Genomic DNA, 53,936 nt, shown 5'->3' with positions numbered 1-53,936 from the left:
CGCCGCCGCCAACAGCGAAGGCATCGAACGTGTATGCATGCTGCACCTGCACAAGCCACTCATGCGCGGAAATGGCCGCAGCAACATTGTATGCCCCAAGCAGAGCCAATGCGGCGCCAGCGCCCCCAACAGCTGCTTTGCACACAGCAATGACAACTAGGAATCTATGCCACGTCATGGGAATGTTTTCGTGTGTTTCTTCTATCATTGTAAGCCCCATTGGATTCAGAACCCAGGAGCATCACAAGCGGGAACTTATTCACGAACGGCAAACTAAGCAAGCGCCACAGTGTCTCATGCTGAGACACATTCCTTTTTATCAATGAATCATGAACTTGCTGGTTTTTGATTGATTGCGATCCAAACTCTGATACCTCGCCGTTTCCCGCTGCTTGCGATGCGCCTCCTTTTTTCCTGCATTCTCAGCGCTTGAACTATCCTGTAGCTGATGGCCTTTCTAAGGACTGCGTCGTTTTCGTCGAATGATTTCGCTCTAATCACAAATAGAGCCAACTCCCGCGTGTCCAACCCTTCCGGCGCTGCCGCAAGCGCCTCGTGACACAGCCGCCCGATCTCAAACCGCTTGAAGATGCGGTTTAGGTCCATGTGGACCGGGAAGACCTCTTGCTCGCCGTTTAGCTCGAACATGCGGAGCGTGGCGTTGACTTGGGCGAGGTCGCGGCGAAGCGCCTCGGTCTTCTTCTCATAGGCGCGGATTGCGGCTTCCATCTCATCGCGCTTGCGGCGCAAGGTCGTCAAAATGTGGGGGTCCGCCATCCGGTAATGGGTAGCAAACGCCACAAAAACCAGCTACTTCGATAACTTGCATCAGCTACATAATACCGCGATTCACGGGCGATCCGCAGTAAAATGAAAGAACGGCAAAGGCGGCCGGTCGCCCCGGCCGCCTGCTTGTCGTCAATGCATTGTCTTCAGCCAGTTGTCGATGTTGCGCTTCGCCTCTTCTTTGTCGATCCCGTATTTTTCCTGGATCTTGCCTTCGAACTGTTCGCGATTGCCTTCCATCTGGTTGATGTCGTCGTCCGTAAGCTGGCCCCACTTCTCCCTAATTTTGCCTTTGAACTGCTTCCAGTTTCCCTCGATCTGATTCCAGTCCATGTGGATCTCCTCATCGTATGGCGGGCCCGGGGAAGCCCGCCCGATGCCCCCAAAACGCGGCGCCCAGGGCGCTGTTCCGGCGGCAGCTGAGCTTAAGCGGCGAATAACCGCCACAATTTATAGTTTCGATTCTGATAGCGAATTCGCTGAACCGGGCCCATCGCAGGATTGGCCTTTTGAGGGCGCCGTCATGGGAGCGGCGCTGGATGTCAGCTAAGTGAGTAGCCATGAACCAACAGGCCGACGACAAGGAACTCAAGGCGGCCTTCGCCGAGTTCAAGGAACTCTTGAAGCGCGAGATGGAGCCGGTCGGCGCTTCCGTGGCGCCCGCGGTGCGCCTTGGGCCCGAAGCGGCCGATGCGCCGCATATCGGCGCGGCGTCGCCGGCGCCGCGCCTCCACCAGGTCGGCGCCGAGAGTTTCGAACCGCCGCCGATCGCCCCGGCGTTCCACGCAGTAGATGATTGGTCGGCGGAGCCGTCCGTCGAGGACTTCGCCCCGGAAGGCGAGACGAGCGGCGGGCGCCGCAAGCTCGTTTATCTCTCGGTCGCGATCGTCGTCATCGGCCTCGCGGGCATCGGGTGGACGCTTTCGGATTGGCGCGCCACGGAGGAGCCAGCGGTCGCCGATATGGCCCTGCCGGCCGAATCGGAGCCGGCTGCCGATCAGGCGGCGCTCGAACCGCCAGTCGCCGATTCGGCTCGAGACGCCGCTGCGGCCACGGTGACTCCGACGACCGAGCAGGCGGAAATAGCGCCGCCGGCCGCCGAGACGCCGGCTTCCGGGACGGCTCCAGCCGCCGCTTCGACATCCCAAGCCACGGCCTCGCTTCCGGCGGTCGCAGATCCGTCACCGGCCTCATCCCCCGAGCGCCTCGAGCCGGTCTCCCCGCCGCCGGCCGCGTCCGCCGCCGTCGCGCCGGTGGCCGCCGCTGCGGGAGCCGCGGTTGCGCCAATCGCGTCGACCGGCGCGGGCGCCGTTTCTCGAATGGCGCCGCCGGCAGCGCCTGATCGAAGCGCGGCCCTGCAGCCCTCGAATCGCTTCGAGCCGCAGCAGCCTGCCGCGCCGACGGCCGTCGCCCCGGTCGAACCCAAGCCCGCCGCCCCTGCAAAAGTTGCTAAGCCCAAGCCCAAGCCGCCGCAGGCGACAGCCAAGCGCGCGAAGCCGCGCAATGCTGCGCCGATGGAGAGCGCGCCGGTCGCCTCCGCCGAGCCGCCCGCGGCTCCCGAGCCTGCGCCGCCACCGCCGCCTCCACCGCAAAACGAAGGCGGCGCCTTTGGCTTCATGAAGCGCACGATCAACTCGGTGGGCTCGACCATCGGCGGCCTCGGGCGCAGCGTGATGCCTCACTGAACGGGCCGATTGCCAAATCCGCCGCTCCGACGCAAGCTATTGCGACGGAGCGGTTTTTCTTCTCGCGCTCCGGCAAGCGGTCGGGAGACTGGAAGGAATGGCCAAGCCAACTCAGGGCGACGCAGAAGCGGCCGTGCGCGTTCTCATCGAATGGGCGGGAGACGATCCCAACCGCGAGGGACTCCGCGATACGCCGGCGCGCGTGGCGCGCTCGTATAAGGAGCTCTTCTCCGGCTACGAGATCGACCCACGGGATTACCTGCAGCGCACTTTCGAGGAAGTGGGCGGGTACGACGAGCTTGTCGTGCTGAAAAATATTCGCGTCGTCAGCTTCTGCGAGCATCACATGCTGCCCGTCTTGGGCCGCGCCCATGTCGGCTATCTGCCGACCAACCGCGTCGTCGGCATTTCGAAGCTCGCGCGGGTCGTTCACGGCTTCGCGCGGCGGCTGCAGATTCAGGAGAAGCTCACGGCCGAAATCGCCGAAGCCATCCAGGACATTCTCAAGCCTGCGGGCGTCGGCGTCGTGATCGAAGCCGAGCATAACTGCATGACGCTTCGCGGCGTCAACACGCCTGGTTCACAACTCACCACCAGCAAGCTGCTCGGCGTCATTCGCGACGATCCGCGGACACGCGACGAGTTTCTCGACTTGACGCGGGGGACTTGAAAGCTTCCTCCCCCGCCATAGCCCGTCGAAAGACCGGCGTCTTTTCAGACGCCCTATGGCAAGGGGAGGGGGCCGCAATCGCGCCGCTCCGCCGCCCCCCGGCGTTCGCCTCTGCCCAGGAACAACTCCCCACGCGTCGCGTTGACTCCCCACTTGCTCGAACCGTCGGAGGCGGCAATGGCGGAGGAACGTACTGTGCAGCAGCGGCAACACAATGGGCATGGTGAAATGACCACCGGCGCGCTCGCCGAACAGGCGGCGATTGCCGGCGAGCAGATGGGCCGGAGCGTTCAGCGCAGGGCCAACGAAGCGATCTCGAGGATGACGGAGCGCGGCAATTTGGCGGCGCAGCGCACCGGCGAAGTGCTCGGCAATTTCCAATCGGCGATCGAAACCTCGGCGCGCTCGCAGCCTACGACGACCGTGATGCTTGCCGCTTTCGCCGGCTTTTTCCTCGGCGCACTGTGGAGGATGGGCAGATAATTCTTTCCTCGCGTGGGGTCGTCAATGTTCGAGCCTATATTGAAGAGGGTAGAAAACGCCGTCGGCGCCAGAATGACGCACCTCTCCGGAATTGCGATGGCGGCGGTTCCGCTCCTCGTTGCTGCAGGCTTCGCAATGGCGGCCGGCGTCTATTGGGCAAATGAAGAGCTGGGACCGCTTTTTGGCAATCTCGCCGTCGCGGGCGTCTTTCTCGTCATTTCGGCCCTTGCGTACGCCTACGCGCGAAGGCGCGAGGAGCAGCGGGAGGCGCGCGTGCGGGAGGAGCTAGAGGCGATGGCCCAAGCCTCGCCGATGGCCGCGATCCTGCGCGCCTTGCAATCTCCGAATGTCTCGGGCGCTTTAGTGGATATGGCGAAGACCGCGGCGCCCAAGGCCGCCGCGTCCGTGCTGCGCTCGGCGCCGCGAAACCTGCCGCTGCTCGTCGGCGCAGGCGTCGGACTGATGGTGGCCTCGCGGCTCGTCGAGGCCTGGACAAACGGGCGGCGGCACTGAGCGCTCCGGACCGTGAGCCGTCGGCTAACGGTCTGGGGTCAGCCGAGCAGCCACGCCGCCAGAATGGTCAGCGCCGTAAGCCCGAGCAGAAGCCGGGCGTCGGACGCCCGCCGCCCGTCGGCCATTGAGGCCAACGCCTGCTCTGAAAGGCCGACGCCCTCATCCACCGCCCGCGAGACCCGTTCGATCGCCCTCTCGGCGTCGGCCAGCGTCTTGGGCAAATGCGTCGCGAGACGCGCGAGCTCCGCAATCGTCTTGCCCGCGTCTTCGATCTTCGCTTTTGGCCCGAGGTTTTCCTCGATCCACGAGCGCACGACGGGATCGCAGGTTTTCCAAATATCGAGCTTCGGGTCGAGCGAGCGGGCGACGCCTTCCGCCACGACCATGGTCTTTTGCAAGAGCACGAGCTCGGTGCGCGTGCGCATATCGAAAAGCGCTGTGACCTCGAAGAGCAGCGTCAAAAGCCGCGCCATCGAAATATCAGAGGCGTTGACCGTATGCAGCGGCTCGCCGATGGCGCGCAGGGCCTGGGAAAACTCCTCGATCGAGTGCTTTGCCGGCACATAGCCCGCTTCGAAGTGCACTTCGGCGACGCGTTTGTAGTCGCGAGTGATGAAGCCGTAGAGAATCTCCGCCAAAAAGCGGCGTTCCTTCGTTCCCAGCCGGCCCATGATGCCGAAGTCGATCGTGACGAGGCAGCCATGCTTATCGACGAAGAGATTGCCTTGATGCATGTCGCCGTGGAAGAAGCCGTCGCGCATCGCGTGGCGCAGGAAGGACTGCAGCACATGGGCGGCGAGCGCTTTGAGGTCGTGGCCTTCCGCAGCGACTCGTTCGAGGTCCGAGAGCGGCGCGCCGTCGATCCATTCCAGCGTCAGCACCTCGCGCGCCGTGCGGTCCCAGTCGACGTGCGGCACTTTGATATCGGGGTCTTTTGCGACATTCTCCGCGAATTCGGAAGCGGCGGCGGCCTCCAGCCGAAAATCGGTTTCGAGCTTCACCGTGCGCGCGAGCGTATCGACGACCTCTATCATGCGCAGGCGGCGGCCTTCCGAAGACCAGCGCTCGGCGAGCCGCGCGACCATATACATGTCTCGCAGATCGCGCGCGAACTGACCTTCGACGCCGGGCCGCAGCACCTTCACGGCGAGCTTGCGCTCTTTCCCCTCATAGAGCGCGGTCGCCATATGCACCTGCGCCACGGAAGCGGCGGCGACCGGCTCGCCGAAGGTAATGAAGACGTCGCCGATCTTTTTGCCGAGCGCCTTTTCGACGATCTCGATCGCCTTGTCGCGGCCGAACGGCGCCATGCGGTCCTGCAGCGCCGTCAGCGCATCGGCGATCTCGCCGCCGACGACGTCTGGCCGGGTCGCGAGGAATTGGCCGAGCTTAACATAAGACGGGCCGATTTGAGAAAGCGCGCGGACCAGCGCCTCGCCGGCGTTTTCGCCCTTGCCCTTGGCGAAGAGATTGGCGAGACGCACCAAAGGCGCGGCGGCGGGCGGCAGAAGGTTGGGGTCGACCGACGTGAAGACGCCTTCACGCGCCAGAATATAGCCGGCGCGCGCCAGTCGCAGAAAATTGCCGGTTGGAAGGAGCATCCGCGGCGGCTCTAGTATTTCCAGCCCGAATGGATCGCGACCACGCCGCCCGTCAGGCGCTCGTAGCCCGTGCGCCGGAAGCCCGCCTTGCGGATCATGCGCTCGAATTCGTCGGCGGCAGGGAACTGCCGGATCGACTCGACGAGGTAACGATAGGGCTCGCCGTCGCCGGCGACGAGCTTGCCCACGACCGGTATGACGTTGAAGGAATAGGCCTCGTAGATCTTGTCGAGGCCGGGCACGTTCACCTGCGAGAATTCGAGGCACAGAAAGCGCCCGCCGGGCTTCAGGACGCGGTATGCCTCTTCGAGCGCGACACCTATGCGCGGCACGTTGCGGATGCCGAAGGCGATCGTATAGGCTTCGAAAGAATTGTCCGGGAAGGGCAGGGACTCGGCGTTGGCCTGGACGAATTCGAGCTTGCCGTCGATGCCCTTCTCGCGGGCGCGGTCGCGGCCGACTTCCAACATGTCGCCGTTGATGTCCAGCACGGTGATCTCGGCGTCGGCGCCTGACTGCCGGGCGATGCGGAAGGCGATGTCGCCCGTGCCGCCGGCGACGTCGAGATGCTTGAAGCCCTTGCGGTTTCGGGCGTCGATCTTGCCCGCGAACGTGTCCTTCCAGAGCCGGTGGAGTCCACCCGACATCAAATCGTTCATCACGTCGTAGCGGCGGGCGACCTTATGAAAGACATCGTCCACGAGGCCCTGCTTCTCGGACAGGGGCACCTCGGAATAGCCGAAATGGGTCGAACCCCCTCGGTCGGAATTGGAATCGGTCATTTAACGCTCGCCTGACTTTCGAAGACGCGGTGGGTATAGCCGCTTGTTAGCGGGATGGCTATGGGCGGGGCCGCTCCGGACCGCGCGCCTTCGGGCGCGCATCTTCTCGAAGCGCCCTGAAGGCTCGCGGTTCTCCAACGGCCCCAACCCATTTTATTTACCAGCGTCGCTTATGGTGAATCACGGTCGGGCCCTCGGTAACCAAGGCGCCCGTGTCACGGCTCGGTAATGCGTCCCATGTTCACCCGGCGTATTTTTTCTCTCTCGCTCTTATCCCTCGGCGCCTCCAGTCTTGCGGGCTGCTACGCCCCGAGATCCTTCCCTGAGCCCGGCGGCTTCGGCTCCTCGGGTCGCGGTTTGACCCGCACGCTGGGGCGACCCAATTACGCTGCGACCTACGCGCCTTATCCGGGAGAGCGTTTTGCGGTCCCCGCCGTCGATTACCGGCAGATCGATCCCAGATTTCTGCGCCAGACCGTCGACTACCCATGGGAGGAGCCGGTCGGCTCTGTCGTCGTCGATCCTGCGGCCTACCACCTCTATTTTGTCGAGGCGCCTGGCCGCGCGACCCGCTACGGCGTTGGCGTGGGCCGCGAGGGCTTCGGCTGGTCCGGCCCGGCGCGGATCAATATGAAGAGGGATTGGCCGGACTGGGTGCCGCCGCGGGAAATGATCGCGCGCGATCCTGAAATCCGCGCCCGTCTCGAGCCCACCCCGCGCGGCCTCGGCGTGAAGGGCGGGCCATTGAGCCCCTTGGGCGCGCGCGCCATGTATCTTTTCGGCGAGGGGCGGGATCTCGGCTATCGCATCCACGGCACGCTCGAGCCTTTGACGGTCGGCTCCAATGTCTCGTCGGGCTGCATCCGCATGATCAACCAGGACATCGTGCATCTTTACACGCGCGCGGCTCTGGGAACGCCCGTGACCGTGCTGCCGACGTAGCGGGCCTGGCCGGTAGACCGCGAGCAGGCTTGCATTATTATAGCGAGCCTGGAAGGTTCGTCCGCCAACGACAAAAAACCGAATGCCGGAACTGCCCGAAGTCGAAACGGTGCGGCGCGGTCTTTTGCCCGCCTTCGCCGGCGCGCGAATCGCGCGCGTCGAGCAGCGGCGCAAGGATTTGCGCTTTCCCTTTCCGCCCGATTTCGCCGCGAGGCTGTCGGGGCGGCGCATTCTCCATCTGGAGCGCCGCGCCAAATATCTTCTTGCCGATCTCGTCGGCGCCGAGACGCTGGTCATGCATCTCGGCATGAGCGGCTCCTTCCGCGTCGACGGCGATATTCAGGGCTTTTTCCATCACCCGCGCGACAAGAGCGCGGCGCATGACCATGTCGTCTTCCATATGGAGAATGGCGCGCGCGTGACCTACAACGATCCGCGCCGTTTCGGCTTCATGCTGCTCGTTCCGACGGCGGAGCTCGACGCCCACAAGCTCTTTCGCGGCCTCGGCATAGAGCCGTTGAGCGAGACGCTTGACGCCGCCTTTCTGGCGCGCGCCTTTCGCGACCGAATAGCGCCGGTGAAGGCTTTGCTGCTGGATCAGCGCCTCATCGCGGGGCTCGGCAATATTTATGTCTGCGAGGCGCTGCACCGGGCGGGAATTTCGCCCTTACTAGGGGGCGACAAGCTTGTGACAGCGGCCGGCAAGCCCACCGCAGCGCTCGCGCGCCTGCCGGAAGCCATCAGAAGCGTGCTCGAAGAGGCCCTGGCGGCGGGCGGCTCCTCCTTGCGCGACCACCGTCAGGCGGACGGGTCTTTGGGATATTTCCAGCATTCCTTCCGCGTCTATGACCGCGAAGGGGCCGCCTGCCCGACGCGGGGCTGCAAGGGGACCGTCGCGCGGACCGTGCAGTCGGGCCGCTCGACCTTCTATTGCCCCGCCTGCCAGAAGTGACGGCCAGGGCGGCGCTCTTGGGCGCCGCGACGCCCTTGCCGGGGCCGTCTCGACAAGCCATAACCCCTCCATGTCCCCTTCATCGCTAGAGCCGGCGCTTTCGGTTCAGGGCCTTTGCAAGACCTATGGCAAGCGTAGCGTCGTCGGGCCGCTCGATTTTTCGCTGCCGCCGGGCTCGGTGACGGCGCTCCTTGGCGGCAACGGCGCCGGCAAGACCACGACGATCGGCATGGTCATGGGGCTCATCGAGCCCACGGCCGGCTCGATCCGCGTCTTCGGCCGCGATCTCTTGCGCGAGCGCTACGAAGTGCTCGGCCGCATGAATTTCGAAAGCCCTTACGTCGATCTGCCGCACCGCCTGACCGTGCGGCAGAATTTGCGCGTCTTCGGCCTGCTCTACGACGTGGCGGGTGTGGATTCGAAGGTAGAGGAGCTCGCCGAGGCGCTGGCGCTGCGCGAGCTTCTCGACCGCCAGACCGGCAAGCTCTCCGCCGGCCAGAAAACGCGCGTCGCGATCGCCAAGGCGTTAATCAACGATCCGCGATTGCTGCTGCTCGACGAGCCGACCGCCTCTCTCGATCCCGACACGGCCGATTGGGTGCGCGCGCGGCTCGAGGCGCATCGCGCTGCGCATAATTGTGCGATTCTGCTCGCCTCGCACAATATGGGCGAGGTCGAGCGGCTCTGCGATCGCGTGCTGATGCTGAAGCAAGGCGCCATCGTCGACGACGATTCTCCCGCCAATCTTTTGGCGCGCTACGGGCGCGACAATCTTGAAGAAGTCTTTCTCGATGTCGCGCGTGGGCGCGCGGGGGCGGCGTGATGGGAGGCGCTTTCTCGGCCAAGCGCGTCGGCGCGATGCTCCTGCGCTACAGCTATCTGCTGCGCGCCTCCTATACGCGCCTCCTCGACATCATCTATTGGCCGCTGGTGCAAATGCTCACCTGGGGCTTTTTGCAGACCTATCTCGTGAAGGCGGGCGCGCTTGAAGCGCCGGGGGGCGCGGCGCAGGTGGCGGGCACGCTCATCGGCGCGATCCTGCTGTGGGACACCCTGCTGCGCGGCCAGCAGGGCTTTTCCTTCTCCTTCATCGAGGAGATGTGGTCCCGCAACCTGCCCAATATTCTCATGAGCCCGCTGCGGCCGGCGGAATTCGTCGTCTCGCTCATCGTGATGAGCATCGTGCGCCTTTTTGTCGGCGTCGTGCCGGTGACGCTGATGGCGCTTCTGTTTTTTGGCTTCAACCTTTGGGCGCTCGGCGTCGCCTTCGGCGCCTTTTTCGTGGTGCTGATGTTCTTTGCCTGGAGCATCGGGCTGTTCGTGTCGGGCCTTCTGCTGCGGCTCGGGCTCGGCGCGGAGAATCTCGTCTGGTCGCTGATGTTCTTCGTGCAGCCGCTCGGCGCGGTCTATTATCCGGTCTCGACGCTGCCCGCCTGGGTGCAGCCGATCTCCTGGACGCTGCCGCCGACCTATGTGTTCGAGGGGCTGCGCGCCGTGCTGATCGATCACGTCATCCGCTGGGATCTCCTGGCGCAGGGGCTCGCCATCGACGCCGTTCTCTTCTCGCTCGCCTGCGTCTCCTTTGGTCTTCTTCTGAAAAGCGCGCGCCGCGCCGGCACGCTGCTGCAGACGGGCGAGTGATGACGGCCAAGCGCGCCGATGTGATTTTGTGCGAGCGCGGATTTTTTGAGAGCCGCGCCAAGGCGCGCGAGGCGATCGAGGCCGGGCTCGTCACCGTCGACGGCCGGCGCATCACAAAACCATCCGCGCCGGTCGCCGATCATGCGGAGATCGTCGCATCCGCGCCCTATCCATGGGTGTCGCGCGGCGGCGTGAAACTCGCCCATGCGCTCGACGTCTTCAAGGTCGACCCCTCGGGCGTGTTCTGTCTCGACGTGGGCGCATCCACGGGCGGCTTCACGGATGTGCTGCTGGCGCGCGGCGCGCGCCATGTCGTGGCTGTCGACGTCGGCCACGATCAGTTGCACGAGAGGCTGCGACGCAATCTCCGCGTGACATCGATGGAAGGTCAGGACGCGCGCACATTGACGCGCGCGCAACTTGCGGAAGCGCCCGCGCTGATTGTGATGGACGCGAGCTTCATCTCCCTGGCTGCGCTTTTGCCAAATGTGCTGTCGCTTGCCGCGCCGGGCGCGACGCTCGTCGCGCTCATCAAGCCGCAGTTCGAAGCCGGCCGCGCGTCGAATAAAAAAGGCGTGGTGCGCGATGAAAAGGTGCACGCGCGAGTCTGCGAGACCGCCCGCCGCGATGTCGAGGCCCAGGGTTGGCGCGTCGCTGGCGTCGTTCCTTCGCCAATCGAAGGCGGCGACGGCAATCGCGAATTCCTTCTTTACGCGGACCGCGTCTGACATCACGCAGCGAAGGGGCCGCCGCGCGTCGTGGCGTCTTGTAACTGTTATGGTTAAGTTTTAGCATGCGGACATCAGGACAGTGTTTCGGGAGACGCCGGCGTGGGCAATATCAATTTTTACACGCACGCGCGCGTGCTCAGCAGGGTGTCCGAGGACACGAAAGTCGGCGCCTCCAACACTCTCTCCAACGCTGTTGCGCAGCTTCGGGAGCGTGGCGTCGCGCGCTCGGATAGCGTGATAACGCTTGCGACCCCCAGACTGGGAGTTGCGGCCAATCCATCCGCCGGTCTCGCCAAGACACTGGGCAAAACGAAAGCGAAGGCCAACGCCATCGCCGCCAATTTCTCGAACCCCGCCGTCAAGACAAAATTCGCCAACCGGCTCGCGGACAATCCCGCCGGCGCGAAAGATCTAAAAAAGCTGCTCCATTACAAAGGCAGACAATCAGCAGCGAGCGCCGGCGCCCGCCTGCAAACGCGCGCCGCTCTTTCGCTCGCTTTCGCGCATGGGGCGAGTTCAGCCGAGCTGAGCAATTTGCGGCAGTTCCTGGATGGCTGCGGTGATGACGTTCGAAGCAACGTCCTGACGGAACTCAACAGCACGCACAGAAACGCAGGCGCGTTCATTGAGAGTCTGCTCGATCCCGATGCGTTCAACCCGGCCAAGGATCTCAATTCAAATGCCATCAACGGGATGTATGGAGTCTTCGAACCGGCCGCGCAGCTTTACATCAATGATCTGTTGGTAGGGCAGAACGTAGACTTGGATTCAACCGCCGGGATGCGGAACGCCGCGATTTTGGGGTCCATTTCATGTTACTGCGAAAATGGTTATGGCTGGATGAATGATGCACTACGTTCAGGTAAAGAACTGCCTGATGAAGAAAAGAACATTATCAAGACGGCTGCATTTGTCCTCGGCCAATTGCCGGATTGGCAAGGCCTGACAATGCGAGGCGCGGATCTTCCGCCCGATGTTGTTGACCGGTATCAGCCAGGCGCTACCGTAACGGAGAAAGCGTTCACCAGCGCCAGCGCAGACGCCGGCTACAAGAGAAATGTCCAATTCATCATCGAGAGCAAGCACGGCAAGGACGTGTCTCACCTATCTGGCAAAAAGGGTGACACCGACGGCATAGAAATCATGTATCGGCCAAACACGCAGTTTGACGTTCTCCACAAGGAGAAGATTGGCGAAATCACCTATATCGTCATGCGCGAGGCCGATTGATGAGCGACGAAGCCCCCAACGATCATGATGGCGCCAAGGACGCGCTCGGTCGGTTGAGCAAGGAGCTCGGCCTGGAGCTGGCGGATGGCGCGCTGTTCATTCCCTTCGACGAGTTTTTCGAATGCATTCTGTCGCCCTCGGCCGGCGGCCGCATCTCGATGGAGATTGCCCTGATCATGGTTGAGGGCGACAGGGGAGGGAACATCTCGCGGCAAGCCTTGAAGCTGAACGCAGACCCCTCTGTGACCGCAGACGGATCAATCTCCCTCGATCCCACGGGCTCGGTCCTGACCCTGAAGGCGTTCACCGCCGCAGATCCCAGAAACCCGGACGCCCTCGGAAATGCGGTCGCTCAGTTCATTGAAGCGGCGCGCGGCCTGATCGAGACATTGACGGGGGAGGGCGGGGACGCGCAACCTTCTCCGCCTGAGACGCCCTTCGATCCCCGTTCCTTCGTTATCAGAGGGTAACAGCTTGTGCTTGCCCCCGTGGGGAGAGGAGACCTCCAGATGAGCGGACATTCAACGACCTCCGGCAAACCCTTCGAGCCGACGGCGGAAGATCTCGAACTCATCGAGCGGGCGCGCCGACAGATTGAAAAGATGGCGACGCTCCCACCAGTGAGCGCTGAATTTCAGAAGCGCGTCAATTCGGAGATGGGCGTCGAGGACGACACCGCAGCGCCGGCGCGCGAAAGCGGGGAAAAATGAGCGAAACGATCGAGAGCATCGGCGCGAAGTTAAAAAACGTCGGCCAGCTTATTGGAGCCGATCTTGCCCTGGACAGCCACGGCGTGGCGGCGATGACCTATGACGATGGCAGAAGCTGCGTCTTCGCCGCGGGCGGCTTCCCGCCGCGCATCGGCATGGCGGCGCCGCTCGTTTCCGGCGCGAACAAGGAGCAGATCTCGCACGCGCTTGCTCTCAACGCGACTCTCGAACGAGTGGCGGGTGTTCTTGCCCTCGACGATTTTGGCGCCATCATCCTCACCGCGGCGCGGGATGCGGAGGGCCTGACCGAGGAGGCTCTGGCCAGTTTCATGAGCGACTTCATCAGGCAGGCGGCCGGGTTCGCCGCGCTCTTGCATGGCGTCGGCGCATCGTCCGGCAAGGCAAGCGCCGCGTTTCCAGCGCCCGGCGGCGCCGAGGGTTTGATCAGGGCATAGCAGCGCGGGCAATCGCCCCTCGCAGCGCGCGGGCGCAAGCGACACGGCCCGCTGGACAGAGGTTGAACCAGGGCTGTCATTCGACGCTTCGCTAAACAACTCGGCCGCGAATGGTTGCGTGAGGATCCGCTACGCAACCGGCGCAAATCGAGGCGCGCGCAACTTGCCCAAGCGCGCGCCGCTCCGCGCGCAGGCGAATCTTTTCAAGACCCTGAGGCGTGACGCTCACACGCCTGACTCTCCGCGCGCCGGAAATCAAGAAGCGTGAAAATACAACTCCAATGAATGTTGCGAACCCGGCCTTTAATGGCTTAGCTTAAGATTGCAGGCGCCGCTGCGTTCTTTCCCGCTGGCTGCACGCGCATGCACCGGGCGAACTGGCGAGCAATCCATGAGCAACGTCGATTTCTATACGTCGGAAACCCTGATTTCGAGAATCAGGGAGCAAACCAAACAGGAAGACATTCCCGAGTCCTTGCGATCCTCTGTCGAGACTCTGCGCGCGCATGGCGTCACGACGCAGACTCACGGGCACGGGCATGCCGCGCCGGTCGTCGGGGCGCATGGGCCCGCCGCGCGTATTACGGACATCCTCGGCAAAAAACAGAAGAAGGCAGCGGCCATGGCCGCGAATTTCAGAAACGGCGCCGCGACCGAAAAGTTCTCGAACCGGCTCGACAGTCAGATTGCGGCGAAGGCGCTCAAGGCGCAGTTGCACTATGGCGGCTCCCAATCGGCAAAACGTGCGCCGGATCGCCTGATGACGCGCTCCGCCCTGTGTCTTGCCTTTGCTCATGGCGCCAGCGCCGAGAATCTCCAAAAGCTGCGGGCGTATCTGGACGCCAATCGGGATCCCCTCGCGCGCAATTTTATTCTGGGACAACTGAACCGGACGCAATTTGATTCAAACGCTTTTATCGACGGGCTTCCCAAGCCGGGCGCCCCTCTCCTGAGCAAAGGGGATGTCACAATCAGAAATTCGACGGAAAGTAAAAAAGCCGCCAGATTTGTCGAAAAGTACAAGGACGAGCTTGGAGTCAGTCAGACGAACCGCGCGGTTCAGATATTCGCGACTGTGACGAATTACTGCAATACTGGCTACGATGATGTCAACAAGGACCTCCGATCCGGCGCCATTCCTTCCGACGCTACAAAAAAATATGTGAAAACGATGAATTATGCGCTCTCGCAACTGCCGGACTGGCATGGCTTGGTCATGCGCGGCGTGAATCTGTCGAAGGACATACAGAGCAAATATAAGGTCGGCGAGACAGTTATCGAAAAAGCCTTCACCAGCACCAGCGCCGATCGGGGCTTCCCGGAGATGAACACGCAATTCATCATCGTGAGCAAGCACGGGAAGAACGTGTCGGAACTCTCCGAGCAGGGTGGAACAAAGGCGGACGGCGCCGAGATTGTGTTTTCGACCGACACGCCTTTCAAGGTTCTCGACAAGATGGAGGTCGCAGGCATCACCTACATCGTCATGGAGGAGGTGGGCTAGCGGCTTGGGAAGGATGCAAGGATTCCAGCGGAAGAACCGCGGCCTTTCGAGGTGAAAGAGGCCGACATGAGGGCGCCTTTACGAAAGGCTGGGGAGCAAACGCGATGACGGATGTGAATTTTTACGACAGATCGAGCGTCATCGACGAGATCTACAATAAGACCGGTCAGAATGTTTCGGATGAGACGGATGCGGCGATTGAGAAGCTGGGCGACCTCGGCGTCGAACCTGCTGAACTCGGAGGAGCGGAGCCTCATTTGGAGGGCGCGGCGAGGCCGTCGAATCTGATCGTGTCGGTGTTGAATAAAAAGGCGTCCATCGCGGATAATTTCAGAGCGGGAGGGGCGGTCGCCGAGAATTTCGGCCGGCGCGTTGGCGACGAAGAAGAGGCGGCGAAACTGCGGCCCTTCCTGAGTTATAAAGGACAAACCGAACCGGACGCCGCCCGTCGCCTCGAGACGCGCAGCGCCCTGTGTCTGGCTTTCGGACATGGCGCGACGACGGAGGATCTCGGCAAGCTCAAGGCGAGTCTGGACGCAAACGCGGACCCGATGTTCTCGAGATTCGCACTGGCGCAACTGAACAGCCCAGGGTTGGATTTCTGGGCGTTCATGGAGAGGCTTCCCGCACCTGGCCAGAACTTTGTCGAGGAGGTGGATCTCGCGCATTTCGAGGCAACTCACAAGAATAAGGCCGTCAATTTCGTGGGCGAGCGTGGCAGTGAATACAAATCTGAAGATGAACGGAGTTTTCGGTCTGTCACCGCCTATTGTGGCGATGGATATATGGATATAAGGAGACGAACGCGGCGCTTCGGACCAATGGAGCCATGACGGGCTATTGCGCGAGCATTGTGAAAGTGGGCGTCTTTGCGCTTGCGCAACTCCCGGACTGGCAAGGGCTGACATTGCGTGGCGGCAATCTCGAGCCTCATCAGCTCGAAAAATACCAGCCGGGGCAAATCGTGACGGAAAGCGCCTTCACCAGCACCAGCGCAACCGCGGGCTTCAAAGGCAACACCTTTTTTGTCTGCCGTAGCGAGCATGGGAAGGACGTGTCGGAACTTTCCGAAAATGCCGCCCAGGACGGCGTCGGGATTCTGTTTCCTCCCGGCACACACTTCAAGGTGCTCTCCAGGGAAGAGGCAGGTCCGAATACGATCATCGTCATGACAGAGGTGAGTTGACGGGGAGCAGGCGGTGAAGGATTTTGGGAGAGGCGCGGCGGGGAGCGGCCAGCGGAGGGTGATATGAGTGGTGACGAAAAGAGAGAAACAGGCGCGGCTGGCTTCGAGCTGACGGCGCGGGAGCGTGAAATCGTCGAGCTCGCGCGCCAGCAGATCGAAAAGATGAAAACCCTTCCTCCGGCCGATCCCGCCTTGCAGGCGCGCATCAATTCCGAGCTGGGCGTCGACGATCACGATGGCGCGACAACCAAGCCCGGCGCGTAAAGCCCGCGCGGCGCTCTCAGGGAGTGAGCAATGGATCGTGTATCAACGGCGCTGGACGAGCTTGGGCGCGAGATCGGCGTCGACGTCGTGGACGGCAAGCTGATCATTCCCTTTGATGATTTCTACGAGTGTTTCATCCTTCCTGCTCCCGGCCGCGCCGAGGTCGTGATCGAGACGGCCCTGATGATGGTTGCCGCCGCTGATCAGGGCGCTGTCTTGAGAAAGGCGATGGGCCTCAACGTCGATCCTTCTCTCGTCGCGGATGGCGTCCTGTTCCTGGACCGCGAGACGGAGGTTCTGATGCTTCGCGCCAAACATCGGCCTGGGGCGAATGGCGGCAAGGGTCTTGGCGAAGCGGTGGCGGTCTTTGTCGAGGCGGCGAGGACTATCCTTGCTCGAATTGTGGAGACCGGCGGCCGTCAGGCGGAGGCTTCAGGGACGCAGGAGCCGCACCTCACCAGGATCAGAGCCTGATGGGCTGGCTTTCGGTTTGAACGGCGGCGCGGAAGAAAATGATCACCAATCGAGAAACCATCGGCGCGATGCTCACCCGGATCGGCGGCTGTCTGGGCAAGAAATTCACCTTGGACAGCCAGGGCGCGCTCACGCTCTCCTATGCGGGAAACCGGAGCTGCGTGTTCGCCGCGCAAGATGGCTTTCGCCCGCGCATTGGCATGACGACGTCGCTCATATCAGGCGCCACGGATGATCAGATCCTGCGCGCCAGCCTGATGAACGCAAATCTGGAGCGGGCGTCGGGCGTCCTGGCGCTCGACAGCGCGGGGGCGCTCGTCTTCACCGCCGCCCGTGACGCGGAGGATCTTTCGCAGGAGGAACTCGCGCATTTCCTCAGCGACTTCATGAGAGTCTCGATCGAACTCTCGGACGCGCTCACTGCGCCAAAAGAACGGCGCGGGCGTCCGCCCGAAGCTGTCCCGGATGGCGGCATCCGATGCTGATCCGTTCGCTTATCCCCGATTCCCGCGAAGCCATAAGGTCACGTTCGCGCTGGCTTGAAATTTGCACCAGGGTGAGAGGTCGCATGCGGGCGCATGGCCCCGGCAGACCCGATCCACCACGGCTTTTTGCGGAAACAAGAGCATGTCCGACTCGAGCTCCATCAGGATCCACATTGGCGGCCCTCAGAGTCACTCCCCTTCCGTCCATGGGACGGCGTCCGGCAGTTCGTCAGACGGAGAGCTGCAAAGCGTCGATGTGGGCGAATTGTCCGAACTCGACGTCGAGATGGAACAGTTCCCCTCGGCGGCGCCCGCGATCCGCGCGGACAAATTCAAGAACAATCTCGACGAGGTTCTTGGCGGCAATCATTTGCAGGGCAAGAAAGACGCGATCGCACGGCGCTTTCTTGCCCTTGCGGGAGCCGAGCCCGATCTGATCGAGGCGTTCAACTCGAAGATGATCTTCGCGCCGAAGCTGAGGGAGCTGCTCCATTTCTCGCCGCTGGACGTTTCGAGAACCTCCAGGGAAGAGCGGATTCAGGTCAGGACTGCCGTGGCGCTCGCCTTTGCAAGAGGGGCCGGCCCGCGCGAGCTGGACATGCTTCGCAAATACGCCGTGAGCAACGTGCTGAGGGATCGGGCGGAAGTGGTCGAGGGGCTGAGCAGACAGGGCTGCGACGCGACCGCCTATATCCACGGGCTTTGGAAAAATCCCGCCTTCCTCAAGGCCTATGCGCTCGAGGCCTGTGTCTGACGCGAGCCGCGAAAAAGGGGCGCGGGTCGCGGATTTCTGATACACGCTGCTCATGAAACGCCTCACCATCGAACGCCTCGGCCATCGCGGCGAGGGGATCGCGCGCGACGGCGACGCGCGCGTCTTTGTGCCCTATGCGCTTCCGGGCGAAACCGTGCTCGCGGAGGTCGCCGGCGAACAGGCGCGGCTCGCCGAGATCGTCGACGCCTCTCCCGACCGCGTCGCGCCTGTCTGTCCGCATTACGCCCATTGCGGCGGCTGCGCCGTGCAGGCGCTGCGCGCGCAGGCCTATGCGGACTGGAAGCGCGGGCTCGTCGAGACGGCGCTGCGCAACGCCGGTCTGTCGCTTCCGGTCGCGCCGGTCATCGACGCCCATGGCGCCGGCCGGCGGCGCGCGACCTTCCACGCCCGCATGGCGCGGGGGGAGGCGCGGGTCGGCTTCATGGCCGCGCGCTCGCATGAAATCGTCGAAATCGACTCATGTCCGCTGCTGGCGCCCGAACTTGCCGGCGCGCTGCCGGCCGCCCGCGCGATTGCCCATGTCCTCGCGCCGCGCGGCAAGCCGCTCGACATCGCCGTCACGGCGACGCTGGAGGGGATGGATATCGAGCTGCGTGGCGCGGGGCCGCTGGAGGATCATGAAAGCGGGGCGCTGATCGAGGCGGCGGCCGCGCATGACCTCGCGCGGCTGACCAACCACGGCCGCCTCGTGGCGTTGCGGCGCGCGCCCTTCGTCGCGGTCGGCCCGGCCCGCGTTCCCCTGCCGCCGGGAGCCTTCCTGCAAGCGACGCAGGCGGGCGAGGACGTCCTTGGCGGGCTGGTGCTGGAGGCGGCGCGAGGCGCCAGGAACGTCGCCGATCTTTTCTGCGGCGTCGGCGCCTTCGCCCTCCGGCTGGCGCGCGAGGCGCGGGTCAGCGCCTTCGACAGCGCCGCCGAGTCGGTTGACGCCATGTGCGCGGGGGCGCGCGCGACGTCCGGACTAAAGCCGCTCGGCGGCGCGGCGCGCGATCTGTTCGCGCGGCCGCTCACGGCGCAGGAGCTCGCCCCCTTTGATTGTGTGGTTTTCGACCCGCCGCGCGCCGGGGCGCCGACGCAGGCCATGGAGATCGCCCGCTCGCCGCTGCGGCGGGTTGTCGCGGTCTCCTGCAATGCACAAAGTTTCGCGCGGGACGCCGCCATTTTGGTCAACGGCGGCTTCGCGGCAAAAAACATCACGCCGGTTGACCAGTTCCGCTACGCTCCCCATGTCGAGATTGTTGCGGTTTTTTCGCGCGGGGAGGGCCAAAAGCGGCCAAAACGGAGCCTTCTAGGGTGAATCCCTTAATTTTTCGGTAACGGACCTGTGACGAGAATATCTCAACGGAGGAAAAACAAAGAGGGATTCGACCGGGCGAATGGCAAAGCCGTTGCCGAAGCTTAAAATCAGGCATAGGATTTGCGAGATGGTCCGGTGTAGACGGGGGCCTCGACGGTCTCCCGAACTGGAAGGAGATAGTCATGATGAATGCGCTGATCGCCGCAACATTGTGTAGCATCGTCCTCGCGAGCGCGCCCTCCGCCGCGCGCGCTTACGTCTACGCTCGCAAGAAGGACTCGCGCGCCCGTCGTCGCTACTGACGGGCCGCCATTCGAGAGGGCGCTTCTCTGTCTCAGAGTGCTTGGTCTCGTGCGCCCGACCTCTACGATCGCCTGCGGGCGATCGTCGGAGCTTCCGCGGTCATCTCTGGCCCGGCGGATATGGACGCTTTCCTGTCCGAACCGCGCGACCTCTATCATGGCCGCGCCCTTGCTGTCGTGAAACCCTCTGACGCGGCGCAGGTTGCGCGCTTGCTCGCGCTTTGCAACGAGCAGGGCGTCGCCGTGGTTCCACAGGGCGGAAACACCGGACTCGTCGGCGGGCAGACGCCGGACGCGAGCGGCTGCCAGATCCTGCTGTCCCTGCAAAGACTCGATCGCGTGCGCGAGGTCGATCCCGCCTCGGACGCCATGACGCTCGAAGCGGGGGTGACGCTCGCGCGAGCCCAGGATGTCGCCGAATCCGTCGACCGCTATTTCCCCTTGTCGCTCGCCTCCGAAGGCAGTTGCACGATCGGCGGCAACCTCGCCACCAACGCCGGCGGCGTGCATGTGCTGGCCTATGGCGCCGCGCGGGATCTTGTGCTGGGGCTCGAAGTGGCGCTTGCCGACGGGCGGCTCTTGTCGACGCTTGGCAAACTGCGCAAGGACAACACCGGCTACAATCTCACCCAGCTTTTCGTGGGCTCTGAGGGCACGCTGGGCGTCATCACGGCGGCGACGCTGAAGCTGTTTCCACACCCGCGCTCGCGCGCCGTCGCGTTCCTGGGCCTCGATGATCCGGGCAAGGCGCTCGCGCTTCTGAATTTCGTGAAGGACCACGCGGGGCCGGGCCTGCAGGCGTTCGAACTCATGTCGCGCATCGGGCTGGAGCTGGTGCTGCGTCACATCCCCGGCGCGCGCGATCCGCTCGACGCGCCCCATCCCTGGTACGCGCTCATCGAGATCGCCGGCTTTTCGGAAGGCGAGGCGGAGCGCGTCGTGGCTGCAACGCTGACGGAGGCGCTGGACGCCGGTCACGCGCGCGACGCGATGCTTGCGCAGTCGCTCGATCAGGCGGCGGCTCTGTGGCGCCTGCGCGAGAGCATGTCGGAGGCGCAAAAGCGCGAGGGCGGCTCCATCAAGCACGACATTTCCGTGCCGATCGAGCGCATTCCGGCGTTTCTGGAGGAGGCGGGACGTCGCATCGCCGCGCATTTTCCGCAGGCGCGGCCCATTCCCTTCGGCCACATGGGCGACGGCAACCTGCACTACAACGTCTCACAGCCGCCGGGCGCCGAGAAGGCGGCCTTTCTCGCCCAATGGGACGAGATGAATGAGATCGTCCATGGGCTCGTCGCCGAATACGACGGGTCGATTTCCGCCGAGCATGGCATTGGCCAGCTCAAGCGCGATCTTCTGGCGCGGGTGAAGACTCCGGTCGCGCTCGATGTGATGCGCGCGCTGAAGCAGACGCTCGATCCCAGGGGCGTGCTTAATCCCGGAAAACTGCTCTGAGCACATCCCGGTCTGATCCCTCGCCCCGCGGGGGGAGGGGAACGCGCCCGGCGCTTTGATGCTCAGCGACCAGGCTCCCTCTCCCCGCGAAAGCGGGACTCAGGTCGGGGCTCTCTCGCTGAAGAGGGCGCCGGCGAGCGGCTCCTGAAGGTGCGGGCCGTCGCTCGTGACGCGGCCGATCTCCGGGCCGATCGCGAAGAAGTCGAGCGCGTCCTCGGGCGCCGGTTTCAGCAGCGCGGCGGCCTCTTTCGCGTCCACCCCGTCACAATCGAGCCAAGCGGCGAAGTCCTGCGGCGCCACAATGGCCGGCATGCGGTCGTGAACCGCCGCCGTGGCCAGGCTGGCCTGCGTGGTCAGGATGCAGGCCGTGTCGATCTCCGCGCCGTCAGCCCCGTTATAGGTCTCCCACAATCCCGCAAGCCCCATCGGCGCGCCGTCGGCGCGGCGGAAGAGATAGGGTTTCCGCTCGACGCGCCGCCCGGCCGAAAGCTTCAGCCATTCATAGTAGGCGTCGGCCGGCACGAGGCAGCGGCGCCGCTTGAGGGCGTTGCGAAAACTCGCCTTCTCCGCGACCGTCTCCGCCCGCGCGTTGATGATGAGGGGAAAATCGCGCGGGTCCTTGACGAAGCCCGGCAGGAAGCCCCAGCGCGCCAGCATGAGCCGGCGCGTCGGCGCTCCACCCTCGCGCCCCGCGATCACAATGGGGATCGGCTGTGTCGGCGCGATATTGTAGCGGGGCGGAAAATTCGGCGCCTCCGGATAGCCGAACAGTTGCCGGATCGCCTCGGGGGGCGAGGTGAGCGCGTAGCGTCCGCACATGCGGCGTGATCCTCATTTGCGAGATGCAACCATAGCCTGAAATCATCTGTTTGGCCCGCGCCTCATTCGCAAGAGACCGGGAGGCGGGCGGGCGGCAAGGAAATTTTATGACATTTATTGTCAACTTCACGCTTGAAAGCGGAGTGGGGCGATAATGACTCTTGAGACCCAGTTTGTGGAGCCGGTCGACGCGTCGGCGGCGGAGGAGAGCTACTCCAAACCGCTCGTCAGTCCGATATCCGGTCTGGCGAATGACTATCTCAATCTGTTCAACGAGCTGGTCATGATCCTCGAGCAGCTCCCGGTCATGCCGGAGCTTTATGAAGACCTCTGCGTCTGGCGCCCGGTGAGCTATCAGGAATATTTCCGCAAATCGGCCTTGCCGGGCCGCCATTCGGCGCTTGCCGCGTATGAAGTGCTGAGCCCGACGTTTCGCAAACGCTTCGAAGCCTTCGTCGCGGAGCTCGACGTGATTGCCCTGGCCAGCGTGGCGTCCGTGCGCCTGCAATTTCGGGACGGCCCGCCGGCCGACATGGCGCGGCTGACCGAGACCTGTCAGCGCTCGGGCGAGAAGATGCGGCACATCCTCGTGCGGGCGTCGCGTCTCGTGAATTACGCCAATCTCGAAGGGTAGGTCTCAGCGCGCGAAAAAGGCGGCGAGCCGGGCGCGCGTCTCGGGCGAGGCCAGCGCTTTCGCAAAGAGCGCGGCCTCCTCGTCGATGCGCGCGACCAGCGCCGCCGGGTCGCCGCGCAGCAGCCTGCGGGTTGCGCGAACCGCCTCCGCCGGTTTGGCCGCGAGCGCCCGGGCGGCCGTCATGGCCGAATCAAGAACCCGTTCCGCGGGCGCGAGGCCGTTGACCACGCCGAGCCGATGCGCCTCCTCCCCGGAGAAGGGCTCTCCCAGCAAGAGATATTGCGAGGCGCGGGCCATGCCGAGCCGCTGCGGGACAAGGAGGCTCGCGCCGGCCTCCGGCACCAGACCGAGATCGATGAAGGGCATGCGCAGGCGCGCCTCCGGGGCCGCATGGACGAGGTCGCAATGGAACAGCATCGTCGTGCCGACGCCAATGGCGTCGCCGGCGACCGCCGCCACCATGGGCTTTTCAAAGCGGGCGAGCGCGCGCACGAAGATCAGCGCCGGAAAGTCCCCCGGCGTGTCCAGAAAGTCGCGAAAATCCGCCAGGTCGTTTCCCGCCGTGAAGTCGCCGCCCGCGCCGCAGAAAACGACGGCGCTGACGCCCGGGTCCCCGCCCGCCCGCTCCAGCGCGTCCACAAGGATGAGGTAAGTCTCGCGGTCGAGCGCGTTTTTCTTCTCCGGCCGGTTGAACGCGAGGCGCAAGACGCCGTCTTCCTTCGACACCAGAACCTTGTCGCCCATTTTCGGCCCCTCTTGCGCCCACAGCTTCGACTTGACAGTCTAGGCCGCGCCTGAGCCGATGATAACCCGCCCGGCGGCCCCATTGCGAGGCGGCCGGAGGGGGAGGGGGCCGCAGAAGCGCTGAGCGGAGCAGCGATGGCGATGCATGCAATTCTGGAGTGGCTCACCGGGGCGTCGCCTCAACCCGCTCAAACCCTCCTGGGCGCGAGCGAGAGGCGGATGACGTCATGGCTGGCGGCGTCGCTGCCCGGCGACGTCGAGCCGGTCCAAATGTCCCTGGTCGGGGCGGTTGGCGCGGTCGTCGCGGCGGCCGCCCTCATGGCCGCGTCGCATTGGCGCTGGCTTGTCTGGGTCGTGCCGCCGGCCATGGGCGTCAACTGGCTGGGCCTGTCCGTCGATCTCCCGCTCGCCCGCCAGCGGCGGGGCGGCGAGACGTCAGCGGAGGGCATGACGCATCATCTGTGCGAAATCTTCTCGCACCTGCTGCTCATTCTCGCCTATGGCGGATCGCCCTTCCTGACGGTCCGGTCGGCCACGATCATCCTCTTCTGCTATCTGCTCTTTTCTTCCTATGTCTATATTCGCGCCGCGGCCCGGCGCGCCGAACGGATGGCCTTCATCGGAATTGGCGTGACGGAGTTTCGGCTGCTCCTCGCCCTCTGGCCGCTCTTCGCCCTCGCCGTCGATCTTCCCGCCATGCGCGACGACGCATTGCCGGCCGTCGACATTGCGGTCATGTCGCTCGCCGGGGTCGCGATCCTTGGCTTCGTCGGCAAGCTGGTCCTCGACGGCCGCAGGATCGCGGCGGCGCCGGGGCGGGAGCCGTAGGCCCAACCTTCGAGCAATCATCAACAAAAAATGAACCGTCCCAGCAACTTGGTCGCAACTTGATCAGCCTTGCCTTAACTGTTAGTTCAAAAGTCAAGTTTTAGGTTACGGCGTTACCTCGCCCTTTCGCGGAGCTGCCTTGAAATCGTCGCGCCATGTCCTTGCCAGCACATTCGTGCTTTTCGCGCTGGCGGCCGTCCTCGCCGGATGCGGGTTGACGCCCGCCAGCGGCCCCTCGCGCGACCAGATGGTCGAGGGGGGGGCGACATGGACGGATGAGAGAGGGGCCGCGCCCTTCGTCTGGGTCGAGATCGACGACCGGACCCTGGACTGGCTCGCGCGGCGGCCCCCGGCCACCTTGCGAGGGTTTTTCGGAGATTACCGGCCCTCGGCGACGCAGGTGATCGGCGTGGGCGACTCCTTGCAGGTCACGGTCTGGGAGGCGGCGTCGGGCGGTCTGTTTTCCGCGAGCGACGGCGGCCATGTCAGCCCCGGCGCGCGATCCTCGTTGATCCCCGAGCAGACCGTCGGGCGCGACGGCTCGATCACAGTGCCTTACGCCGGACGCATACGGGTGGCGGGGCGCACGCAGCAGCAGGTCGAGGCCGCCGTCGTCGAGCGTCTCCAGGGGAAGGCGATCGAGCCGCAGGCGCTCGTCAACATCTCCCGCAACATCAGCAATACCGCGACCGTGACCGGCGAGGTCGCCAATGGCGCGCGCGTGCCGCTCAGCGCGCGCGGCGACCGCCTTCTGGACGTCATCGCCGCCGCCGGCGGGTATCGCTCGCCGGTGCACGAGACCTTCATCAGCCTCACGCGCGGCGGTCGCACGGCGCGGGCGCCCTTGCAGGCCCTGCTCGCCAATCCTTCGGAGAATATCTTCATCCGCGCCGGCGACATCTTGACCGTTGAGAGCCGGCCGCAGACCTTCACGGTCGCCGGCGCCACCGGCGTCAATGCGGTGATTCCCTTCGACGCGCGCGGCGTGGCGCTGGACGAGGCGATCGGCAAGGCGGGCGGACTCAACGACAATCGCGCCGACGCCAATGGTCTCTTCGTTCTGCGCTATGAGCCGGCGGAGGTCGTCCGGGGCTTCGCCAATGCGCCCCACCGGCTTCCTGCGGAGCAGATGGCTCCCGTCGCCTATCACCTGAACATGCGTGACCCGGGCGCGCTGTTCGCGGCGCGCCGTTTCGCGATGCACGACAAAGACATCATCTATGTCTCGAACGCCCCGCTCGCCGAGATCGGCAAAGTGGTGCAGTTGATCCAGACCGTCGCGCAGCCCGCCGTCCAGGCCTATGCGATCGGCCGCATCGCGCATTGATGGGACGCGCAAACAACCGGAGGTTGTTTTTTCCGAGGCCGCATCTTGATCTTGACAATAGCGCGGCTAAGACTCACGCTTCCTTCATTGCGCGGAATCGCGGTATTCATCCGGGAGAGTCTTCGTTGGCCTGCCTCAGAATCAACGATAGTTTTCTCGCTGCCGCGGAGCGACGGATTCTCGCAGATCTGGTGCGCCGTCTGCCGGCGGCCGCGACCCCGGACCGCCTGACGGCGCTCGGCCTTGTCGGGGCAGGCCTCACGGCGTTGGGGTTCCTGGCGTGCCGCTGGTCATACGGCGGCCTCATCCTCGTCGTGGGCGGGCTGTTCCTGAACTGGTTCGGCGATTCGCTCGACGGCACGCTCGCGCGCTACCGCCAGATCGAACGGCTGCATTACGGCTATTTCATCGATCATTCCGCCGATCTCATCGCCCACACGCTCATCATCGTCGGGCTGGGCCTGTCTCCTTTCTTCACCATCCCCTCGGCGTTGCTGGTTTTGTCGCTTTATTTGCTGATGAGCTCCTACACCTATCTCCGGGTGGTGACCGAGAGCGTGCATCGCCTGTCCTACGGGGGCATGGGCGCAACGGAGTTTCGCCTTCTTGTCGCCGGCTGGGCGCTGTTCGCGGCCGCCTGGGGGCCGGGCCTGACGACTGCGCAGATCGGCTCCTTCGTCGGGCTGGATCTGGCGATCGGCCTGATGTCCGCCTGCACCTTCCTCGCCTTCATGGGCGTCGTGTGCGGCGACTTGAGCCGCTTGCGGCGCGAAGAGCGCCTCAGCGAGGCGTCCAGAGCCGTCATTCCGCCGCGCGAGGCCGCCGCCGAAAGCGAGTTGCCGCAGCCGGCGGCGCGGTAGAGGCGTCCCGCTGCGTTCAGCGGGCGAGGCCCAAAAACGGCGACGCTCGCCAAGAGTTACAACCATCTGTAGACTTGCGGCGGCGGGTTGTGGTGTCGTCATAGCGCCATTCGACTTCGACATGGGGTTGGCGCTGGGAAAATGAATAGAGACGGTCTTGTTTTAGTAACGGGCGCGAGTGGCTTCATCGGCGGCGCCCTGGCCAAGCTCCTGATTGCAAAGGGCCATAGGGTGCGCGCGTTGGCGCGCCCATCGAGCCCGCGCGACAACATTCCCGACGACTGTGAGATCGCGCCGGGCGACGTCACGAATCAGGACAGCGTCCGCGCGGCGATGCGGGACGTGCGATATGTCTTTCACGTCGCCGCGCATTACCGGCTCTGGGCGCCGGACCCGGCTCCCGTTTTTCACGTGAATGTGACCGGCTCCGAGATCGTCATGCGCGAGGCGCTGCGCGCCGGCGTCGAGCGGATCGTTCACACGAGCAGCGTGGCGACTCTCGCCGCGGCCAATGGCCGTGTCTGCACCGAGGTCAACCGGCTCGCCCCCGACAAGGCGATCGGCGCCTATAAGCAGAGCAAGATCGTCGCCGAGCGCCTGGTCGAGGAGATGATCGAGAAGGAAGGGCTGCCCGCGGTCATCGTCTGTCCGGCGGCGCCGCTGGGGCCGGGCGATGTGAAGCCCACTCCGACAGGCCGTCTCGTGGCGGAGGCCGTGCGCGGCGCCATGCCCGCCTATGTGGAGACGGGCCTCAATATCGTGCATGTCGAGGATGTGGCGGAGGGCCATATCGCGGCCATGGCGCGCGGCGTCATCGGCGAGCGCTATATTCTCGGCGGCGAGAACTTGACTTTATGCGACCTTCTGACCGAAATCTCCCGCGTCACCGGCCGCGCGCCGCCGCGATTCAAACTGCCGGCGGGACCGCTCATGCCTCTGGCTTATGTCAATGAATGGGGGGCGCGGCTCATGGGCTACGAACCCTTCCTGCATTGCGACAGCCTGAGGATGTCCCGCACGCGGATGTTTTTCGACGACGGCAAGGCGCGGCGCGACCTTGGCTATGAAACGCGGCCGGCGCGGCTCGCTGTGAGAGACGCCGTCGAATGGTTTTGCAAAATGACGCCAGACGCCGGCTGACGCTGACGCAAGTTCTGTTTCACGCGGGAGGCGCCGCGCTCCTCTCGACTGGCGTCGCCGGAGAGGGCGTCGGTTTCGGCTTTTGCGCCCCGCCCCTGAAGCCCGCCTGCGTCGATGCGCCCGCCGCGACGGGGACGTGCGAGGAAGACGTGCAGCTCTACGTCCGCTCGGTCTTCACTTATCGCGCCTGCCTCGAGAAGGAGACCGAGCGCGCCGTGCGCGAGGCCAATGAGACGCTCGGCGCGTGGAGATGCCGCAAGGACCCCGCGAGATGCCGCTGAGCGGCCCCGCGGTTGTTTATGACGTCACCCGCCTCGTCACGCGCGGGCTCAATCTCGCGCCCAATGGCATTGACCGGGTGGATTTCGCCCTTGCCCGGCATTTCATCGAAGCCGGCGCGACGCCTCTGGCCTGCGCGGCGCTGGGGCCGCGCCTGGCGGACCGCGACGATGCGCTCGCCGCCATCGCGGCCATCGAAGCCTTCTGGCGCGAGGACGCGGATGTGTCGCGGGACGCCGTCTATCTTGCGCTCGTCGCCGCGCTGACCGCCCCGTACGACGCCGCGCGGCGCCCCTTGCGTCTCGCGCGACGGCCCGCCGGAGAGCAGATCTTGCGGAATGGCCGGGCGCTGCTCGACTGGGGTCTACGGCTGGGCCGCCCGCCGACGGCGGCGCCTGCGGGCGCGGTCTATCTCAACGCGACGCAATTTCTCCTCGACCGGCCCTGGTATGTGCACTGGCTGACCGCGCGGCCGGATGTGAGCATGGTCGCCTTCGTCCATGATCTGCTGCAGGTCGATCATCCGGAATTTTTCCGGCCCCGCGAGGCGGCGCTGCATCCGCGCCGCAACCGCGCCATCTGCCGGCGGGCGGCCGGCGTCCTCGCGGCGTCTGAGACGGTCGCGCGGCGCTTCGAGCGCTTCGCGGCCGAGAATGGCCGCCACGACCTGCCCGTCCGCGTCGCGCCTCTGCCGCCGGCGCCTGTCTTCACCCTGCCGCAGGCTCCGCCCGAGGAACTGGCCGGCGCCGATTATTTCGTGGTGTGCGGGACGATCGAGCCGCGCAAGAATCATCTGCTGCTGTTCAATGTCTGGCGCGAACTGGCGCGGACCGCGCGTCCGCCGAAGCTCGTCGTCGTCGGCAAGCGCGGCTGGCTGAACGAAACTGTCGTCGACATGATGAGCCGCGCGCCGGCCTTGCGCGCGTCCGTCATCGAGGCGGGCGGGCTGTCGACGCCGGGTCTGCGCCGCCTGATCGCCGGGGCGCGCGCGCTGTTGATGCCGTCTTTTGGCGAGGGTTTTGGCCTTCCCGTCGTCGAGACGCTGGCCTGCGGCGCGCCGGTCATCGCATCCGACCTCGCCGTTTTTCGTGAGACGGCGGGCGACGCGCCAGATTATCTCGATCCGCTGGACGGCCCCGGCTGGCGTCAGGCGGTGCGCGATTACGCCGAGCCCGGCTCACGCCGCCGCGCCGCCGCCCTGTCCCGCATGGCGGGAAGATCATTCGCTGCGCCGCCGAGCGTCTTTTTCGAGACCGTCGAGGCTTTCCTCGCAGACTTGCGCAACGGGCGGGGCGCGTCCGGAACTCAATAGCCCGTCAGTTCGAGATAGCCCTCGCCGCTGTGCGAACCGGAAACGACGATGGGGCCTTCCCAATAGGAGAAAGCGGCGCCCATCCAGCTCTTTTCGTTGAGCGGCGCGACCTCGACGTCGAGGCCCCGGCTTTTGACCCGCACGCGCCAGCGCGTCGGCAGCTTCTTCTCGCCGATCGCCGTCCGCGCCAGCGGCTCCAGCGAAATATCTTCCGCCGTGAGGAGGTTCGTCTCGCCGCTGCGGGAAATCCAGTTGCCGGAGAGATAGTCGCGACGCCCGCGAAAGCGAAACAGCATCACTTCGTCGCCGCTCGCGAGATGCAGTGAGAACCAGTCCCATCCCTTCTGATCCGGCGCGAGCGACTGGCTGCTCCATTCGCGGTCCATCCAGGCGCGGCCCGTGACGGTCGTCTCATGGCCGTCGAGCGTCAGCCGCCCGCCGACCGTGAAGAACGGCTGGCTGTAGTAATGCGACGCCTGCCCTTCCTGCGACTTCTCGCTGAAGCCGGCGTCGCCCTGGAGCACGAAGGGTCCGTTGCGCGTGAGCGTCAGCGCATAGGAAAAACGTGGCGCCGACGCGACGAGTCGCGCCTGCGTGAACGCCTCGTCGAGAGATTCGAACACCCAGTCGTCGATGAAAGCCTTGAAGGGGGCCGCTTCGACGCCCGCCTGTCCGACGCCGGCGCGGGCCGAGGTTTCGGCGAAGACATGGGTCGTCGCGCTGGTCGCGGCGGCGTGGGCCATGAAGACGTTGCGGTCGTCCCAACCCGTTCCCGAGCCCGCTTCCAGCGCATGGCGAAACAGCGTCCATTGCACGCCATAGGCGGCGCCGTCGATCCCGTGGAGATTGGCGGTCAGATACCACCATTCGGTCCGGAAGGTCGGATGCGGCCCGTGATCTTTTGGGAAGACGATGGGCGTCCCACGCTTCGGCGTGTCGAAGCCGGGCGCCGGCGCGCCCATGCCGGCGTAGCCCTGCCCCTGCGCGAGCGACGGCAGCAGCAACAGGGCGAGGAGCGTGAGCGCCTTACCTTTCATTGGCGAAAACCCGCAGGAGATCGACCGGCGCGCTGCGCGCGAGCCGGATCGCAGGAACGAGCGCGGCGGCGAGGGCCGTGATCAGCGCCACGCAGAACACCTCCGCCCATTGCGCGGGAAAGACATGCAGGGGCAGCCGCCAGCCGAAGGCGGCGACATTGACGATCTCGACCAGCGCGAAGGTCATGAACAGGCCGAGTGGAATGGCGAGCAGCGCGACCCCCGCCGCAAACAGCAGGATGCGCAGCAGTTCGAGGCCCGCGAGGCGCCTGCGGGTGACGCCGAGCGCCCAGACCGGCGCGATATGGGCAATGCGCAGATTGCTGAGCGTCAGCAGGCTGGCGAACAGCGCAATGGCCGCGACGATGAGGGTCAGCGTGTTCAGCGCCGCGGTCACCGTGAAGGTGCGCTCGAAAATGCCGGTCGAGATCCTGCGAATTTCCGCGTTGTCGACGAGGCGCGCGAGCCTTGCTCCAAAGCGCGCGCGCATGTCCTGCATCACTTGCGCGACATGCGCGGGCGCGACGCGCAGCGCATAATGCACGCCCGAGGCGTCTGCGAAACGCCGCGCGAGCTGGTCGTGATCGAGGCGGAGTTGGCCACGCGGATTGCCGTAATCGGGGAAAATTCCCACGACGGTTGCGCGCCAGGAGTCCTGTGATGTCGGGATGTCGAGCGCCGAACCGACGCGCGCGCCGAGCCGCCGCGCGAGCTGTTCGCTGATCAGCACCGCGTCGCTCTCATGCAGCGCGCGCCAGACGTCCGGGGCCTGTTCGAGCAGCGAGAAATGCGCGGAATAGGTTTCATGCGGCGCCATGCCGATGATTTCGACCGGCCAGTCGGCGAGCCGCGTCCGGGCGCGCCAGACCGGCAGGATGGCGGAAATTTCGGGCCGCTGTTGCGCCCATGCCGCGATCTCCTGCGCGTCCCTGGGCGTCGCCGCCTCGTAATAGACTTCGGCGACGAGGCGCGTGTCGAGCCAGCCGGTGAAGGTCTGCCGAAAGCCTTCCACCATGCCGCCGACCCCGATGTTCGTGGCCAGCGCCAGCAGCAGCGCCTTGAGCGCCAGTGACAGGCCGGCGATTTCCTGCCGCCCGTCGGCGAAGAACCAGCGCGCGAGCGGGCGTTGCGCCAGACGCGCGCCGATGTGCAGCAGGCCCGCGAGCGCGACGGGGAGAAAGAGCGCGACGGCGAGCAGGGTGAAGCCGATGACGAGGAAGCCCATGACGAGTCCCGTGGCCGCGCGGTAGGCGAGCAGGGCGCCGATGAGCGCCAGCGCCGCAAACGCCGCCTGCCGCCACAGATAGCGCTGATGCGCCTCGCGCCAGGCGATGGGCTGCGCAACCGAGAGCACGGGCAGGCGCAGGGTCTTCAAAAGGCCGCCTGCCGCGCCGAGCAGCGCGCCGCCGCCCGCCATGGCGAAGCCCGACGCCCACCAGCCGGCGTCGAGCGCGAGCCGTCCCGAGACCTCCGCGCCATAGAGGCCTTCGAGACTCGCCGCGACGTCGGGGAGAAGCGCGGCGGCGATGAGATAGCCGCCGACGACTCCGAGTCCCCCCGCAAGAAGCGTGAAGAGAAGCAGCTCGCAAAGGAGCGCCGCCGCCAGCGGACGCGCCGCAACGCCAAGGGCGCGCAATGTGCGCATCATGGGCAGGCGCTGCTCGAAGGCGAGGCCGAAGGACGCGCTCACGATGAAGAAGCCGACGAGAAAGGCGAGCAGGCCGAACGCCGTCAGATTGAGATGGAAGCTGTCGGTGAGGCGCGAGAGATCGTTCTCTTCGTCGGGCTCGACGAGGCGCAGGGCGTCGCCGGCGAGATCGGCGAGGCGTTGGGCGTCGAGCGGCGTCTCCCGTGAAACGAGCAGACGCGAGAGGCGCTGCGGCTTGTCGAGCGCCTTTTGCGCGACGCCAATGTCGACCACGATCGTTCCAGGCGGCGCCGCGTCGATGGCGGAGACGGGCGGCAACCGAACGCCGCGCTCGGTGACGACCCGCGCGCCCGCGTGCAGACGCAGCTCATCCAGCGTCTCGGGCGCGGCGAAACTGCGTCCCTCGCCGGTGAGGATGCTGGTCGCTTCGCCGCTCTCGCGCAGGCTCGCGAGCGGCGTCGCGCGCGGGAGCGTGACAGGCTCCAGGCCGATCAGCCGGATGGTTTTGTCGCCGATCCGCAGCGCGCCTTCGAGCGCCGGCGACACCTTCACGCCCGCGCGGCGCAGGCGCGCGAACAGCGCCTGATCGAACAGACCGCCACGCGCGGCGATGAGGTTTTGCGTCTCGCCGCCCGAGAAGACGCGCGCCGCGCTGTCATAGCTCTTGCGCGCCTGCGCATTGAGCGCCTGCACGCCGCTCCACAGCGCCGTGGCGATGGCCAGGCCGAGAAGCAGCGTCGCCAGATTCGCCTTGTGACGGCGCCAGTGGCTCATCAGGGCGAGCAGCGTGAGAAGCGTTTGCCTCATGCCGGCGCCAGCGTCCCCGCTTCGAGAAGGACCTGCCGCGACAGGCGCGCCGCAAGCCGCGCGCTATGCGTGGCCATGAGGAAACCGCAACCGGTTTCGGCGACGAGTTCGAGCGTCAGCCCGAGAACGGCGTCGCCGGTCGTCTCGTCGAGATTGCCGGTCGGTTCGTCGGCAAGCAGCAGTCGCGGCCGCGCGGCCAGCGCGCGACCCACCGCGACGCGCTGCTGCTGCCCGCCCGAAAGCTGCTCGGGGTAGCGGGCGAGGAGCGGTTCGAGCCCGAGGCGCGCGGCGAGGCGCGCCTGCCAGAGCGGATCGTAACGGCCGGCGAGCCGCGCCTGAAATGCGAGGTTCTCGGCGACGGTGAGGCTCGCGATGAGATTGAACTGCTGAAAGACGACGCCGATGGTCTCCCGCCGCAGCGCCGCCCGCGCCGTTTCGCCTAGACGCGCGGTCTCGACTCCGTCGATGAAAATCTCGCCGTCATCGGCGTGGTCGAGCGCGCCGATGAGATGCAGCAGCGTGCTCTTGCCGCTGCCGGATTCGCCCATGAGCGCCAATGTGTCGCCCGGCGCGAGCGAGAGGCTCACGCCCGTGAGCACGGGCAGCGGCCCTTGCGGCGTCGCATAGGATTTTCGCAAGCCGACGACGCGCAGCAGCGCAGGGGCGGCGGGTGCGGCGATCGACGCGAGACGGACCGAGGGCGCGTTCACACGGGGGCCTTTTGACAAATGACAATCGCGGCCCGACAGCCGCGATCATCATATAGGCGAAAGCCTGTCGCGACGCCCGTCGGATTTGAGACATTTTGCGACGCAATGTCCCTTCGTCAGGCGGCGCCCTCCGCCAGCGACGCGATGACCGGCCAGCCGACCGAGCCCGTCGGATCGACCTCGGCAAGAATGCCGAGCAGCGCGTCCGCGGCGGCGCGCTCGCCGCGTTTCAGCTCGATGAAGCTCAATGCTTTCAGGGTGAAAAGCGCGAAGCGGGCCGGGCCGTCGGCGTGAGACTGGCCCCTGGGCCAGAGCGTCGGATCGGCCGGCCAGCCAGCCTGGCGCGCGGCTTCGCGCAGGCCGTCCTGCGCCGCCTCCCGCGCGACCTCCAGATTGCCCATGTAAGTATGGATTTTATAAAGACATAAATAAGCGGCGAGCGCCTCGGGCGCGAGGTCGAGCGCCTGTCGAAACAGCCGGTCGGCGCGCAGCCTGTCGCTGCGATAGGCGACGACGCCCTGTTGCAGGAGCGTGTCGACAGCGCCGGGCAATGTTCCGAAATTGACGCCTTCCGCTTCACGAAAAATATCCATGTCGCAGCATCCGTTCAAAGCGTTTCCCGAAGCGGTGGCACGCAAACATGGCGCCAGACGTCTGGCGCGAGGCTGGCGCGGCCCCATGACGGGCGGCCAGCCTCCGGCTTTGCGGCGCCTTGTCTACCGGCGCGACGCAACCCATTTTGACAGTCAGAACCGAACACGCGCGGAATGGATCTCATCGTCGCAACGCCGCAGGGCCTCTACTGCCCGCCGGGCGGATTTCATATCGACCCCTGGCGGCCCGTCGCGCGCGCGCTGATCACTCATGGCCATTCCGATCATGCACGCTGGGGCTCGCAAGCCTATCTGTGCCAGACCGACTGCGCGCCGATCCTCAGGCGGCGTCTCGGCGACGTCTCGATCGAGACGCTCGCTTACGGCGACCGCATCGACGTCAATGGCGTGACCGTCTCGCTGCATTCCGCCGGCCATGTGCTCGGCTCGGCGCAGGCGCGCTTGGAGTATCAGGGCGAGGTCTGGGTCGCCTCCGGCGATTACAAGACCGAAGCCGACGGCGTCAGCGCGCCCTTCGAGCCGGTGCGCTGCCATGTCTTCATCACCGAATCGACCTTCGGTCTGCCGATCTATCGCTGGCGGCCGCAAGCCGAGATCATGGCGGAGGTGAATGGCTGGTGGCGCGAGAATGCCGCCGCCGGGCGGGCGAGCGTCGTCTTTGCCTATGGGCTCGGCAAGGCCCAGCGGCTTTTGACGCATCTCGATCCGACGATCGGCCCGATCGTCTGTCACGGCGCCATCGAGCCGATGAACGACATTTACCGCGGGCAGGGCGTGGCGCTTCCGGCGACCCGGCGCGTGTCGGAAATCTCAGGCAAGGACGCATTTGCTCAGGCGCTGATCCTGGCGCCGCCCTCGGCCGCCGGCACGGGCTGGATGCGCCGCTTCGGCGATTATTCCGACGCCTTCGCCAGCGGCTGGATGCAGATTCGCGGCAATCGCCGCCGGCGTGGGGTGGATCGCGGCTTCGCGCTCTCCGACCACGCCGACTGGCCGGGGCTGATCGAAGCGATCCACGCCACGGGCGCCGAGCGCATTTACGCCACGCATGGTTCGGTTGGCGCGCTGACGCGCTATCTGCGCGAAGGCGGGCTCGACGCACGCACGCTCCATACCGAGTATGGCGAGGAGGAAGCTGAGAGCGGCGCGTCCGAAGAGGCGGCGCCGTGAAGGATTTCGCCGCGCTCTATCGCGATCTCGACGCCGCGACCGCAATCAGGCGCAAGCAGCAGGCGCTCGGCGCCTATCTGCGCGCCGCCATCGACGATCCGGCGCAACATGCGAGCGCCGCCTGGGCGGTGTACTTTCTCGCCGGCGGCAAGCCGCGCCAGCTTGCGCCGACGAGGCTCCTGCGTCGACTCGCGCTCGAGGAGGCGCAATTGCCGGAATGGCTGTTCGACGAATGCTATCAGACGGTGGGCGATCTCGCGGAGACATTGGCGTTGCTGCTGCCGCTCGGCGGCGGCGGCGAGGATCTCTCGCTCGACGGCTGGCTGCGCGCGCGCCTGCTGCCGCTGCGCGCCGCGCCGGAAGAGGAAAAATATGCGCAGCTGTGCGAATGGACGCGGAAGCTGCCGCAGCCGCAGCGGCTCGTGTTCTTCAAGATCATCACGGGCGAATTGCGCGTCGGCGTCTCCCGTCTTCAGGTCACGCAGGCGCTGGCGCAGGCCGCCGGCGTCGACGCCACACGCATGGCGCAACGCATGATGGGCTATACGCAGGCCGGCCGCGCGCCATCGGCCACGGATTTCGCCGCGCTCACCGCGCCCGTCAGCGCCGATGAAGACGAAGCGCTGAAAGAAGGCCAGCCCTATCCCTTCTATCTCGCGCATCCCTTCCAGCATGCGGTGGAGGACATGGCGGACATTCTCGGTCCCGTCGACGACTGGATCATCGAATGGAAATTCGACGGCATACGCGCGCAATTCGTCCAGCGCGGCGCCCAGTGGCAAGTGTGGTCGCGCGGCGAGGAGCTGGTGACGGACTCCTATCCCGAGCTTGCCGAAATGAGTCGCTGGCTGCCGGACGGCGTCGCGCTGGATGGCGAACTGGTCGTGTTGCGCGCCGACGACGCGTCCGGCCCCGAGGATCTTTCCGGCTTGCAACCATTCGCGCTGTTGCAGCAGAGATTGGGCCGCAAGACGGTGAGCGCGAAAAACCTGCGCGACCTGCCGGTTGTTTTCATCGCTTACGATCTTCTCGAAAGGGACGGCGCGGATCTGCGCGCCTTGCCGCAGATCGAACGGCGCCGGGCGCTGGAGGCGCTGGTCGTGGCGGCGCTGTCTCGAGCGCGCAATTTCGGCGTGCTGCCGCCCTTGCGACTCAGTCCCGTGTTGAGCGCGCCCGACTGGCCGGCGCTCGCCGACAAGCGCGAAGAGGCGCGCGCGCTGGGCGTGGAGGGGATGATTTTGAAGGCTCGCTCGGGCGCCTATGGCGTCGGGAGGCGCAAGGGCTCGGATCGCGATAATGTCTGGTGGAAATGGAAGCTCGATCCGATGAGCGTCGACGCCGTGCTCATCTACGCGCAGCGCGGGCATGGGCGTCGCTCCGGCGTTTACAGTGATTACACCTTCGCGGTTTGGAGCGATGCGCCGGAGGCGCGCGAGCGGTCTCTCGTGCCCTTCGCCAAAGCCTATTCGGGCCTCACCGACGCCGAGATGCGCGCCGTCGACGCGATCATTCGCAAGACCACCGTCGAGACCTTCGGCCCCGTGCGCAGCGTGCGGCCGACGCTTGTCTTCGAACTGGGCTTCGAGGGCATCGCGGAGAGCCGGCGCCACAGGAGCGGCGTCGCCGTGCGCTTTCCGCGCATGCTGCGCTGGCGCCTGGACAAGCCGGTCGAGGAAGCCGACACGCTCCAGACGCTGCGCGAACTGCTGCCGGTCCGCCATGCTTGACCGTACGACGCTACACAGCGCCGTGGCGCGCTTGTTCGAGTCGAAGGGCTGGCGGCCCTTCGACTTTCAAAGGGAGGTGTGGGCGCGCATGGCGGCGGGCGAGAGCGGCCTGCTGCATGCGACGACAGGCGCCGGCAAGACGCTGGCGGTCGCGCTCGGCGCCTGGCAGGCGTTGCGCGAGCCGCCCACAGGGCTGACGGTGCTCTGGGTCACGCCCATGCGGGCGCTCGCCGCCGACACGACCCGCGCCTTGTCCGAAGCGCTCGACGCGCTGCATGTTCTCGACGCCACGGCGCCGCGCTGGACGCTGGGCCTGCGCACTGGCGACACGTCTTCGAGCCAGCGCGCGGCTCAGAGCCGCAAGCCGCCGACGCTGCTGGTGACGACGCCGGAGAGTCTCTCGCTTCTCCTCTCGCGCGAAAATGCGCGGGACTATTTCGCCGAACTGCGCTGCGTCGTGGTCGACGAATGGCACGAATTGCTCGGTAACAAGCGTGGCGTGCAGACACAGCTTGCGCTGGCGCGTCTGCGCCGCTTCCGGCCCGGTCTGACGACATGGGGCATGTCCGCCACGCTCGGCGACCTCGACGCTGCGAAACGCGCGCTGCTCGGCCCGCAGGGCGCGGGCGCGCTGATCGAGGCGCGGCTGAAGAAGAAACTGGTCATCGACACGCTCATCCCGCAGGCGCCGGAGCGCTTTCCATGGGCGGGCCATCTCGGACTCAAGATGGCGCCACAGGTCGTCGCCGAAATCGAGGCGCATGAGAGCACGCTGCTCTTCACCAATACGCGCGCGCAAGCCGAGCTCTGGCGCCAGCATCTCTTGCGGCTTCGGCCGGAGTGGGCCGAGCGCGTCGGCATCCACCACGGCTCTCTCGCGCAGGAAGAGCGCGACGCCGTCGAGCGCGCGCTGAAGGCGGGCGCGCTCAAGGCCGTCGTCTGCACGTCGAGCCTCGATCTCGGAGTGGATTTCCTGCCTGTCGAGCGCGTGCTCCAGATCGGCTCGCCCAAGGGCGTGGCGCGGCTGCTGCAACGGGCCGGCCGCAGCGGCCATGCGCCGGGCCGCGTCTCTCGTGTGACGCTGGTGCCGAGCCACAGTCTCGAACTCGTCGAATCGGCGGCGGCGCAGGCGGCGATCCGCAAGGGCCGCATCGAAAGCCGCTCCTCGCCCGTCGCGCCGCTCGACGTGCTGGCGCAACATCTCGTCACCGTGGGGCTGGGTGGCGGCTTTCGACCCGAAGAGCTGCTGGCGGAAGTGCGGGAGACGGTCGCCTATGAGACGCTTTCCGACGAAAACTGGCGCTGGTGCCTCGATTTCGTGCGGCAGGGCGGCCCGACGCTGCGCGCCTATCCGGATTACCGCCGGGCGGCGCCGGGGCCGGACGGCGTCTGGCGCGTCACGGACAAGCGGCTGGCGCTGCGCCATCGGCTCAACATCGGGGCCATCGTCGCGGATGCGAGCGTCCTGGTGCAATATGGCCCCGCGCCGCGCGGACAAAAGCTCGGGACGGTGGAAGAGACCTTCGCGCGCGCCGCGCAAGGCGACATCGACTCGCCCGAACTGTGCGCGGCGCGTCCCCTGCTGCGATTGCAGCAAAAATGGTCCGCCCTGCCGACCCCGCACAGCCTGCTCGCCGAGACGCTGAAATCGCGCGAAGGCTGGCATTTGTTTCTCTATCCCTTCGCCGGACGCAATGCGCATCTGGGGCTCGCGAGCCTCCTCGCCTGGCGGGCGGCGCAGATCGCGCCCGGCGCCTTCTCCATCGCGGTGAATGATTACGGCTTCGAGCTGCTGAGCGGCGCCGCGCGCGACTGGGCCGCCGATCTGCCCCGTCTCATCGAGGCCCGCGGCCTCGAGGCGACGCGCGCGGAGGTCGTCGAAAGCCTCAACGCCGCCGAACTGGCGCGCCGCCGCTTCCGCGACATTGCGCAAATCGCGGGGCTGGTCGTCAACGGCTATCCGGGCGAACGCAAGAGCGTGCGGCAGTTGCAGGCGTCGTCGAGCCTGTTCTACGACGTCTTCCGCCGATATGATCCGGAGAACGGCCTGCTGAAGCAGGCGGAGCGGGAATTGCTGGAGGATGAGCTCGACGTGCGGCGGCTGCATGAGGCGCTGGTGAGACTGAACGCGCGGCGGCTCGATTGCGTCGCGCTGGAGCGCTGCTCGCCGCTCGCCTTTCCGCTGGTGGCCGAGCGTTTTCGCGAGAGCCTCAGCACGGAGAGTTTCAACGCCCGCATCGAGCGCATGCTCGCGCAGCTCAACGCCGCCGCCGACAAATGAGCGCGACGGTCCATCCCTGCCACGGCCTGCTGCTGCTGCCGGAACGCGCGGCGTTTCAGGCGCAGACGCGCACGCTCTGGATCGCCGATCCGCATTTCGGCAAGGCGGCGAGTTTTCGCGCCCTCGGCCAGCCGGTCCCGCGCGGGACGACGGAAGAGACCCTGCGCCGCCTCGGCGCGCTCGTCGAGGCCCATGGCGCGCGGCGTCTCGTCGTGCTGGGCGATTTCCTGCACGGCCGCGCCGGGCGCACGCAGCGCTTGTTCACGCAATTGACAGAGTGGCGCGCGGCGCGGGCGGCGCTGGACTGCGTCGTGGTGCGCGGCAATCACGACGCTCATGCGGGCGACGCGCCGGCGGAGTGCGGCTTCGTCAGCGTGGACGAGCCCTTTGCGCTCGACGGGGTCGAAGGCTGGCACCACGCCCCCGCGCCGCTCGGGGCCGAAGGGCCGGTCGTGCTCTCGGGTCACATCCACCCGGTGGCGCGGCTCTCCGGTCCCGGCCGCGACCGGCTGCGCCTCCCCTGTTTCTGCCTGCGCGGGCGCGAGATCGTCCTGCCGGCTTTCGGCGCGTTCACGGGCGGCCATCCGGTCGAACCGCGCCACTGGCGCGAACTGGTGGTGACGACGGGAACGCATCTGTTCGCAATCCCCGCCGGCCCGCGCATTTTGCGCCGGGGCGCGCAGGCGCTAAGAAGCGGCCATGACGACGACCCTCTCGCAAAAAGACATCGCCGCGACCGCGACCCGTGACGAACCCTATGCGTTCGCCGCGACGCTCTTCCTCGCCTGCGCCGCGCTGCTCGCCTTTCCCTGGCTTTCCGGCCGCGTGACCATCCCCTGGGACGCCAAGGCGCATTTCCAGCCGCAGTTCGTCTTTCTCGCGCATGCGCTGCATTCGGGCCAGTCACCGTTCTGGACGCCGAATGTCTTCGCCGGCATGCCGCAGATCGCCGATCCGCAATCGCTGATCTTCGCGCCCTTCTTTCTCATCGCGGCGGCGCTCGTTCCCGAGCCCTCCTTTATTCTCGAGGACGCCATCGTCTTCGCCATGCTCGCCATGGGCGCGCTGGCGTTGATGGCGTATTTTCGTGATCGCGGCTGGAGCGCGGCGGGCGCCCTCGTCGCCGCCTTCGCCTTCGCGTTCGGAGGCTCGGCGGCGTGGCGCATTCAGCATACCGGGCAGATCATGAGTCTGTCCTGGCTCCCCGTCACGCTGTGGCTGCTGGCGCGCGCGCTCGACCGGCGCTCCGCCGGTTCTGGCGCCGCCGCCGGCGCGGTCGCGGCGTTCATGGTGCTTGGGCGCGATCAGGTCGCCTTTCTCGGCGTGCTGACGCTCGCGGCCTATGCGCTTTACCGCGTGGCGACCGACGACAAGCCCATCTTGAGCGCGCTTGCGCCGCTGCTCTCCGGCGCCGCCGTCGGCGCGGCGATCATCGCTCTGCCGCTCGCCTTCACGCTGGAGCTCGCCGCGCATTCCAACCGGCCCGAAATCGATCTCGACGGCGCGCACAAGGGGTCGCTGCCGCCGGCGTCGTTTCTCACGCTGCTCTCTGCGAACATCTTCGGGACCGACGGCCCTCTCGCCGCCTTCTGGGGGCCGCCGGTCGGCGAGCCCGATCTCTATCTCGCGCGCAACATGACGGATGTGTACGCCGGCGCGCTGACGCTCGTCGCGGTCCTCGCCGCGCTGGGGCGGCGCTTCGTCGCGAACAAAGAGGCGCGATTCTTCGCGGCCGCGCTCGCCTTCTTCGCGCTCTATGCGCTCGGCCGCTACACGCCGGCCTTCGCGCTGATCTATCACATCCCCGGCGTCGATCTGTGGCGCCGACCCGCCGACGCGACCTTCCTGTTCGGCTTCGCGCTGGCGATCCTCGCGGGTTATGGCTTCACCCTGATCGAGCGCGGCGAGAGCAGGCCCCGCGCCGCCGCGCTGATCGCGACGATGGTTGCTCTCTTCGCGCTCGCCGCGGTTTATGCGGCTCACAAGGCGCATCTGGCCCAGGCGCTCACGCCGCTGGCGCTCGGCGCCGCGCTGACGGCCGCCGCCGTCATGCTGAGTCTCGCCGTCAGCGGCGGGCGGCTGCGCGGCGTGGCGCTGGTGAGCGCGGTCGCCGCGCTGATGACGGCGGACCTCGCCGTGAGCAACGGCCCCAATGAATCGACCGCGCTGCCGCCGGAGCAGTTCGACGTGCTGCGCGCGAATACGAAGGATCCGGTCATCGCCTTTCTGAAGGAGCGCTTGCAGGAAAACGCCGCGCCCGACCGGCGCGACCGCGTCGAACTCGCGGCGATCGACTTCCACTGGCCGAACGCGACTCTTGTGAATGGGCTCGACCATGATCTCGGCTACAACCCGATCCGCCTGAAAATCCTCGAAGACGCGACCGGCGCCGGCGATCATCTGGCGCTGCCCGAGCAGCGCGAGTTTTCGAAGCTCTATCCGGCCTACCGCTCGCCGCTCTCCGACATGCTCGGATTGCGTTATGTCGCGACGGGCGTGCCGATCGAGGAGATCGACAAGCGTTACAAGCCCGGCGATTTCACCGAGCTGACGCAGATCGGCAAGACGCATCTCTACGAAAACAAGAGCGCCTTTCCGCGCGTGATGGTCGCGACCTGCGCCCTGCATGTCGATTTCGCCGGTCTGGAGCAAAGCGGCGAATGGCCGGAGGCCGATTATCGCGAGACCGTTCTGCTGGAGGAGCCGCCCATCTGCCATTCGCGCAAGGGCCTTCCGCCCGACGCCGCGCGGGCGCGCATCCTGTCTTACGGCAACACGAAGATCGCGGTGGAAGCCCATGCGCCGCCGGGCGGCGGCTGGCTCGTTCTCAACGATGTCTGGCACCCGTGGTGGTTTGCGACTCTCGACGGCGCGCCGGCGGATATTCTGCGGGCGAATGTGATGTTCCGCGCGGTGGCGATTCCAGAAGGACGCCATGAGATCCGCTTCGTCTTTCAGCCCCTCCAGGGTCTGATCCGCGAAATAAGGGGCTGACGCGCGTCGAGATTAAGGCTTGTTTCAGATTCGAAAGGCCCGACTCGCGCGCTCGCGATTCGGGCCTATTTTGTTCACGCCCTGTACGGCGGTTCCAGAACTGAGACACGCCGCCCCCGCGCAGCCTTTACGCTTCGTTTTTCATCTGGCGAGGGATCAGAAATTCACGATTTTGGACTCTGGCCGCCTTGCCGCGCCGACAAAATCGCCCATGCCGCCGAGCTTCGTTCGCTTGTCCAGCGCCGCGGCGTCGAGTCCGCGCGCTTCGAGGCAGGGCTTGCAGACGAAGATCGTCGCGTTGGGATGCGCGGCGACATCCTCATATTTGTTGGGCGGCCCGACGGGCACGAGCCGCGCGGCGGCTCCCTCGACGGCGGCGAAGACCGAATCGGCGAAGAGCATGAGCGTCACGCTGTCGCCGTCCTGCAGCGCCGTCGCGGCGAAGATGAAGGGCAGCATCGCCCGCGTCGGGTCGGTTGGGCCATAGGTGGCGGAGATCACGAAATGCATCGCCTTTTTCCTTCCTTCGTCCTGAGCAAGCCGTTCAGACGGAAAGGGTAGGGATTTCCCGCGCCGCCGCAAACACCGGGACCGATTGCGGCGTGAAGGAGCGACGGCTGTTTACCAGCCGTAGCCGTATCCATAGGCCGGCGCGTAGCCATAGGCGGGGCCATAACCATAGGCGGGATAGCCATAGCCATAATCATAGCCGTAAGCCGGCTGGCTTGCGGCGGCTCCGACCAGCGCGCCGACAGCCATCCCCGCAACCGCGGCGCCCGCAATCGCGCCAGCGTCGGGCCGCGAGCGGTAGTAATAGCCGCCAGCCGAAGCCGGGGTCGCCGCAATCGTGCTGGCCAACGCCAGAGCCACAATCGAGCCGGTGATGATCTTGCTGAACCTGGTCATGTCTGCCTCCACGAAACTGCGGTTTTCGATGGAGAGAAGCTAGCCCGTCCCGAACGTCCCGGATGTGCGCCCGATCACATGACGCCCGAGGGCAGGGACGCTCATCGCCGCAAGCCGAGCCGCTTCGCCAGGATGAGGCACGATTGCGCCGTCGCCGCGCAGTCATCCTTGCACCAAAGAACGCCGCACAGCGATTGGTAGGAAGCGGGTTTGGCGAGATGCTCGTCAAAGCCGGCCGCGCGCGAGCGCTCTTCGACGGCGTCCCTCGACCATGCGGTATGGGCGATGAGCCTGACGCTCCGCCCCTCCGGCAACTCCCGAATGCGGCGGGCGGTCTCGTACCCATCCATCTCGGGCATGCCGAGGTCGAGGAAAACGACCTCCGGTTTGAATCGCTCGAAGGCTTCCAGACCGGCTTGCCCGCCATAAGCCGCCCACGCGGTCGCGCCGCCCCTCGCGAGCACGCTCGCAAGACTGTCTGCGATATCCTCATTATCGTCGATGATGAGAATCTTGTGCGCGCCAAGCGTTTCATCCGCTTCCACCAACCTGACCTCCGCCGTCTCGCGCCCTCGCCAGGCTGCTCCGTCGGATCGGGCGGCCGCCTCCGCGCGTGCGGAGAGAAGGCCGGAGGAAGGTCAGGGCGCCATGGCGTCGCGGCGCTTTTGAACACGCGCAGAAGATGGCCCGAACCCCGCGCAATGACAATTCCGCGACTTGCCGCGCGCGAAAGAGCCGCGCGTCAGTTTGTCACTCAGGACAGTTCGTTCGAGAGACCGCGTGGCGGCCCGCGTTGCAGATTGTCAGGACTGCGGCCTCAGAGCGCAAGCCCTGCTGCAAATATAGCCGCGGCGGAGGTTATGACGCCCGAAGCACTCCGGCGGCGCAAAGATCGACCCGCCGCACCGCATCGCCGACTCCTTGAGAAGAGTGGTGTCTTCGTCCGAGAAACCGTCGAGCGAAATCACAAGCGCCTTGAGCTGCTCCAGAAACGGAGCCAGCGCGCGAAGGGTTCGTTCGTCGTCCGCCTTCAGAAAATATTCGGCTTGGCAGCCGGTGTTCAAAAAGCAGAGGCCGACCGTCTTAATGGGATCTGCAAAAGACATGCTGGCGCCCGATCCTCGGACCTGAGAGAGCAATCTAGAACGCCGCCGGCGGTTTATCAAGAACATGCGCAATTCCCCGCCTCCGCAGATGTTCGGCTCGGAGAGCGACATAGATTGGCTAGTCGGGGAAGCGACGGAGGGCAATTGGACAAGATCAAGCCTCCTGCTGAAGGTGTGACCCGCGGCGACAGCGTGATGTTGCTCGTTTCCGGGTCCGCCGCTGTGGCGCTGGCGCTCGCGCTGCCGTTGATCGCGGGCGTCGCGCAGGCGCCCGGCCAGCAACTGGTCTCAGCGCTCGCCATCGCGCTCGCCAACAACGTCGATAATCTCGGGGCCAGATTGGCCTACAGCGTTCAGGGAACAAAAGTCGGCGTGTTCATCAACGCGTGGATTTCCGCCATCACGCTTTTCGTCTCGACGGCCGCCGCCTGCTCCGGCCAGGCTCTTCTTGCGCTGCTCGGAAGATATGTCACGTCGCTTCTCGCCATGAGCATGCTGGTCGCGCTCGGGCTGTGGATGATTCTGCACGCGCGCCTGCAAAGTTGGCATGAGCGAATCCATGAGGAAAAAACAGCCACGCGGCCGCTCGAGATTCTCAACAAGCCGCAGGACGCGGACATAGACGATTCCAAACATATCGATTTCATGGAAGGCACGGTGCTGGGCGTCGCCCTGTCGATCAACAACATCGGCGGCGGAGTCACAGCCGGCGCGATGGGCGTCGATCCGCTGCTGGTCGGTTCGCTTTCCGCCATTGTCAGCTTCACCGCGCTGTTCGCCGGCAATCATTTGGCGGATTTCTTCATCCGCAGGCGCATCTCCGACAAGGCTGCGATCGTTGGCGGCGCAGCCTTGATCCTGATCGGACTGAAGCAGATCTTCTAACCGCTTGTGAGCGCGCTTTCCGGCCTGTCATCAAAGTCCGTTTGCGCGGCTATGGACAAAACAGCGTGCGATGCATGTCGTCTCGCTTGCGAGCGTCGCGGCGATTTGCGGCGACGTTCCCACTTGCGCGTAGCTTGCAACATTCATGAGAGCGAATGCCGCGCCATTCCGGCGCTCGTCGTCAGGCAACGTCTTGATGTCCCGATCAAACGCGTCGACAAATTGGCGCAGGGCCGTCACCGTCGCATTCGATCTGAAAGCGTCGCCGATCCGGAGCAGAAGCGTGGCGTAGCCACGATAAAACTCACTGGGACAGGTCGGATCGTACCGCTGCGCCCACATGGCCGCCATGGTCCCCTCGTCGACAAGCCGGCCGGCGAGATGCGTCAGTGTGGCGTCGTCCAGCCACACGCCAATCATGCCTGTGCTCATGGATTCGCGCGCCCCTCGTTTGCGCCGCGCCTCGCGACGGCTTGCGTCGGAGTGACGCCGGCGCAGCGAAACGGGCTTGTAGCGTGTTCGTCATAATGGTGGCCGCAATCCTCGCAGCGACTTCCCTGCCCCCTGAATGCGGAGCAGGAACAAAGGCGACAGCGTCCGAGACCGCACCAGAAGGAATGTTTCGAGTCGTCTTGCCAGTCAGACAGGTTTCGCATGGGTCACCGCTCCCGGGACAAAAAGTGAGCGCGTGTTGTTTTGGAACCCTCAGAAATAACAGTGTCGTACTTACAGATTGAAATGACGTGACAGCATCCAGACTCGCAACCGCGAGAACATGATCATAGCGTTTTTCATGCAGGACTCCGAGTCTTTTCAGGAAGAAGACTCTTGCCGCGCACATCCCGCTGACTGCTGTCGATCACATCTTTGCAAAGCAGGCGGCGCAACACAGAAGAAACTGAACATCTTTCGGCGCCTGCCACATTTTCCGTCCAATTCCGCCAGCTTCTCCAGGATATTTCGCCATCATCGGCGGATAGATACTCAGCCATCCCACCATATCCATGCAACTCATGCCTGCGCGTTACCATCGTGCGCACGGGCATTTCTTTATTCGAGGTGGGATGCACACAGGAGTTGACGACCGCATGAAGCATATCTGTGTTATGGCTGCGTTCCTTGGTTCGATGACCGTCTCCGCCATGGCGGATGTTCAAGCGCCGGGCGGTTCGAGCGCAGATCCACAACCACAGCCGTCCTTTGGCCATTACGGCAACGCCGCGCCGAGAGTTCCTCTCGCCATGCCGCAAAACGCCCGCAGCTTCGTGGCCAATGCGTCCTATTACGGCGGCGGGCCCCGCCGGTTCGAACCCAATACGCATACGGCGAGCGGCGAACGATTCAATCAGTGGGGCATGACCGCCGCGCATCGCACCCTGCCGCTGGGCACGCGTCTGCGCGTGACGCATCAGGGGCGTTCCGTCGTGGTGCGCGTCAATGATCGCGGACCCGCGGTCTGGACCGGCAGAAGTCTCGACCTGTCGCGCGGCGCCGCGACGGCCATCGGCCTCATTTCCGCCGGCGCCGGCGCGGTCGAAGTGCAGGTGTTGGGCGGCGGCTAAAGAAGCCGCCCACGAAAATCGCGCGGCTGGCTGGCCTGCTGAAAGGCCGCCAGCCGCGCGTCGCAAGCGGACCATGACGCGAAGGCCGTGCAGGAACAAACCTCTTTCGTCTCCGTTGCCTCCCTCTCAGGGAGAGCGAAATGCGGAAGACGATGACAATAGCGATGCTGTCGCTGCTGCTGTGGGCGCCCAGCGAGGCGGCCTTCGCTAAAGGCTGCATCAAGGGCGCGATCGTGGGCGGCGTGGTTGGCCATTACGCAGGCCGGCACGGGACGCTCGGCGCGATCGCCGGCTGCCTCTATGGCCGGCACGAAGCGAACAAGCGCCACCATGAAGTCCGCAGGGATTGGCGTGAGCGCGGCTGGATGTAGCCTCGCCAACGGCCCCATTCCGTCCCTCCCATGATTTTGCCCGCCGCTCCCAGCGGGGCGCTCTTCACATCGGCGTGACCTGCGCCGCTCGCCCTGCTCGCGCCGTTTTCAATCACCATCTTGCCGGGCGTTCGCGGTCCTCGCGAACAGGCGCGATTTCAGTACGGTAATGAGAGGGATTGGCATGAACCGGCGCATCAGAAGCCTGTTTGTCGCCGTGCTGGCGGCGATCTTCGCGCTCGACGCCACGCTCGCGCCAGCGCTTGCGCAGGGCTTTCATTTTGGCGGTGGACACGGCTTTGGCGGCGGCGGCGGCTTCGGCGGTGGGCCACGCTTCGGCGGCGGCGGCTTCGGCGGCGGGCCGCGCATGGGCGGGGGCGGCTTTGGCGGCTTCGGCGGCGCTCCGCGTGTTTTCAGCGGGGGCGGCTTCGGCGGCGGACCGCGCTTTGGCGGCGGCGGCTTTGGTGGCTTCGGCGGCGGACCACGCTTCGGCGGCGGCGGCTTTGGCGGCGGGCCGCGCATGGGCGGGGGCGGCCTGTTCGGCGGCTTGCCGGGGCTCGGCGGTCTGCCCGGCTTCGGCCGTCCCATGGGGTCCTTTGGCCGTCCTTCCGGTTTCGGCGGGATGCGCGGCCTGTCGCAACCGGGGTTCAACCCGGGCAGAGGGATGCGCGGTCCGGGCTTTGGGCCAGGCCCCGGAGGCCTGGCGGGCGCGGGCCGCAACATGTTCGGCAGGCCGGGTCATGGCCTCCAGATGGGTCCGGGCCCCGGCGGCGGCGCGCTTGGCGGCGGCATGCTTGGCGCGGCCGGGCTTGGCGGCGCGCGCAACGCGATGTTCCATGGCGGAGCCGCGCCCTTCGTCGGCGCCAGCCTGGGCCACGGCGGCTGGATTGGCGGATGGGGGCAGAGGAACTGGGGCGGCTGGCCCGCCTCTCCCTGGGTCTCCAACGGCTGGTGGGGCGGCTACGGAGGCGGCTACGGCTGGGGTGGTTACTGGGGCGGCTATGGTTGGGGCGGCTATGGCTGGAACGGCTATGGCTGGGGCCTCGCCAGCCTTGCGCTCGGCATGGGCCTCGCCCTGGCGAGCGCCTATTACGACCCCTTCTTCCTGCCGGGGGCGTATGGAGTCTACGCGCCCTTTGCCGATCCCTATTTCGGGTTCGCGGCCTACGATCCTTTCTTTCCCTGGCTCTGTCCGCCGCTCTATGCGTACTATCCGGCCTTTTACGCCTATCCTCTCTACGCCGGGCCCTTCATCGGCGCGCCCTTCGCTCCAGCGATCTACGCCGAGGCGGCCTATGTCGGCCCTCCTCCGCTTTACGCCTATCCTGTCGGCTACGCTTATCCGGCCGCGCCGGCGGTTTCCTACGCTTCCTACGGCGGCGCGCTCTGGTGAGAGCGGCGCCCCCACATCTGAACCGGGATGACTTGAACATGAGAAACAGCCTGAAAGCCGCGGCGCTGACGCTTCCGCTGGCTCTTGCCGCGGTCGGCGCCTTCGGCCAGGAGCTCGGCGGGTCGCGGCAGGGCGGCGGCGCCGCCGCGCCGGAGATGATGTGCCGGCCCTATGAACACGTCGACGGCCAGCTCGCCTACATCCGCGCCGAACTCAAACTGACGCCGGCGCAGGAAGCGCAGTGGAACGTTTTCGCGACGGTGTTTCGCGATGAGAAGGAGCGTCAGGCGCTCAACTGCCGCCGCGCCCAGGATCAAAACCGGCAAATGGCGGCGGCGAGCCTGCCGGACTCGATGAGGTTGCGCGCCCAGCATCTCTCCGAGCAGCTCGACTCGCTGCGCAGGCTCGACGCCGCGCTTCAGCCTTTCTACGAGTCGCTCAGCAAGGAGCAGAAGAAAGTCGCCGACGACATCATGAAGGGCGCCCCCTGAGACGCGCCTGAGCCAAGTGGAAGACCCGCGCGCCTGCCTTCCGATTGCGCCGTTCGAGGAACGGGCGCCCTGGTTCGGGCCTGATCTTCAGACCATCCGCAACATTCTGGCGCCCGCGCCGCCCGATCTTCCGGGCGGCGAGCGGCTGCTGCTGCCCGTTTCCGGCGGCGATCGGCTCGTCGCCCGGATCGACGGGCGCGCGGCGGCGGGCGCAAGGCCGCTGATCGTCCTCGTCCATGGGCTGACCGGCTCCGAGGAGAGCCGGAATGTCAGTGCGACGGCGCGCCGCCTCGTGAGCGAGGGCTGGCCGGTCATGCGTCTGAACCTGCGCGGCGCCGGCCCGTCGCGCGCGACGTCCTCAGGCCGTTACCATGCAGGCCGCACGGAAGATCTGGCGGCCGCGCTGCGCGCGCTCCCGCCGGAGCTCGTGCGCCACGGGATCGTGCTGGTCGGGCATTCGCTGGGCGGCAATCTCGTGTTGAAGTTCATGGGCGAGCCCTGGCCCGATACGCCGGTTCTCGGCGCCGTCGCCGTCTCCGCGCCGCTCGACCTGGCGGCGACCAGCGCGCATATGATGCGGCCAAGGAATGTCATCTATCACCGCTATCTGCTGCAGGCGCTCAAACATGAGGCGCTCGCGCCCGGCGCCGGAATGACCGCAGCCGAACGATCCACGGTAAGAGAGGCGCGAAGCATCTTCGAGTTCGACGATCGTTTTGTCGCGCCGCTGTTCGGCTACAGGGACGCCACGGCCTATTACGAGGCCAACTCCTGTGGCAGGTTCCTGAACGCCATCGACCGCCCGACGCTGCTCATTCACGCTCTGGACGATCCGTGGATCCCCCCGTCCGCCCATGCGGCGCTAGACTGGAGCCGACCGGCCATGATCGAAACAGCCTTTTCACGGAAAGGCGGCCATCTCGGCTTTCATGGACGGGGAAGCCCGATTCCCTGGCACGACCGGGTCATGACGTCATGGCTGGCGCGGCGCCCATGGTCGCCGCGCGCCCCTCTGCCCTGAGCGCGACACGGAAGGACGCCCAATCTCACTGCGCCGTCCAGCCGCCGTCCATGGGAAGAATTGCGCCGGTGATCGCGCTCGCGGCGTCGGAGGCCAGATACACGGCGAGGTCCGCGACTTCCTGCGGCGTGACGAAACGCCGGATCGGTTGCGCCGCCAGCAGGACCTGATCCATCACCTCTTCCCGCGTCATGCCGCGCGCCGCCATCGTCGCCGGAATCTGCCTGTCGACAAGCTCCGTCCAGACATATCCCGGCGCGATGGCGTTCACCGTGATGCCGTCGCGCGCGGTTTCGAGCGCCGCCGTTTTGGCGAGGCCGGCGAGACCATGCTTGGCGGCGACATAGGCGCTCTTGAACGGCGACGCCACAGTCGCATGGGCGGAGGCGATGAGAATGATCCGGCCGCGCTTGCGCGATTTCATCTGCGGCAGCACCGCGCGCATGGCGTAGAAGGCCGAGGACAGATTCGTCGCCAGCACGCGCGACCACGCCTCGATCGGAAACTCCTCGATTGGCGCCACATGCTGCACGCCGGCGTTGGCGACGAGAATATCCACGCCGCCGAATCTCCGCGTCGCCGCGGCGATCATGTCTTCGACCTCATCGGCGTTGGCGACGTCCGCGCGCCAGCCCATCACACCGACGTCATGATCCTGCGCCAGGGCCACGCGCGCGGCCTCGACCTGCGCGGCGTCGCTCGCGCCATTCACGACGACATTGGCGCCGCTCTTCGCAAAGGCGCGCGCGATTTCGAACCCGATCCCGCGCGTCGAGCCGGTGACGAGCGCCGTTTTCCCCGCAAACATCGCGACCCCTTTTCACATCCGGCCGCCTCGGCCGCCTTCGTGTCAGATAGGCCGCGACACGGAGACGGGAGAGGCCCGCTCTCCCGTTCTCCCGAGCGTTTCTCAGGCAGCGGTTTTCCTGAGGTTGGAAAGATAAGCGGCGGTCTTTTCGATCGAGGGAGCAAGCCGCTTTCTGAGCGCGTCGAGATGCGGCTCGATCTGTTTTGCAAAGTCGCGCATCTCCTGCTCGGACGGCGCATGCGCGCTGACAAAGGCGCGAAGCGCCGCATGCGCCCGCGCCAGTTCGGCCTGCGGCTTGCCGGCCTGGATGTCGGCGATCGCCTGATCGAGCGCCGACCGCGCGACGCGCGCGGAGAGGGAGAGATAGGCGCGCGCCTTCACGGAGAAGGCGGCGCTTTCCCGGCGGACGAGCGCCGTGATCTCATTCGCCCTGACCAGCGCGTGAATCCTGTCGTTGAGTTTGCGCGTCTCCGCTTCGAGGCGCCAGGTCGCGTATTCCTGCCGCTTGAGCTCCCAGATCGCGTCTGCATGACTCGCGCGCAGGACCTCCATCTCGGCTTCGAGCCTTGCGACATGATCCTTGATGGCGTCGACCATCTGGAACGAAAATTTGCCGGCCTCGAGCTGGGCCATCGCGACGTCGAATTTCATCATGTTGGACATAACGGTCGCTCCAATTTCGGTTCAGCGACCATCGTCGGGCGATGGTAAAATTTTCGTTTCCACGAAGGTCATTGCCCAAAAGATCGCCATGCGCGCGAGCGTGTCTGAAAGACCACGCCCGTTGCTCACGCCGCCAGCACATCCTGCAAGGATGCGACGGTCGCGGGCTTGGCCAATCCCCGGTCGAAGCCCGCGTCGCGCGCGTTGGCGGGAATCTGATCTTCCTCCGACGCGGACAGCGCGACCAGCGTGATCGACCCGCCGTCGGGAAGCGCGCGGATGCGACGCGCGGTTTCGCAGCCGTCCATCTCGGGCATGCCAAGATCGACAAACACCAGATCCGGCTGAAACGCCGGCACCTGTGCGAGTCCGCAAGCGCCGCTGTAGGCGACGCGGACGGTTGCGCCGAGCGTTTCGAGGAGCATGACGAGACTGTCGGCGACATTCCGGTCGTCGTCGATGACGAGAATGCGGCGCGCGCGTTCGGCGTCCGCGTCGCCGTCCTCCTGTTCCGGCGCGCTGGCGTTCTTTGATAGAAGCGGCAGCCGCACAGTGAAGACGCTGCCCCGCCCGGGGCCATCGCTCTGAGCCTCGACGGAGCCGCCATGCAGCGCCACGAGACTGCGCACCAGCGCAAGACCAATCCCGAGGCCGCTGCGACTGCGTTCGGAGGAGCGATCGACCTGGGCGAAAAGATCGAAGATGCGCGGAAGCATCTCTTTTGGAATGCCGACGCCATTGTCCCTGACCGTAATGACGGCCATGTCGCCTTCGCAGGACGCCTCCATGCTGATCAGGCCGTCGGGCTCCGTGTAATTCGCGGCGTTGTTCAGAAGGTTCGCGAACACCTGCGTCAGCCGCACCGGATCGGCCGAAATGATGATCGGCTCCGCCGGGAGCGACAGCTTGAGCTCATGCCGTCGCTCCGAGAGAATGGGATCGGCGACGTCGCGCGCGTTTCGCAGCGCTTCGCCGATGTCCATGTTCTGCTTGCGCAGGGCGATCTTGCCGCTGGTGATCCTGGAGACTTCCAGGAGGTCGTCGACGAGGCGGATGAGATGCTTGACCTGGCGCTCCACCATGGAAAGGAGCTTGAGCCGCCGCTCATCCCAGGACTCGTCGAGCGCCTCCCGCCGCAGGAGACATGTCGCGTTGTAGATCGGGGCGAGCGGGTTGCGCAGCTCATGCGCCAGCATTGCGAGAAACTCGTCCTTGCGCCGATCCGCCTCGCGGAGACGCTCGGTCGCGTAACGCAACTGACGCTCCGCCTGCACGCGCTCGGTGATGTCGATCGCGACGCCGCCCACGGCATAGGGAGCGTCATCGGCGTCCCGGATCGGAAATTTGCTGACGATCGAGTGATGCACGAGCCCGTCGTCCTGCTCGAGCGTCTCCACCGAGATCACGCCCCTGCGGCTCACCAGCGCTTTCTGATCGTTGCGGCGAAACTGTCTGGCGGTTTCCGCGTCGAAGATTTCCTCGTCCGTCTTGCCGAAAAGCGCTTGCTCGCTCATCTGGAACGCCCGCATGGTCGCTTCGGTCGCGTATTGGTAGCGTCCCTGCAAGTCCTTGATCCAGGCGAGGCCCGGCAGATAACGCATGAAGCTCGCGAAGCGCTCCTCGCTCTGGCGCAGCGCGTCGACCGCGCGCCTGCGTTCGGTCATATCCGTGTGGCTGATGACAACGGCCGCCGGCGCGCAATCGGCCCGCGCGGCGTGCATGACAAACCAGCGTTCCTCATCGGGCGCATGGCAGGGATATTCCATCTCGAAGGCCGATCGCTCGCCGGCGAGGAGCGCCTGCAAGCCCTCGAGAGCGGCCTTTGCGTAAGGATCTCCCTGATCCGCCGCCCTGCGGCTTGCCGCGAGATAGTTGGCGCCGACGGACACGGCGAAACTCGATCCCTTGTTTTCCGTTGCAAAGCGCTCCCATCGCTTGTTGACGGTGAGCACGTCGCCGTTCGCGCTGATGACGGTGATTTCATGAGGCAGCGAATCGAGCACGCCGCAGATGAAGGATTCGCGCGCCTTCAGCTCGGCGTCGGCGGCCTCGCGGCTGCGCGCCCCCGCGAGGCGGATTTCCGCCTCGAGCGCGCGCTGATAGGCGCTGGCGCGCGCGCGCGCAAAGCCGGCGACGCTCAGGCCGATGGCGACAAACACCGCGACACGGACCATGTCGCTGCTTTGATCGATCCGCCAGGACCCGACCGGCTCGATGAAGAGATAGGTTGCGGCGAGCGCCGACAGCACGGTCACGCACACGGCGGATGCGGCGCCGTCGACGGCGGCCGCGATCAGCACCGCGAGGAAATAGGTTGGAAACGGCTGGGCGTGGAGGAGATTGTCCAGCCAGTAGCGCGCCGCCGTCGCCGCCGCCACCAGCAGCACAGCCAAAGCGTAGCAGCGGAAAGCTTTCATTTTCCCGCCAGGATGTTCACTGGGACTCAAGCAACGGCTCCCGCTTCTGCGTTCGGGAGAGTTAAGGGACAGCGTCCGGAAGTAGCAAGCAGAAGCTTGCCGAATGTGAACGCTCCGCCCGCGTCGGGACGGCCGCAGCTTGATTTTGGGAGGCGCGAGGCGCCCGGCGAAGCATTCGCCGGGCGCCGATGTTCTTACAAGCCGTCCGATCAGTCGTTCGGCAGGCCGAACACGCTCAGCACGCCGCCGAGCGCGGTGTAGTTGGCGAGCGAGGCGTAGTTGCCGACCGCGCCAAGGCCCTCGTTCGACTTCGACAGACCCGCCGCGAGGCCGATGCCCGCCCAGCCGCCGACGCCCGACAGAACCGCCACATACTGCTTGCCGCCAGCTTCATAGGTGATCACGTTGCCGATGATGCCCGACGGGGTCTTGTACTTGTAGAGCTCCTTACCGGTCTTCGAA

At 65.8% G+C, this 53,936-nt stretch carries 59 protein-coding genes and 1 pseudogene; 40 read left to right on the top strand and 20 right to left on the bottom strand.

Annotated elements, in window-relative coordinates:
* Positions 1 to 327: 327 nt before the first annotated feature.
* On the bottom strand, positions 328 to 759 hold the full coding sequence (locus tag ACR652_RS18995) for a hypothetical protein (RefSeq protein ID WP_434508041.1): 432 nt from the start codon (positions 757 to 759) through the stop codon (positions 328 to 330).
* A 159-nt stretch (positions 760 to 918) separates the two neighbouring features.
* Positions 919 to 1,119, bottom strand: coding sequence for a CsbD family protein (locus tag ACR652_RS18990; RefSeq protein WP_434508040.1), 201 nt, complete (start codon positions 1,117 to 1,119; stop codon positions 919 to 921).
* Positions 1,120 to 1,346: 227 nt separating this feature from the next.
* On the opposite strand from ACR652_RS18990, the gene ACR652_RS18985 reads away from it, so the two are divergent.
* The 4 genes from ACR652_RS18985 (at position 1,347) to ACR652_RS18970 (ending at position 4,137) form a co-directional block, all read left to right on the top strand.
* Entirely contained in the window at positions 1,347 to 2,471 is a 1,125-nt protein-coding gene (locus ACR652_RS18985; protein ID WP_434508039.1) for a hypothetical protein, read from the top strand.
* 97 nt (positions 2,472 to 2,568) lie between these two features.
* Positions 2,569 to 3,141 carry a GTP cyclohydrolase I FolE gene (gene folE, locus ACR652_RS18980; protein WP_434508038.1) on the top strand — a complete coding sequence of 191 codons (573 nt, stop codon included), beginning with the start codon at positions 2,569 to 2,571 and terminating at the stop codon, positions 3,139 to 3,141.
* Positions 3,142 to 3,318: 177 nt separating this feature from the next.
* The gene (locus ACR652_RS18975) at positions 3,319 to 3,624 is read left to right on the top strand and encodes a hypothetical protein (RefSeq protein ID WP_434493617.1); all 306 of its coding nucleotides are present in this window, start codon (positions 3,319 to 3,321) and stop codon (positions 3,622 to 3,624) included.
* A gap of 39 nt (positions 3,625 to 3,663) precedes the next feature.
* On the top strand, positions 3,664 to 4,137 hold the full coding sequence (locus ACR652_RS18970; RefSeq protein WP_434508037.1) for a hypothetical protein: 474 nt from the start codon (positions 3,664 to 3,666) through the stop codon (positions 4,135 to 4,137).
* A gap of 38 nt (positions 4,138 to 4,175) precedes the next feature.
* Here ACR652_RS18970 and ubiB read toward each other — a convergent pair whose 3' ends face one another.
* Together ubiB and ubiE are read right to left on the bottom strand one after the other, a co-directional pair.
* The gene (ubiB, locus tag ACR652_RS18965; protein WP_434508036.1) at positions 4,176 to 5,738 is read right to left on the bottom strand and encodes a 2-polyprenylphenol 6-hydroxylase; all 1,563 of its coding nucleotides are present in this window, start codon (positions 5,736 to 5,738) and stop codon (positions 4,176 to 4,178) included.
* 11 nt (positions 5,739 to 5,749) lie between these two features.
* Positions 5,750 to 6,520: a bifunctional demethylmenaquinone methyltransferase/2-methoxy-6-polyprenyl-1,4-benzoquinol methylase UbiE gene (ubiE, locus tag ACR652_RS18960; protein ID WP_434508035.1), complete on the bottom strand. Its 771-nt coding sequence runs from the start codon at positions 6,518 to 6,520 to the stop codon at positions 5,750 to 5,752.
* 357 nt (positions 6,521 to 6,877) lie between these two features.
* Here ubiE and ACR652_RS18955 point away from each other — a divergent pair, with 357 nt between their 5' ends.
* The 18 genes from ACR652_RS18955 (at position 6,878) to ACR652_RS18870 (ending at position 20,920) form a co-directional block, all read left to right on the top strand.
* Positions 6,878 to 7,462: a L,D-transpeptidase gene (locus ACR652_RS18955; protein WP_434508034.1), complete on the top strand. Its 585-nt coding sequence runs from the start codon at positions 6,878 to 6,880 to the stop codon at positions 7,460 to 7,462.
* 82 nt (positions 7,463 to 7,544) lie between these two features.
* A complete protein-coding gene (gene mutM, locus ACR652_RS18950; RefSeq protein WP_434508033.1) occupies positions 7,545 to 8,414 on the top strand; it encodes a bifunctional DNA-formamidopyrimidine glycosylase/DNA-(apurinic or apyrimidinic site) lyase in 870 nt (289 codons plus the stop codon).
* A gap of 70 nt (positions 8,415 to 8,484) precedes the next feature.
* Positions 8,485 to 9,237, top strand: coding sequence for an ABC transporter ATP-binding protein (locus ACR652_RS18945; protein WP_434508032.1), 753 nt, complete (start codon positions 8,485 to 8,487; stop codon positions 9,235 to 9,237).
* Positions 9,237 to 10,055, top strand: coding sequence for an ABC transporter permease (locus ACR652_RS18940; protein WP_434508031.1), 819 nt, complete (start codon positions 9,237 to 9,239; stop codon positions 10,053 to 10,055). Before ACR652_RS18945 ends, ACR652_RS18940 begins: the two co-directional genes overlap by 1 nt.
* Positions 10,055 to 10,783, top strand: coding sequence for a TlyA family RNA methyltransferase (locus ACR652_RS18935; RefSeq protein ID WP_434508030.1), 729 nt, complete (start codon positions 10,055 to 10,057; stop codon positions 10,781 to 10,783). Before ACR652_RS18940 ends, ACR652_RS18935 begins: the two co-directional genes overlap by 1 nt.
* Positions 10,784 to 10,885: 102 nt before the next feature.
* Positions 10,886 to 12,016 (top strand): hypothetical protein, encoded by a 1,131-nt coding sequence (locus ACR652_RS18930; RefSeq protein WP_434508029.1) that lies wholly within the window; start codon positions 10,886 to 10,888, stop codon positions 12,014 to 12,016.
* A complete protein-coding gene (locus ACR652_RS18925; RefSeq protein ID WP_434508028.1) occupies positions 12,016 to 12,486 on the top strand; it encodes a CesT family type III secretion system chaperone in 471 nt (156 codons plus the stop codon). The genes ACR652_RS18930 and ACR652_RS18925 overlap by 1 nt, the downstream gene beginning before the upstream one ends.
* A gap of 39 nt (positions 12,487 to 12,525) precedes the next feature.
* Complete coding sequence (locus tag ACR652_RS18920) at positions 12,526 to 12,726, top strand: hypothetical protein (protein WP_434508027.1); 201 nt, start codon at positions 12,526 to 12,528, stop codon at positions 12,724 to 12,726.
* Entirely contained in the window at positions 12,723 to 13,181 is a 459-nt protein-coding gene (locus ACR652_RS18915; RefSeq protein ID WP_434508026.1) for a CesT family type III secretion system chaperone, read from the top strand. Before ACR652_RS18920 ends, ACR652_RS18915 begins: the two co-directional genes overlap by 4 nt.
* Before the next feature lie 322 nt (positions 13,182 to 13,503).
* Positions 13,504 to 14,685 (top strand): hypothetical protein, encoded by a 1,182-nt coding sequence (locus ACR652_RS18910; protein WP_434508025.1) that lies wholly within the window; start codon positions 13,504 to 13,506, stop codon positions 14,683 to 14,685.
* A 257-nt stretch (positions 14,686 to 14,942) separates the two neighbouring features.
* Positions 14,943 to 15,518: a hypothetical protein gene (locus tag ACR652_RS18905; RefSeq protein WP_434508024.1), complete on the top strand. Its 576-nt coding sequence runs from the start codon at positions 14,943 to 14,945 to the stop codon at positions 15,516 to 15,518.
* Positions 15,515 to 15,871, top strand: coding sequence for a hypothetical protein (locus tag ACR652_RS18900; RefSeq protein WP_434508023.1), 357 nt, complete (start codon positions 15,515 to 15,517; stop codon positions 15,869 to 15,871). Before ACR652_RS18905 ends, ACR652_RS18900 begins: the two co-directional genes overlap by 4 nt.
* A 63-nt stretch (positions 15,872 to 15,934) precedes the next feature.
* Positions 15,935 to 16,135 carry a hypothetical protein gene (locus ACR652_RS18895; protein WP_434508022.1) on the top strand — a complete coding sequence of 67 codons (201 nt, stop codon included), beginning with the start codon at positions 15,935 to 15,937 and terminating at the stop codon, positions 16,133 to 16,135.
* Between the two features lie 30 nt (positions 16,136 to 16,165).
* Positions 16,166 to 16,609 carry a CesT family type III secretion system chaperone gene (locus tag ACR652_RS18890; protein WP_434508021.1) on the top strand — a complete coding sequence of 148 codons (444 nt, stop codon included), beginning with the start codon at positions 16,166 to 16,168 and terminating at the stop codon, positions 16,607 to 16,609.
* Between the two features lie 38 nt (positions 16,610 to 16,647).
* Positions 16,648 to 17,094 (top strand): CesT family type III secretion system chaperone, encoded by a 447-nt coding sequence (locus ACR652_RS18885; RefSeq protein ID WP_434508020.1) that lies wholly within the window; start codon positions 16,648 to 16,650, stop codon positions 17,092 to 17,094.
* A 142-nt stretch (positions 17,095 to 17,236) separates the two neighbouring features.
* Positions 17,237 to 17,848 (top strand): hypothetical protein, encoded by a 612-nt coding sequence (locus ACR652_RS18880; protein WP_434508019.1) that lies wholly within the window; start codon positions 17,237 to 17,239, stop codon positions 17,846 to 17,848.
* Between the two features lie 52 nt (positions 17,849 to 17,900).
* Positions 17,901 to 19,163 carry a class I SAM-dependent RNA methyltransferase gene (locus ACR652_RS18875; RefSeq protein ID WP_434508018.1) on the top strand — a complete coding sequence of 421 codons (1,263 nt, stop codon included), beginning with the start codon at positions 17,901 to 17,903 and terminating at the stop codon, positions 19,161 to 19,163.
* A 422-nt stretch (positions 19,164 to 19,585) separates the two neighbouring features.
* Positions 19,586 to 20,920 carry an FAD-binding oxidoreductase gene (locus tag ACR652_RS18870; protein WP_434508017.1) on the top strand — a complete coding sequence of 445 codons (1,335 nt, stop codon included), beginning with the start codon at positions 19,586 to 19,588 and terminating at the stop codon, positions 20,918 to 20,920.
* 99 nt (positions 20,921 to 21,019) lie between these two features.
* On the opposite strand, the gene ACR652_RS18865 is transcribed toward ACR652_RS18870, so the two are convergent.
* Positions 21,020 to 21,739 carry an SOS response-associated peptidase gene (locus ACR652_RS18865; protein WP_434508016.1) on the bottom strand — a complete coding sequence of 240 codons (720 nt, stop codon included), beginning with the start codon at positions 21,737 to 21,739 and terminating at the stop codon, positions 21,020 to 21,022.
* A 154-nt stretch (positions 21,740 to 21,893) separates the two neighbouring features.
* Here ACR652_RS18865 and ACR652_RS18860 point away from each other — a divergent pair, with 154 nt between their 5' ends.
* Entirely contained in the window at positions 21,894 to 22,373 is a 480-nt protein-coding gene (locus ACR652_RS18860) for a hypothetical protein (RefSeq protein ID WP_434508015.1), read from the top strand.
* Between the two features lie 3 nt (positions 22,374 to 22,376).
* Here the strand turns inward: ACR652_RS18860 and ACR652_RS18855 are convergent, their stop codons facing one another.
* Positions 22,377 to 23,117 (bottom strand): enoyl-CoA hydratase-related protein, encoded by a 741-nt coding sequence (locus ACR652_RS18855; RefSeq protein WP_434508014.1) that lies wholly within the window; start codon positions 23,115 to 23,117, stop codon positions 22,377 to 22,379.
* Between the two features lie 135 nt (positions 23,118 to 23,252).
* Here ACR652_RS18855 and ACR652_RS18850 point away from each other — a divergent pair, with 135 nt between their 5' ends.
* From ACR652_RS18850 to ACR652_RS18825, 6 genes are all read left to right on the top strand, one after another.
* Positions 23,253 to 23,945, top strand: coding sequence for a hypothetical protein (locus ACR652_RS18850; RefSeq protein WP_434508013.1), 693 nt, complete (start codon positions 23,253 to 23,255; stop codon positions 23,943 to 23,945).
* Between the two features lie 139 nt (positions 23,946 to 24,084).
* Entirely contained in the window at positions 24,085 to 25,272 is a 1,188-nt protein-coding gene (locus tag ACR652_RS18845; protein ID WP_434508012.1) for a polysaccharide biosynthesis/export family protein, read from the top strand.
* Positions 25,273 to 25,397: 125 nt separating this feature from the next.
* Positions 25,398 to 26,132, top strand: coding sequence for a CDP-alcohol phosphatidyltransferase family protein (locus tag ACR652_RS18840; protein ID WP_434508011.1), 735 nt, complete (start codon positions 25,398 to 25,400; stop codon positions 26,130 to 26,132).
* A 141-nt stretch (positions 26,133 to 26,273) separates the two neighbouring features.
* Entirely contained in the window at positions 26,274 to 27,272 is a 999-nt protein-coding gene (hpnA, locus tag ACR652_RS18835; RefSeq protein ID WP_434508010.1) for a hopanoid-associated sugar epimerase, read from the top strand.
* Positions 27,239 to 27,553 (top strand): hypothetical protein, encoded by a 315-nt coding sequence (locus tag ACR652_RS18830; RefSeq protein WP_434508009.1) that lies wholly within the window; start codon positions 27,239 to 27,241, stop codon positions 27,551 to 27,553. The genes hpnA and ACR652_RS18830 overlap by 34 nt, the downstream gene beginning before the upstream one ends.
* Entirely contained in the window at positions 27,523 to 28,863 is a 1,341-nt protein-coding gene (locus tag ACR652_RS18825) for a glycosyltransferase family 4 protein (RefSeq protein WP_434508008.1), read from the top strand. The genes ACR652_RS18830 and ACR652_RS18825 overlap by 31 nt, the downstream gene beginning before the upstream one ends.
* On the opposite strand, the gene ACR652_RS18820 is transcribed toward ACR652_RS18825, so the two are convergent.
* The 4 genes from ACR652_RS18820 to ACR652_RS18805 form a co-directional block, all read right to left on the bottom strand.
* A complete protein-coding gene (locus tag ACR652_RS18820) occupies positions 28,857 to 29,900 on the bottom strand; it encodes a lipocalin-like domain-containing protein (RefSeq protein ID WP_434508007.1) in 1,044 nt (347 codons plus the stop codon). The two genes, ACR652_RS18825 and ACR652_RS18820, sit on opposite strands and share 7 nt — an antisense overlap.
* Positions 29,890 to 32,355 (bottom strand): ABC transporter permease, encoded by a 2,466-nt coding sequence (locus ACR652_RS18815; RefSeq protein WP_434508006.1) that lies wholly within the window; start codon positions 32,353 to 32,355, stop codon positions 29,890 to 29,892. Before ACR652_RS18815 ends, ACR652_RS18820 begins: the two co-directional genes overlap by 11 nt.
* Positions 32,352 to 33,065 carry an ABC transporter ATP-binding protein gene (locus ACR652_RS18810; protein WP_434508005.1) on the bottom strand — a complete coding sequence of 238 codons (714 nt, stop codon included), beginning with the start codon at positions 33,063 to 33,065 and terminating at the stop codon, positions 32,352 to 32,354. Before ACR652_RS18810 ends, ACR652_RS18815 begins: the two co-directional genes overlap by 4 nt.
* 116 nt (positions 33,066 to 33,181) lie before the next feature.
* Positions 33,182 to 33,658 carry a hypothetical protein gene (locus tag ACR652_RS18805; protein WP_434508004.1) on the bottom strand — a complete coding sequence of 159 codons (477 nt, stop codon included), beginning with the start codon at positions 33,656 to 33,658 and terminating at the stop codon, positions 33,182 to 33,184.
* A gap of 174 nt (positions 33,659 to 33,832) precedes the next feature.
* Here ACR652_RS18805 and ACR652_RS18800 point away from each other — a divergent pair, with 174 nt between their 5' ends.
* From ACR652_RS18800 to ACR652_RS18780, 5 genes are read left to right on the top strand one after another with little or no spacing between them, the layout of a single operon-like run.
* Positions 33,833 to 34,849, top strand: coding sequence for a ligase-associated DNA damage response exonuclease (locus ACR652_RS18800; RefSeq protein WP_434508003.1), 1,017 nt, complete (start codon positions 33,833 to 33,835; stop codon positions 34,847 to 34,849).
* Positions 34,846 to 36,576, top strand: a complete 1,731-nt coding sequence (locus ACR652_RS18795) for an ATP-dependent DNA ligase (protein ID WP_434508002.1) — start codon at positions 34,846 to 34,848, stop codon at positions 36,574 to 36,576. Before ACR652_RS18800 ends, ACR652_RS18795 begins: the two co-directional genes overlap by 4 nt.
* Entirely contained in the window at positions 36,569 to 38,857 is a 2,289-nt protein-coding gene (locus ACR652_RS18790; protein ID WP_434508001.1) for a DEAD/DEAH box helicase, read from the top strand. The genes ACR652_RS18795 and ACR652_RS18790 overlap by 8 nt, the downstream gene beginning before the upstream one ends.
* Complete coding sequence (gene pdeM, locus ACR652_RS18785) at positions 38,854 to 39,606, top strand: ligase-associated DNA damage response endonuclease PdeM (RefSeq protein WP_434508000.1); 753 nt, start codon at positions 38,854 to 38,856, stop codon at positions 39,604 to 39,606. The genes ACR652_RS18790 and pdeM overlap by 4 nt, the downstream gene beginning before the upstream one ends.
* On the top strand, positions 39,557 to 41,851 hold the full coding sequence (locus tag ACR652_RS18780; protein ID WP_434507999.1) for a hypothetical protein: 2,295 nt from the start codon (positions 39,557 to 39,559) through the stop codon (positions 41,849 to 41,851). Before pdeM ends, ACR652_RS18780 begins: the two co-directional genes overlap by 50 nt.
* A gap of 156 nt (positions 41,852 to 42,007) precedes the next feature.
* Here ACR652_RS18780 and ACR652_RS18775 read toward each other — a convergent pair whose 3' ends face one another.
* The 4 genes from ACR652_RS18775 to ACR652_RS18760 all read right to left on the bottom strand — a co-directional run bounded on the left by ACR652_RS18775 (position 42,008) and on the right by ACR652_RS18760 (position 43,935).
* Positions 42,008 to 42,361 carry a DsrE family protein gene (locus ACR652_RS18775; protein WP_434507998.1) on the bottom strand — a complete coding sequence of 118 codons (354 nt, stop codon included), beginning with the start codon at positions 42,359 to 42,361 and terminating at the stop codon, positions 42,008 to 42,010.
* Between the two features lie 111 nt (positions 42,362 to 42,472).
* Positions 42,473 to 42,757, bottom strand: coding sequence for a hypothetical protein (locus tag ACR652_RS18770; RefSeq protein ID WP_434507997.1), 285 nt, complete (start codon positions 42,755 to 42,757; stop codon positions 42,473 to 42,475).
* 101 nt (positions 42,758 to 42,858) lie between these two features.
* Positions 42,859 to 43,302: a response regulator gene (locus tag ACR652_RS18765; protein WP_434507996.1), complete on the bottom strand. Its 444-nt coding sequence runs from the start codon at positions 43,300 to 43,302 to the stop codon at positions 42,859 to 42,861.
* Positions 43,303 to 43,560: 258 nt separating this feature from the next.
* Positions 43,561 to 43,935 carry a hypothetical protein gene (locus ACR652_RS18760; RefSeq protein WP_434507995.1) on the bottom strand — a complete coding sequence of 125 codons (375 nt, stop codon included), beginning with the start codon at positions 43,933 to 43,935 and terminating at the stop codon, positions 43,561 to 43,563.
* Between the two features lie 72 nt (positions 43,936 to 44,007).
* Here ACR652_RS18760 and ACR652_RS18755 point away from each other — a divergent pair, with 72 nt between their 5' ends.
* A complete protein-coding gene (locus tag ACR652_RS18755) occupies positions 44,008 to 44,748 on the top strand; it encodes a manganese efflux pump (protein ID WP_434507994.1) in 741 nt (246 codons plus the stop codon).
* 30 nt (positions 44,749 to 44,778) lie between these two features.
* Here ACR652_RS18755 and ACR652_RS18750 read toward each other — a convergent pair whose 3' ends face one another.
* Positions 44,779 to 45,180, bottom strand: a complete 402-nt coding sequence (locus ACR652_RS18750; RefSeq protein WP_434507993.1) for a hypothetical protein — start codon at positions 45,178 to 45,180, stop codon at positions 44,779 to 44,781.
* 359 nt (positions 45,181 to 45,539) lie between these two features.
* Entirely contained in the window at positions 45,540 to 45,740 is a 201-nt protein-coding gene (locus tag ACR652_RS18745; RefSeq protein WP_434507992.1) for a hypothetical protein, read from the bottom strand.
* Between the two features lie 249 nt (positions 45,741 to 45,989).
* Here ACR652_RS18745 and ACR652_RS18740 point away from each other — a divergent pair, with 249 nt between their 5' ends.
* The 5 genes from ACR652_RS18740 to ACR652_RS18720 all read left to right on the top strand — a co-directional run bounded on the left by ACR652_RS18740 (position 45,990) and on the right by ACR652_RS18720 (position 49,586).
* Positions 45,990 to 46,310 (top strand): septal ring lytic transglycosylase RlpA family protein, encoded by a 321-nt coding sequence (locus ACR652_RS18740; protein WP_434508042.1) that lies wholly within the window; start codon positions 45,990 to 45,992, stop codon positions 46,308 to 46,310.
* A 140-nt stretch (positions 46,311 to 46,450) separates the two neighbouring features.
* Positions 46,451 to 46,681 (top strand): hypothetical protein, encoded by a 231-nt coding sequence (locus ACR652_RS18735; RefSeq protein WP_434507991.1) that lies wholly within the window; start codon positions 46,451 to 46,453, stop codon positions 46,679 to 46,681.
* Positions 46,682 to 46,865: 184 nt separating this feature from the next.
* Positions 46,866 to 48,074, top strand: coding sequence for a hypothetical protein (locus ACR652_RS18730; RefSeq protein ID WP_434507990.1), 1,209 nt, complete (start codon positions 46,866 to 46,868; stop codon positions 48,072 to 48,074).
* Between the two features lie 38 nt (positions 48,075 to 48,112).
* Complete coding sequence (locus ACR652_RS18725) at positions 48,113 to 48,565, top strand: Spy/CpxP family protein refolding chaperone (protein ID WP_434507989.1); 453 nt, start codon at positions 48,113 to 48,115, stop codon at positions 48,563 to 48,565.
* Between the two features lie 16 nt (positions 48,566 to 48,581).
* Positions 48,582 to 49,586, top strand: a complete 1,005-nt coding sequence (locus tag ACR652_RS18720) for a YheT family hydrolase (protein WP_434507988.1) — start codon at positions 48,582 to 48,584, stop codon at positions 49,584 to 49,586.
* A gap of 25 nt (positions 49,587 to 49,611) precedes the next feature.
* Here the strand turns inward: ACR652_RS18720 and ACR652_RS18715 are convergent, their stop codons facing one another.
* The 4 genes and pseudogenes from ACR652_RS18715 to ACR652_RS18700 form a co-directional block, all read right to left on the bottom strand.
* Entirely contained in the window at positions 49,612 to 50,394 is a 783-nt protein-coding gene (locus ACR652_RS18715; protein ID WP_434507987.1) for a 3-hydroxybutyrate dehydrogenase, read from the bottom strand.
* Between the two features lie 102 nt (positions 50,395 to 50,496).
* Positions 50,497 to 51,057: a hypothetical protein gene (locus ACR652_RS18710; RefSeq protein ID WP_434507986.1), complete on the bottom strand. Its 561-nt coding sequence runs from the start codon at positions 51,055 to 51,057 to the stop codon at positions 50,497 to 50,499.
* 125 nt (positions 51,058 to 51,182) lie between these two features.
* A complete protein-coding gene (locus tag ACR652_RS18705; RefSeq protein WP_434507985.1) occupies positions 51,183 to 53,474 on the bottom strand; it encodes an ATP-binding protein in 2,292 nt (763 codons plus the stop codon).
* Positions 53,475 to 53,683: 209 nt separating this feature from the next.
* Positions 53,684 to 53,936 (bottom strand): annotated as a pseudogene (locus tag ACR652_RS18700) (PQQ-dependent dehydrogenase, methanol/ethanol family); the annotation flags it as partial.

The organism is Methylocystis sp., from assembly GCF_051061225.1.
GTDB lineage: Bacteria > Pseudomonadota > Alphaproteobacteria > Rhizobiales > Beijerinckiaceae > Methylocystis.
The sequence above is the reverse complement of the archived record's forward strand: the minus strand, read 5'-3'. Positions and strand labels throughout refer to the sequence as shown.

Bases quoted from the DNA above. Each gene is read 5' to 3' on its own strand.
- ACR652_RS18875 (WP_434508018.1), top strand. From the start codon at position 17,901: ATGAAACGCCTCACCATCGAACGCCTCGGCCATCGCGGCGAGGGGATC.
- ACR652_RS18710 (WP_434507986.1), bottom strand. From the start codon at position 51,057: ATGTCCAACATGATGAAATTCGACGTCGCGATGGCCCAGCTCGAGGCC.
- ACR652_RS18730 (WP_434507990.1), top strand. From the start codon at position 46,866: ATGAACCGGCGCATCAGAAGCCTGTTTGTCGCCGTGCTGGCGGCGATC.
- ACR652_RS18825 (WP_434508008.1), top strand. From the start codon at position 27,523: ATGCCGCAAGGACCCCGCGAGATGCCGCTGAGCGGCCCCGCGGTTGTT.
- mutM (WP_434508033.1), top strand. From the start codon at position 7,545: ATGCCGGAACTGCCCGAAGTCGAAACGGTGCGGCGCGGTCTTTTGCCC.
- ACR652_RS18715 (WP_434507987.1), bottom strand. From the start codon at position 50,394: ATGTTTGCGGGGAAAACGGCGCTCGTCACCGGCTCGACGCGCGGGATC.
- ACR652_RS18860 (WP_434508015.1), top strand. From the start codon at position 21,894: ATGACTCTTGAGACCCAGTTTGTGGAGCCGGTCGACGCGTCGGCGGCG.
- ACR652_RS18885 (WP_434508020.1), top strand. From the start codon at position 16,648: ATGATCACCAATCGAGAAACCATCGGCGCGATGCTCACCCGGATCGGC.
- ACR652_RS18775 (WP_434507998.1), bottom strand. From the start codon at position 42,361: ATGCATTTCGTGATCTCCGCCACCTATGGCCCAACCGACCCGACGCGG.
- hpnA (WP_434508010.1), top strand. From the start codon at position 26,274: ATGAATAGAGACGGTCTTGTTTTAGTAACGGGCGCGAGTGGCTTCATC.
- ACR652_RS18750 (WP_434507993.1), bottom strand. From the start codon at position 45,180: ATGAGCACAGGCATGATTGGCGTGTGGCTGGACGACGCCACACTGACG.
- ACR652_RS18805 (WP_434508004.1), bottom strand. From the start codon at position 33,658: ATGGATATTTTTCGTGAAGCGGAAGGCGTCAATTTCGGAACATTGCCC.
- ACR652_RS18975 (WP_434493617.1), top strand. From the start codon at position 3,319: ATGGCGGAGGAACGTACTGTGCAGCAGCGGCAACACAATGGGCATGGT.
- ACR652_RS18925 (WP_434508028.1), top strand. From the start codon at position 12,016: ATGAGCGACGAAGCCCCCAACGATCATGATGGCGCCAAGGACGCGCTC.
- ACR652_RS18725 (WP_434507989.1), top strand. From the start codon at position 48,113: ATGAGAAACAGCCTGAAAGCCGCGGCGCTGACGCTTCCGCTGGCTCTT.
- ACR652_RS18850 (WP_434508013.1), top strand. From the start codon at position 23,253: ATGGCGATGCATGCAATTCTGGAGTGGCTCACCGGGGCGTCGCCTCAA.
- pdeM (WP_434508000.1), top strand. From the start codon at position 38,854: ATGAGCGCGACGGTCCATCCCTGCCACGGCCTGCTGCTGCTGCCGGAA.
- ACR652_RS18915 (WP_434508026.1), top strand. From the start codon at position 12,723: ATGAGCGAAACGATCGAGAGCATCGGCGCGAAGTTAAAAAACGTCGGC.
- ACR652_RS18895 (WP_434508022.1), top strand. From the start codon at position 15,935: ATGAGTGGTGACGAAAAGAGAGAAACAGGCGCGGCTGGCTTCGAGCTG.
- ACR652_RS18815 (WP_434508006.1), bottom strand. From the start codon at position 32,355: ATGAGGCAAACGCTTCTCACGCTGCTCGCCCTGATGAGCCACTGGCGC.
- ACR652_RS18890 (WP_434508021.1), top strand. From the start codon at position 16,166: ATGGATCGTGTATCAACGGCGCTGGACGAGCTTGGGCGCGAGATCGGC.
- ACR652_RS18770 (WP_434507997.1), bottom strand. From the start codon at position 42,757: ATGACCAGGTTCAGCAAGATCATCACCGGCTCGATTGTGGCTCTGGCG.
- ubiE (WP_434508035.1), bottom strand. From the start codon at position 6,520: ATGACCGATTCCAATTCCGACCGAGGGGGTTCGACCCATTTCGGCTAT.
- ACR652_RS18780 (WP_434507999.1), top strand. From the start codon at position 39,557: ATGACGACGACCCTCTCGCAAAAAGACATCGCCGCGACCGCGACCCGT.
- ACR652_RS18900 (WP_434508023.1), top strand. From the start codon at position 15,515: ATGACGGGCTATTGCGCGAGCATTGTGAAAGTGGGCGTCTTTGCGCTT.
- ACR652_RS18870 (WP_434508017.1), top strand. From the start codon at position 19,586: ATGGACGCTTTCCTGTCCGAACCGCGCGACCTCTATCATGGCCGCGCC.
- ACR652_RS18735 (WP_434507991.1), top strand. From the start codon at position 46,451: ATGCGGAAGACGATGACAATAGCGATGCTGTCGCTGCTGCTGTGGGCG.
- ACR652_RS18820 (WP_434508007.1), bottom strand. From the start codon at position 29,900: ATGAAAGGTAAGGCGCTCACGCTCCTCGCCCTGTTGCTGCTGCCGTCG.
- ACR652_RS18800 (WP_434508003.1), top strand. From the start codon at position 33,833: ATGGATCTCATCGTCGCAACGCCGCAGGGCCTCTACTGCCCGCCGGGC.
- ACR652_RS18830 (WP_434508009.1), top strand. From the start codon at position 27,239: ATGGTTTTGCAAAATGACGCCAGACGCCGGCTGACGCTGACGCAAGTT.
- folE (WP_434508038.1), top strand. From the start codon at position 2,569: ATGGCCAAGCCAACTCAGGGCGACGCAGAAGCGGCCGTGCGCGTTCTC.
- ACR652_RS18855 (WP_434508014.1), bottom strand. From the start codon at position 23,117: ATGGGCGACAAGGTTCTGGTGTCGAAGGAAGACGGCGTCTTGCGCCTC.
- ACR652_RS18945 (WP_434508032.1), top strand. From the start codon at position 8,485: ATGTCCCCTTCATCGCTAGAGCCGGCGCTTTCGGTTCAGGGCCTTTGC.
- ubiB (WP_434508036.1), bottom strand. From the start codon at position 5,738: ATGCTCCTTCCAACCGGCAATTTTCTGCGACTGGCGCGCGCCGGCTAT.
- ACR652_RS18880 (WP_434508019.1), top strand. From the start codon at position 17,237: ATGTCCGACTCGAGCTCCATCAGGATCCACATTGGCGGCCCTCAGAGT.
- ACR652_RS18940 (WP_434508031.1), top strand. From the start codon at position 9,237: ATGGGAGGCGCTTTCTCGGCCAAGCGCGTCGGCGCGATGCTCCTGCGC.
- ACR652_RS18985 (WP_434508039.1), top strand. From the start codon at position 1,347: ATGAACCAACAGGCCGACGACAAGGAACTCAAGGCGGCCTTCGCCGAG.
- ACR652_RS18935 (WP_434508030.1), top strand. From the start codon at position 10,055: ATGACGGCCAAGCGCGCCGATGTGATTTTGTGCGAGCGCGGATTTTTT.
- ACR652_RS18745 (WP_434507992.1), bottom strand. From the start codon at position 45,740: ATGGCTGAGTATCTATCCGCCGATGATGGCGAAATATCCTGGAGAAGC.
- ACR652_RS18705 (WP_434507985.1), bottom strand. From the start codon at position 53,474: ATGAAAGCTTTCCGCTGCTACGCTTTGGCTGTGCTGCTGGTGGCGGCG.
- ACR652_RS18990 (WP_434508040.1), bottom strand. From the start codon at position 1,119: ATGGACTGGAATCAGATCGAGGGAAACTGGAAGCAGTTCAAAGGCAAA.
- ACR652_RS18790 (WP_434508001.1), top strand. From the start codon at position 36,569: ATGCTTGACCGTACGACGCTACACAGCGCCGTGGCGCGCTTGTTCGAG.
- ACR652_RS18920 (WP_434508027.1), top strand. From the start codon at position 12,526: ATGAGCGGACATTCAACGACCTCCGGCAAACCCTTCGAGCCGACGGCG.
- ACR652_RS18740 (WP_434508042.1), top strand. From the start codon at position 45,990: ATGCCGCAAAACGCCCGCAGCTTCGTGGCCAATGCGTCCTATTACGGC.
- ACR652_RS18865 (WP_434508016.1), bottom strand. From the start codon at position 21,739: ATGTGCGGACGCTACGCGCTCACCTCGCCCCCCGAGGCGATCCGGCAA.